General features: G+C 70.9%; 64 protein-coding genes, 5 tRNA genes and 1 pseudogene (1 of these 70 only partly in view). 36 read left to right on the top strand and 34 right to left on the bottom strand.

The window, feature by feature from the left end:
* The 4 genes from BIV25_RS18405 to BIV25_RS18390 form a co-directional block, all read right to left on the bottom strand.
* Positions 1 to 462, bottom strand: the 5' portion of a protein-coding gene (locus BIV25_RS18405; protein WP_071373419.1) for a 2-oxoacid:acceptor oxidoreductase subunit alpha. 1,467 nt of this gene lie to the left of the window's left edge; the window shows 462 of its 1,929 coding nt (coding positions 1-462); it begins with the start codon at positions 460 to 462; the stop codon falls past the left edge of the window.
* A gap of 748 nt (positions 463 to 1,210) precedes the next feature.
* A complete protein-coding gene (locus BIV25_RS18400; protein WP_305729326.1) occupies positions 1,211 to 1,900 on the bottom strand; it encodes a response regulator transcription factor in 690 nt (229 codons plus the stop codon).
* A gap of 154 nt (positions 1,901 to 2,054) precedes the next feature.
* Positions 2,055 to 3,392, bottom strand: coding sequence for a sensor histidine kinase (locus BIV25_RS18395; RefSeq protein WP_071373418.1), 1,338 nt, complete (start codon positions 3,390 to 3,392; stop codon positions 2,055 to 2,057).
* A 165-nt stretch (positions 3,393 to 3,557) separates the two neighbouring features.
* Entirely contained in the window at positions 3,558 to 4,739 is a 1,182-nt protein-coding gene (locus tag BIV25_RS18390; protein ID WP_071373417.1) for a sensor histidine kinase, read from the bottom strand.
* Positions 4,740 to 4,982: 243 nt separating this feature from the next.
* On the opposite strand from BIV25_RS18390, the gene BIV25_RS18385 reads away from it, so the two are divergent.
* From BIV25_RS18385 to BIV25_RS18330, 12 genes are all read left to right on the top strand, one after another.
* The gene (locus tag BIV25_RS18385; RefSeq protein ID WP_071373416.1) at positions 4,983 to 5,402 is read left to right on the top strand and encodes an NADH-quinone oxidoreductase subunit A; all 420 of its coding nucleotides are present in this window, start codon (positions 4,983 to 4,985) and stop codon (positions 5,400 to 5,402) included.
* On the top strand, positions 5,393 to 6,034 hold the full coding sequence (locus BIV25_RS18380) for an NADH-quinone oxidoreductase subunit B (RefSeq protein ID WP_177235324.1): 642 nt from the start codon (positions 5,393 to 5,395) through the stop codon (positions 6,032 to 6,034). Before BIV25_RS18385 ends, BIV25_RS18380 begins: the two co-directional genes overlap by 10 nt.
* Complete coding sequence (locus BIV25_RS18375) at positions 6,031 to 7,440, top strand: NADH-quinone oxidoreductase subunit C (protein WP_071373415.1); 1,410 nt, start codon at positions 6,031 to 6,033, stop codon at positions 7,438 to 7,440. Before BIV25_RS18380 ends, BIV25_RS18375 begins: the two co-directional genes overlap by 4 nt.
* Positions 7,437 to 8,405 (top strand): complex I subunit 1 family protein, encoded by a 969-nt coding sequence (locus BIV25_RS18370; RefSeq protein WP_071373414.1) that lies wholly within the window; start codon positions 7,437 to 7,439, stop codon positions 8,403 to 8,405. The genes BIV25_RS18375 and BIV25_RS18370 overlap by 4 nt, the downstream gene beginning before the upstream one ends.
* The gene (locus BIV25_RS18365; protein ID WP_071373413.1) at positions 8,405 to 8,956 is read left to right on the top strand and encodes an NADH-quinone oxidoreductase subunit I; all 552 of its coding nucleotides are present in this window, start codon (positions 8,405 to 8,407) and stop codon (positions 8,954 to 8,956) included. The genes BIV25_RS18370 and BIV25_RS18365 overlap by 1 nt, the downstream gene beginning before the upstream one ends.
* Positions 8,953 to 9,621: an NADH-quinone oxidoreductase subunit J gene (locus tag BIV25_RS18360; protein ID WP_371273035.1), complete on the top strand. Its 669-nt coding sequence runs from the start codon at positions 8,953 to 8,955 to the stop codon at positions 9,619 to 9,621. Before BIV25_RS18365 ends, BIV25_RS18360 begins: the two co-directional genes overlap by 4 nt.
* Complete coding sequence (gene nuoK / locus BIV25_RS18355) at positions 9,621 to 10,010, top strand: NADH-quinone oxidoreductase subunit NuoK (protein WP_071373412.1); 390 nt, start codon at positions 9,621 to 9,623, stop codon at positions 10,008 to 10,010. Before BIV25_RS18360 ends, nuoK begins: the two co-directional genes overlap by 1 nt.
* Positions 10,007 to 12,028, top strand: a complete 2,022-nt coding sequence (locus BIV25_RS18350) for an NADH-quinone oxidoreductase subunit L (RefSeq protein WP_071373411.1) — start codon at positions 10,007 to 10,009, stop codon at positions 12,026 to 12,028. The genes nuoK and BIV25_RS18350 overlap by 4 nt, the downstream gene beginning before the upstream one ends.
* Before the next feature lie 6 nt (positions 12,029 to 12,034).
* Complete coding sequence (locus BIV25_RS18345; RefSeq protein ID WP_071373410.1) at positions 12,035 to 13,609, top strand: NADH-quinone oxidoreductase subunit M; 1,575 nt, start codon at positions 12,035 to 12,037, stop codon at positions 13,607 to 13,609.
* Positions 13,606 to 15,123, top strand: a complete 1,518-nt coding sequence (locus BIV25_RS18340; RefSeq protein WP_071373409.1) for an NADH-quinone oxidoreductase subunit N — start codon at positions 13,606 to 13,608, stop codon at positions 15,121 to 15,123. The genes BIV25_RS18345 and BIV25_RS18340 overlap by 4 nt, the downstream gene beginning before the upstream one ends.
* A gap of 191 nt (positions 15,124 to 15,314) precedes the next feature.
* Positions 15,315 to 16,178: a zinc metalloprotease HtpX gene (htpX, locus tag BIV25_RS18335; protein ID WP_071373408.1), complete on the top strand. Its 864-nt coding sequence runs from the start codon at positions 15,315 to 15,317 to the stop codon at positions 16,176 to 16,178.
* Entirely contained in the window at positions 16,175 to 16,567 is a 393-nt protein-coding gene (locus tag BIV25_RS18330) for a YccF domain-containing protein (protein ID WP_071373407.1), read from the top strand. The genes htpX and BIV25_RS18330 overlap by 4 nt, the downstream gene beginning before the upstream one ends.
* A 114-nt stretch (positions 16,568 to 16,681) precedes the next feature.
* Here BIV25_RS18330 and BIV25_RS18325 read toward each other — a convergent pair.
* A pseudogene (locus tag BIV25_RS18325) lies at positions 16,682 to 17,925 on the bottom strand (APC family permease).
* Positions 17,926 to 18,079: 154 nt separating this feature from the next.
* On the opposite strand from BIV25_RS18325, the gene BIV25_RS18320 reads away from it, so the two are divergent.
* A complete protein-coding gene (locus BIV25_RS18320) occupies positions 18,080 to 18,346 on the top strand; it encodes a GlsB/YeaQ/YmgE family stress response membrane protein (RefSeq protein ID WP_071373406.1) in 267 nt (88 codons plus the stop codon).
* Between the two features lie 109 nt (positions 18,347 to 18,455).
* Here the strand turns inward: BIV25_RS18320 and BIV25_RS18315 are convergent, their stop codons facing one another.
* Complete coding sequence (locus BIV25_RS18315; RefSeq protein WP_071373405.1) at positions 18,456 to 18,944, bottom strand: YajQ family cyclic di-GMP-binding protein; 489 nt, start codon at positions 18,942 to 18,944, stop codon at positions 18,456 to 18,458.
* Positions 18,945 to 19,170: 226 nt separating this feature from the next.
* Here BIV25_RS18315 and BIV25_RS18310 point away from each other — a divergent pair.
* A tRNA-Tyr gene (locus tag BIV25_RS18310) sits at positions 19,171 to 19,252 on the top strand.
* Between the two features lie 153 nt (positions 19,253 to 19,405).
* Here the strand turns inward: BIV25_RS18310 and BIV25_RS18305 are convergent.
* From BIV25_RS18305 to BIV25_RS18210, 20 genes are all read right to left on the bottom strand, one after another.
* Positions 19,406 to 20,770 (bottom strand): tyrosine-type recombinase/integrase, encoded by a 1,365-nt coding sequence (locus BIV25_RS18305; protein WP_071373404.1) that lies wholly within the window; start codon positions 20,768 to 20,770, stop codon positions 19,406 to 19,408.
* On the bottom strand, positions 20,767 to 20,976 hold the full coding sequence (locus tag BIV25_RS18300; RefSeq protein WP_071373403.1) for an AlpA family transcriptional regulator: 210 nt from the start codon (positions 20,974 to 20,976) through the stop codon (positions 20,767 to 20,769). Before BIV25_RS18300 ends, BIV25_RS18305 begins: the two co-directional genes overlap by 4 nt.
* A gap of 238 nt (positions 20,977 to 21,214) precedes the next feature.
* A complete protein-coding gene (locus tag BIV25_RS18295; protein WP_071373402.1) occupies positions 21,215 to 22,582 on the bottom strand; it encodes a phage/plasmid primase, P4 family in 1,368 nt (455 codons plus the stop codon).
* Positions 22,579 to 23,532 carry a bifunctional DNA primase/polymerase gene (locus BIV25_RS18290; protein ID WP_256255908.1) on the bottom strand — a complete coding sequence of 318 codons (954 nt, stop codon included), beginning with the start codon at positions 23,530 to 23,532 and terminating at the stop codon, positions 22,579 to 22,581. The genes BIV25_RS18295 and BIV25_RS18290 overlap by 4 nt, the downstream gene beginning before the upstream one ends.
* Positions 23,533 to 23,620: 88 nt before the next feature.
* Positions 23,621 to 24,079: a single-stranded DNA-binding protein gene (locus BIV25_RS18285; protein WP_071373467.1), complete on the bottom strand. Its 459-nt coding sequence runs from the start codon at positions 24,077 to 24,079 to the stop codon at positions 23,621 to 23,623.
* Positions 24,080 to 24,084: 5 nt separating this feature from the next.
* Complete coding sequence (locus BIV25_RS18280) at positions 24,085 to 24,273, bottom strand: hypothetical protein (protein WP_071373401.1); 189 nt, start codon at positions 24,271 to 24,273, stop codon at positions 24,085 to 24,087.
* Complete coding sequence (locus tag BIV25_RS18275) at positions 24,270 to 24,866, bottom strand: hypothetical protein (protein ID WP_071373400.1); 597 nt, start codon at positions 24,864 to 24,866, stop codon at positions 24,270 to 24,272. Before BIV25_RS18275 ends, BIV25_RS18280 begins: the two co-directional genes overlap by 4 nt.
* Before the next feature lie 13 nt (positions 24,867 to 24,879).
* Entirely contained in the window at positions 24,880 to 25,074 is a 195-nt protein-coding gene (locus BIV25_RS18270; protein WP_071373399.1) for a hypothetical protein, read from the bottom strand.
* Positions 25,071 to 25,343 (bottom strand): hypothetical protein, encoded by a 273-nt coding sequence (locus BIV25_RS18265; RefSeq protein WP_071373398.1) that lies wholly within the window; start codon positions 25,341 to 25,343, stop codon positions 25,071 to 25,073. The genes BIV25_RS18270 and BIV25_RS18265 overlap by 4 nt, the downstream gene beginning before the upstream one ends.
* A 141-nt stretch (positions 25,344 to 25,484) precedes the next feature.
* Positions 25,485 to 27,719, bottom strand: coding sequence for a cell division protein FtsK (locus tag BIV25_RS18260; RefSeq protein ID WP_071373397.1), 2,235 nt, complete (start codon positions 27,717 to 27,719; stop codon positions 25,485 to 25,487).
* 128 nt (positions 27,720 to 27,847) lie between these two features.
* A complete protein-coding gene (locus tag BIV25_RS18255) occupies positions 27,848 to 28,186 on the bottom strand; it encodes a hypothetical protein (RefSeq protein WP_071373396.1) in 339 nt (112 codons plus the stop codon).
* A 78-nt stretch (positions 28,187 to 28,264) separates the two neighbouring features.
* Positions 28,265 to 28,609 (bottom strand): hypothetical protein, encoded by a 345-nt coding sequence (locus BIV25_RS18250; protein ID WP_143076657.1) that lies wholly within the window; start codon positions 28,607 to 28,609, stop codon positions 28,265 to 28,267.
* A 2-nt stretch (positions 28,610 to 28,611) separates the two neighbouring features.
* Positions 28,612 to 28,929 (bottom strand): hypothetical protein, encoded by a 318-nt coding sequence (locus BIV25_RS18245; RefSeq protein WP_071373394.1) that lies wholly within the window; start codon positions 28,927 to 28,929, stop codon positions 28,612 to 28,614.
* A gap of 2 nt (positions 28,930 to 28,931) precedes the next feature.
* Entirely contained in the window at positions 28,932 to 29,171 is a 240-nt protein-coding gene (locus tag BIV25_RS18240) for a hypothetical protein (RefSeq protein ID WP_071373393.1), read from the bottom strand.
* 23 nt (positions 29,172 to 29,194) lie between these two features.
* Positions 29,195 to 29,524 (bottom strand): hypothetical protein, encoded by a 330-nt coding sequence (locus BIV25_RS18235; protein ID WP_071373392.1) that lies wholly within the window; start codon positions 29,522 to 29,524, stop codon positions 29,195 to 29,197.
* Entirely contained in the window at positions 29,521 to 30,171 is a 651-nt protein-coding gene (locus BIV25_RS18230; protein WP_071373391.1) for a GGDEF domain-containing protein, read from the bottom strand. The genes BIV25_RS18235 and BIV25_RS18230 overlap by 4 nt, the downstream gene beginning before the upstream one ends.
* The gene (locus BIV25_RS18225; RefSeq protein ID WP_256255907.1) at positions 30,168 to 31,184 is read right to left on the bottom strand and encodes a DUF2637 domain-containing protein; all 1,017 of its coding nucleotides are present in this window, start codon (positions 31,182 to 31,184) and stop codon (positions 30,168 to 30,170) included. Before BIV25_RS18225 ends, BIV25_RS18230 begins: the two co-directional genes overlap by 4 nt.
* Positions 31,181 to 31,474: a hypothetical protein gene (locus tag BIV25_RS18220; RefSeq protein ID WP_071373390.1), complete on the bottom strand. Its 294-nt coding sequence runs from the start codon at positions 31,472 to 31,474 to the stop codon at positions 31,181 to 31,183. Before BIV25_RS18220 ends, BIV25_RS18225 begins: the two co-directional genes overlap by 4 nt.
* 193 nt (positions 31,475 to 31,667) lie before the next feature.
* A complete protein-coding gene (locus tag BIV25_RS18215) occupies positions 31,668 to 31,850 on the bottom strand; it encodes a hypothetical protein (protein WP_071373389.1) in 183 nt (60 codons plus the stop codon).
* 130 nt (positions 31,851 to 31,980) lie between these two features.
* Complete coding sequence (locus BIV25_RS18210) at positions 31,981 to 32,382, bottom strand: hypothetical protein (RefSeq protein WP_143076656.1); 402 nt, start codon at positions 32,380 to 32,382, stop codon at positions 31,981 to 31,983.
* Positions 32,383 to 32,952: 570 nt separating this feature from the next.
* Between BIV25_RS18210 and BIV25_RS18205 the strand changes: the two genes are divergently transcribed.
* From BIV25_RS18205 to BIV25_RS18190, 4 genes are all read left to right on the top strand, one after another.
* Positions 32,953 to 33,303 (top strand): winged helix-turn-helix domain-containing protein, encoded by a 351-nt coding sequence (locus tag BIV25_RS18205; RefSeq protein WP_071373465.1) that lies wholly within the window; start codon positions 32,953 to 32,955, stop codon positions 33,301 to 33,303.
* A gap of 234 nt (positions 33,304 to 33,537) precedes the next feature.
* Complete coding sequence (locus BIV25_RS51085; RefSeq protein ID WP_071373387.1) at positions 33,538 to 34,551, top strand: AAA family ATPase; 1,014 nt, start codon at positions 33,538 to 33,540, stop codon at positions 34,549 to 34,551.
* Positions 34,552 to 34,562: 11 nt separating this feature from the next.
* The gene (locus tag BIV25_RS18195) at positions 34,563 to 35,135 is read left to right on the top strand and encodes a guanylate kinase (protein ID WP_256255905.1); all 573 of its coding nucleotides are present in this window, start codon (positions 34,563 to 34,565) and stop codon (positions 35,133 to 35,135) included.
* Positions 35,132 to 35,983 carry an NAD(P)-dependent oxidoreductase gene (locus BIV25_RS18190; RefSeq protein WP_079176708.1) on the top strand — a complete coding sequence of 284 codons (852 nt, stop codon included), beginning with the start codon at positions 35,132 to 35,134 and terminating at the stop codon, positions 35,981 to 35,983. Before BIV25_RS18195 ends, BIV25_RS18190 begins: the two co-directional genes overlap by 4 nt.
* On the opposite strand, the gene BIV25_RS18185 is transcribed toward BIV25_RS18190, so the two are convergent.
* A complete protein-coding gene (locus BIV25_RS18185) occupies positions 35,980 to 36,219 on the bottom strand; it encodes a hypothetical protein (RefSeq protein WP_071373385.1) in 240 nt (79 codons plus the stop codon). The two genes, BIV25_RS18190 and BIV25_RS18185, sit on opposite strands and share 4 nt — an antisense overlap.
* 38 nt (positions 36,220 to 36,257) lie before the next feature.
* Positions 36,258 to 36,893 carry an HAD family hydrolase gene (locus tag BIV25_RS18180; protein WP_071373384.1) on the bottom strand — a complete coding sequence of 212 codons (636 nt, stop codon included), beginning with the start codon at positions 36,891 to 36,893 and terminating at the stop codon, positions 36,258 to 36,260.
* A gap of 87 nt (positions 36,894 to 36,980) precedes the next feature.
* Between BIV25_RS18180 and BIV25_RS51080 the strand changes: the two genes are divergently transcribed.
* Positions 36,981 to 37,099, top strand: a tRNA-Tyr gene (locus tag BIV25_RS51080).
* Between the two features lie 112 nt (positions 37,100 to 37,211).
* Here the strand turns inward: BIV25_RS51080 and BIV25_RS18175 are convergent.
* Positions 37,212 to 37,424 (bottom strand): hypothetical protein, encoded by a 213-nt coding sequence (locus BIV25_RS18175; RefSeq protein WP_256255904.1) that lies wholly within the window; start codon positions 37,422 to 37,424, stop codon positions 37,212 to 37,214.
* 167 nt (positions 37,425 to 37,591) lie between these two features.
* On the opposite strand from BIV25_RS18175, the gene BIV25_RS18170 reads away from it, so the two are divergent.
* Together BIV25_RS18170 and BIV25_RS18165 are read left to right on the top strand one after the other, a co-directional pair.
* Positions 37,592 to 37,816, top strand: a complete 225-nt coding sequence (locus BIV25_RS18170) for a hypothetical protein (RefSeq protein WP_177235323.1) — start codon at positions 37,592 to 37,594, stop codon at positions 37,814 to 37,816.
* 42 nt (positions 37,817 to 37,858) lie between these two features.
* A complete protein-coding gene (locus tag BIV25_RS18165) occupies positions 37,859 to 38,071 on the top strand; it encodes a hypothetical protein (protein WP_071373382.1) in 213 nt (70 codons plus the stop codon).
* A 99-nt stretch (positions 38,072 to 38,170) separates the two neighbouring features.
* Here the strand turns inward: BIV25_RS18165 and BIV25_RS18160 are convergent, their stop codons facing one another.
* Together BIV25_RS18160 and BIV25_RS18155 are read right to left on the bottom strand one after the other, a co-directional pair.
* Positions 38,171 to 38,827 (bottom strand): SDR family oxidoreductase, encoded by a 657-nt coding sequence (locus BIV25_RS18160; RefSeq protein ID WP_071373462.1) that lies wholly within the window; start codon positions 38,825 to 38,827, stop codon positions 38,171 to 38,173.
* A gap of 325 nt (positions 38,828 to 39,152) precedes the next feature.
* Positions 39,153 to 40,418, bottom strand: coding sequence for an amidohydrolase family protein (locus BIV25_RS18155; RefSeq protein WP_071373381.1), 1,266 nt, complete (start codon positions 40,416 to 40,418; stop codon positions 39,153 to 39,155).
* Between the two features lie 412 nt (positions 40,419 to 40,830).
* Here BIV25_RS18155 and BIV25_RS18150 point away from each other — a divergent pair.
* The 8 genes from BIV25_RS18150 (at position 40,831) to BIV25_RS18115 (ending at position 46,060) form a co-directional block, all read left to right on the top strand.
* Positions 40,831 to 40,903: transfer RNA gene (locus tag BIV25_RS18150), tRNA-Thr, on the top strand.
* A gap of 46 nt (positions 40,904 to 40,949) precedes the next feature.
* Positions 40,950 to 41,022: transfer RNA gene (locus BIV25_RS18145), tRNA-Met, on the top strand.
* A 90-nt stretch (positions 41,023 to 41,112) separates the two neighbouring features.
* A complete protein-coding gene (rpmG, locus tag BIV25_RS18140; RefSeq protein ID WP_003948671.1) occupies positions 41,113 to 41,277 on the top strand; it encodes a 50S ribosomal protein L33 in 165 nt (54 codons plus the stop codon).
* Between the two features lie 179 nt (positions 41,278 to 41,456).
* Positions 41,457 to 41,909 (top strand): MaoC family dehydratase N-terminal domain-containing protein, encoded by a 453-nt coding sequence (locus BIV25_RS18135; protein WP_071373380.1) that lies wholly within the window; start codon positions 41,457 to 41,459, stop codon positions 41,907 to 41,909.
* 7 nt (positions 41,910 to 41,916) lie between these two features.
* On the top strand, positions 41,917 to 42,345 hold the full coding sequence (locus tag BIV25_RS18130) for a MaoC family dehydratase (RefSeq protein WP_071373379.1): 429 nt from the start codon (positions 41,917 to 41,919) through the stop codon (positions 42,343 to 42,345).
* Between the two features lie 148 nt (positions 42,346 to 42,493).
* Positions 42,494 to 43,063, top strand: coding sequence for a TetR/AcrR family transcriptional regulator (locus BIV25_RS18125; protein ID WP_177235322.1), 570 nt, complete (start codon positions 42,494 to 42,496; stop codon positions 43,061 to 43,063).
* 88 nt (positions 43,064 to 43,151) lie between these two features.
* Positions 43,152 to 44,633: a DHA2 family efflux MFS transporter permease subunit gene (locus BIV25_RS18120; protein WP_071373378.1), complete on the top strand. Its 1,482-nt coding sequence runs from the start codon at positions 43,152 to 43,154 to the stop codon at positions 44,631 to 44,633.
* Between the two features lie 341 nt (positions 44,634 to 44,974).
* Positions 44,975 to 46,060: a UDP-N-acetylmuramate dehydrogenase gene (locus tag BIV25_RS18115; RefSeq protein ID WP_107486173.1), complete on the top strand. Its 1,086-nt coding sequence runs from the start codon at positions 44,975 to 44,977 to the stop codon at positions 46,058 to 46,060.
* 9 nt (positions 46,061 to 46,069) lie between these two features.
* On the opposite strand, the gene BIV25_RS18110 is transcribed toward BIV25_RS18115, so the two are convergent.
* On the bottom strand, positions 46,070 to 46,711 hold the full coding sequence (locus BIV25_RS18110) for an NAD(P)-dependent oxidoreductase (protein WP_071373376.1): 642 nt from the start codon (positions 46,709 to 46,711) through the stop codon (positions 46,070 to 46,072).
* A gap of 106 nt (positions 46,712 to 46,817) precedes the next feature.
* Between BIV25_RS18110 and BIV25_RS18105 the strand changes: the two genes are divergently transcribed.
* On the top strand, positions 46,818 to 47,435 hold the full coding sequence (locus BIV25_RS18105; RefSeq protein ID WP_071373375.1) for a TetR/AcrR family transcriptional regulator: 618 nt from the start codon (positions 46,818 to 46,820) through the stop codon (positions 47,433 to 47,435).
* A gap of 81 nt (positions 47,436 to 47,516) precedes the next feature.
* Positions 47,517 to 48,224 carry a hypothetical protein gene (locus BIV25_RS18100; RefSeq protein WP_071373374.1) on the top strand — a complete coding sequence of 236 codons (708 nt, stop codon included), beginning with the start codon at positions 47,517 to 47,519 and terminating at the stop codon, positions 48,222 to 48,224.
* Here the strand turns inward: BIV25_RS18100 and BIV25_RS18095 are convergent.
* A complete protein-coding gene (locus tag BIV25_RS18095) occupies positions 48,169 to 49,209 on the bottom strand; it encodes an adenosine deaminase (RefSeq protein WP_071373373.1) in 1,041 nt (346 codons plus the stop codon). The genes BIV25_RS18100 and BIV25_RS18095 overlap by 56 nt on opposite strands.
* A gap of 127 nt (positions 49,210 to 49,336) precedes the next feature.
* The gene (locus BIV25_RS18090) at positions 49,337 to 50,563 is read right to left on the bottom strand and encodes a pyridoxal phosphate-dependent aminotransferase (protein ID WP_071373372.1); all 1,227 of its coding nucleotides are present in this window, start codon (positions 50,561 to 50,563) and stop codon (positions 49,337 to 49,339) included.
* A gap of 273 nt (positions 50,564 to 50,836) precedes the next feature.
* Between BIV25_RS18090 and BIV25_RS18085 the strand changes: the two genes are divergently transcribed.
* From BIV25_RS18085 to rplA, 5 genes are all read left to right on the top strand, one after another.
* Positions 50,837 to 50,909 (top strand) — tRNA-Trp (locus BIV25_RS18085).
* A gap of 108 nt (positions 50,910 to 51,017) precedes the next feature.
* Positions 51,018 to 51,302, top strand: a complete 285-nt coding sequence (gene secE, locus BIV25_RS18080) for a preprotein translocase subunit SecE (protein ID WP_071373371.1) — start codon at positions 51,018 to 51,020, stop codon at positions 51,300 to 51,302.
* Positions 51,303 to 51,382: 80 nt separating this feature from the next.
* Positions 51,383 to 52,270 carry a transcription termination/antitermination protein NusG gene (gene nusG / locus BIV25_RS18075; RefSeq protein WP_071373370.1) on the top strand — a complete coding sequence of 296 codons (888 nt, stop codon included), beginning with the start codon at positions 51,383 to 51,385 and terminating at the stop codon, positions 52,268 to 52,270.
* A 169-nt stretch (positions 52,271 to 52,439) separates the two neighbouring features.
* On the top strand, positions 52,440 to 52,874 hold the full coding sequence (gene rplK / locus BIV25_RS18070; RefSeq protein ID WP_018543896.1) for a 50S ribosomal protein L11: 435 nt from the start codon (positions 52,440 to 52,442) through the stop codon (positions 52,872 to 52,874).
* A gap of 100 nt (positions 52,875 to 52,974) precedes the next feature.
* Complete coding sequence (gene rplA, locus BIV25_RS18065) at positions 52,975 to 53,700, top strand: 50S ribosomal protein L1 (protein ID WP_071373369.1); 726 nt, start codon at positions 52,975 to 52,977, stop codon at positions 53,698 to 53,700.
* The last annotated feature ends 62 nt before the right edge of the window (positions 53,701 to 53,762 follow it).

Genomic DNA, 53,762 nt, shown 5'->3' with positions numbered 1-53,762 from the left:
CGAACCGTCGTCCAGCGGGGAGGCGTCGTAGCCGACCTTCAGCAGGGCGCGCTTGGTGAACTCGTCCGTGTTGACGATGATCTCGGCGCCGCGCGGCAGGTCGCCGATGTTCGCCTTCAGCGCGGCCGGGTTCATCGCGACCAGCACGTTGGGCGCGTCACCCGGGGTGAGGATGTCGTGGTCCGCGAAGTGCAGCTGGAAGCTGGACACACCGGGCAGGGTGCCGGCGGGGGCGCGGATCTCGGCGGGGAAGTTGGGAAGGGTGGAGAGGTCGTTGCCGAAGGAAGCGGTCTCCGAGGTGAAACGGTCACCGGTGAGCTGCATGCCGTCACCCGAGTCCCCCGCGAACCGGATGATCACCCGGTCCAGACGCCGCACGTCCTTCGCGTCGCCCGGATTGCGCTGCTCTCCCACGACGTTTCCGTCGGCCTGCTCCGCTGGGCTGCTGACCTGGCTGGTCACTGAACTGGACCTCCTTCGAGGCGGCTGTCCGGGGGCGGTCGTCCCACGGACCATCCCAGATCAACCCTACGTCGGTTAGGGTCGCCTTCCCGAGGCCATCCACGGATTGGACGACATTTCGAGACGGCCTGTCGCGCTGGCTTGGCTGGCTAGCTGGCTTCCATGATGTCCCGCCGTGCTCGAGCACCGATCAAGGCGCTCCCCGCACGTTCCACGGTTCCCCGCCCGTCTCCCACAGAAGCCGGACGGTCTGACACGGAGCTGACGGGGGCGGGGCAGGGGGTGGTGGTCGGACGCGCGGGCACCGTGGCGCTCGGGGGTACGGGCAGGGCGGCGGTGGGTGTGGCTACGGCGCTGGCCGGACGCGCGGGCACGGCGGAGGGTCCGTGTGCAGTGGTCGTCGGGTGTGCGGGCACGGCGGGCCGTCGAGCGCGTGGGCATGGCGGAGGGTGGTCCGTGCGCGGTAATCGTCGGGTGTGCGGGCACGCGCGGGCACGGCGGGTCGTCGGGCCTGCGAGCACAGGGCGAGTCGTCGGGTGTGCGGGCACGGTGGTGGTCGCGGGTACGGGCAGGGCGGCGGTTGGTGTGTGTACGGCGGTGGCCGGACGCGCGGGCACGGCGGGCCGTCGGGCGTGCATGCCGGCGGTCGGTCCGTGCACGGTGGTCGCCGGACGCGCGGGCACGGCGGGAACGGTGGCTGTCGGTCCGTGCGCGGTGGTGGTCGGGGTGGGCACGGTGGAGGTGGCCGTCAGGAGTTCAGGTAGGTCAGAACGGCCAGCACCCGCCGGTGGTCGCCGTCGCTCGGCGCCAGGCCGAGTTTCAGGAAGATGTTGCTGACGTGCTTCTCCACGGCGCCGTCGCTGACCACCAGCTGCCGGGCGATCGCCGAGTTCGTACGGCCCTCGGCCATCAGCCCGAGCACCTCGCGCTCGCGCGGGGTCAGCCCCGCCAGCACGTCCTGCTTGCGGCTGCGCCCGAGCAACTGCGCGACCACCTCCGGGTCCAGCGCCGTACCGCCCTCGGCGACCCGTACCACCGCGTCCACGAACTCGCGCACCTCGGCGACCCGGTCCTTGAGGAGATAGCCCACGCCCCGGCTGGAACCGGCCAGCAGCTCGGTGGCGTAGCGCTCCTCCACGTACTGCGACAGCACCAGCACCCCGAGCCGCGGGTACGCCTTGCGCAGCCGCACGGCCGCGCGCACGCCCTCGTCGGTGTGCGTCGGCGGCATCCGTACGTCCGCCACCACCACGTCGGGCAGCGCGCCCTGCCCGTCGAGGTCGGCGACGGTCTTCACCAGCGCCTCCGCGTCCCCGACACCGGCCACGACATCGTGCCCACGGTCGGTCAGCAACCGGGTCAGGCCCTCTCTGAGCAGCACCGAGTCCTCGGCGATGACCACCCGCACCCTGTTCTCCACGATCTCCCGGCCCCCCATGCCCGTTCTCCGACGGCGTTCGTCCCTATGGTCCGTACGGAGGTCAAGCATTCCAGCAATCGCCCCGGCCCGCCGCCCCACCTGGGAACTCCACCCTCGGAGAAGGGGGTTCCAGGCAGGCGCACGGGCCGGAACAGGGGGTGTGCGGTGCGGGTCAGGCCCGCCAGGGCAGTTCCGCGATGACCCGGGTGGGACCGCCCGCGGGGGAGTCCACCACGAGGACGCCGTCCACCGCGCCCAGGCGTCCGGCGAGGCCGGCCAGACCCGAGCCGCCCGAGACGTCCGCGCCGCCCACCCCGTCGTCGATCACCTGGAGCATCAGCCGGTCCTCCGCGCGCCACACGTCCACCGACGCGGACCGGGCCCGGCTGTGCTTGCTGATGTTCTGGAGCAGTTCGGAGACCGTGAAGTAGGCGATGCCCTCGATCGCGGCCGCCGGCCGGCCCGGCAGGTCGACCTCGACCCGCACCGGCACCGTGCAGCGGGAGGCGACCGCCGACAGGGCCGCGTCCAGGCCGCGGTCGGTCAGCACGGCCGGGTGGATGCCACGGGCGAGGTCGCGCAGCTCCTGGAGCGCGGTCTTCACCTCGCCGTGCGCCTCCTCCACCATCTGCGCCGCCGCCTCCGGGTCCTCCTGGAGCTTCTCCTTCGCCAGTCCGAGGTCCATCGCCAGGCTCACCAGCCGGGCCTGCGCCCCGTCGTGCAGGTCGCGCTCGATGCGGCGCAGGTCGGCGGCGGCCGTGTCGACCACGACGCCCCGGTCCGACTCCAGCTCCACCACGCGCGCCGACAGCGGCGACGGCCCCAGCAGCCCGCGCACCAGCAGCCCGTCGACAGTCGTCAGGGCCCGGACGATCCACGGCGTCGCCAGCGTGACCAGCAGTCCGACCAGCGCGGTCACGGTGATCTCGAACGGGTTGTCCAGGTACACGCTGTGGTGCTCGTCGCCGTACAGCTGAAGACCGCCCTGGCCGACGTAGGCCGGGAAGACCCAGAACCACAGCGGATAGGTCAGCAGCGACCAGCCCAGGGGCCACAGGGTCACCGCCACCACGAACGAGAACACCGCCCAGGGGAACTGCACCAGCGCGTACAGCGTGCTCCGCCAGGAGGCGCCGCTCTTGAGGACCGCGCCCATCCAGGCCAGCGCGCCCGGCTTGCGCACCCGCAGCGGCTCCGGCGCGCCCACCTCCAGCCCGAGCAGCGCGCGCGCCCGCACCCGTTCCAGCGCGCCGAAGCCCCGGCAGCCGGCGAGCGCCGCCGCGAGCACCGGGACCCCGAGGAAGGTGACGAGCAGGCCCGCCCCGAGCGACACCATCGCCACCGTCCAGGTGAACAGCGCGATCGAGATCGGCAGGCTCAGCAGCACGTACCCGAACTCACGCCAGCTGCGCGCCTCGAACGGCGCCCGCAGTCCGGCGGGCAGCCGGTGGCCGGTTCCGGCGGGCCGCCCCTGCCCCCGCTCATACCCGTGTCCGTACTCCATGGCCATCGAATCTCGTTCCGTTCTCGTCGTGTCGGCCGTGCCTTCGCGGCTGTGCTTCTACGGTCGTGCGTCGCGGCTCCGCGGGCCATGGAGTCCGTCGGCGTCTCCACCCGGGGGTTTTCCCCACCCCGGCACCGGGACGCGGCGGCGGAGGGACGGCCGTGAGCGCGGCTACTCGGTCCGGTCCCGCCAGGGCAGTTCCGCCGTGACCACCGTCGGACCGCCGGCCGGGGAGTCGAGGACGAACAGTCCGTCCACCGCGCCCAGCCGCTCGGAGAGCCCCCGCATCCCGGTGCCGCCGTCCAGCCGCGCGCCGCCCCGGCCGTCGTCACGGACCTGGATCAGCAGCCGCTCCTCGGCGCGCCAGACGTCGACGGAGGCGCCCCGGGCGCGGCTGTGCTTGCTGATGTTCTGGAGCAGTTCGGAGACCGTGAAGTAGGCGATGCCCTCGATGGCGGGCGCCGGGCGGGTGGCCAGGTCCACGGTGACCGTCACGGGCACCGTGCAGCGCGTGGCCACCGAGGACAGGGCCGCGTCCAGGCCGCGGTCGGTCAGGACGGCCGGGTGGATGCCGCGGGCGAGGTCGCGCAGCTCCTGAAGGGCCAGCTTCACCTCGCCGTGCGCCTCCGCCACCATCGCCGCCGCCGAGTCGGGGTCCTCCAGCAGCTTCTCCTTGGCCAGGCCGAGCCCCATGGCCAGGTTCACCAGCCGGGCCTGCGCCCCGTCGTGCAGGTCGCGCTCGATGCGGCGCAGGTCGGCGGCGGCCGTGTCGACCACGATCCCCCGGTCCGACTCCAGCTCGGCGATACGGCGCTCCAGCTCGTCCGAGGGGGACAGCAGCCCGCGCACCAGCGCCCGGTCCACGTTCGCGAGGCTCCGGGCCAGATACGGCAGCACCGGCCACAACGCGATCAACGAGGTCAGCGTGGCGCAGAAGGTGAGGACGCCCCAGGGCAGCCGGACCAGGTCGTACAGCATCGTCCGCCAGCCCACCGGGTCCTTCAGCGCCAACCACAGCCGCTGCGTCAGGCTCCCGCCCCTGGCGAGCGGCAGCGGGGTCGGCTCCTGCACCCGCACCCCGAGCAGCTGGCGGGCACGGGCCCGCTCCAGCTTCCCCAGCTGCCGGGAACCCAGCAGGCTCAGTGCCAGCAGCGGCAGGCCGATCACCGTGATCGAGAGCGACCCGCCGACGGACAGCGCGGCGAGCGCGTACACGAAGGAGAACACCGCCACCGGCAGGTTCAGCAGGAGATGCGCGATCTCCTTCCAGGTGTGCGCGTCGTAGGCCGGCCGCGGCGGCGGCAGGCGGTCGGTGCCGTCGGCCCGGTCGACGGCTGAGCTGGGAGCGGTCATAGCAGCCAGCCTGCCGTGCGCGTCGCCCTCCGCGCCATGCGGTACGCCGCCCTCCGCTCGCGGGGGAAAACCCCACCCCCGCCGAACCCCGGCCCGCCGCCACCCGTCTCACCCGATGACGGGCTGCTTACCGTCCCTTTATCAGGGCCTAGACTCCGGTGCGTACAGATCCTCGAATCACATGGGATCACCGAATTCGCTCGGGTCATGCAGGCCACGACGTCAGGGAATGAGGGACGGACGGTGCGGGAGACGTTGGGGGACGGTGGGCTCGCGACGGCGAACGTCATCGCGGCCGGCTACTTCCGGTCCTACTCGGTGGTGGGCCTGCTCGCGCTCGTCGGCGTGCTGTTCGTCGCCGTCGCCTTCGGCGCGGGCCGCCTGCTGCGCCCGGTGGTCCCCACGCCCGAGAAGCTCCTGACCTACGAGTGCGGCGTCGACCCCGTCGGCGAGGGCTGGGCCCACACCCAGGTCCGCTACTACGTCTACGCCTTCCTGTACGTGATCTTCGCGGTCGACTCGATCTTCCTGTTCCCCTGGGCGACGGTCTTCGCCGCCCCCGGCTACGGCGCGACGACCCTCGTGGAGATGTTCGTCTTCCTGGGCTTCCTCGCCGTAGGCCTGCTGTACGCATACAAGAAGGGCGTCCTGACATGGACGTGAACCACTCGGTGGACGGGAACCCGTCGGCGACCGAGTCCGTCTCCGAGCCCGTGCTGCTGCCGGAGCCGAAGCGACTGGGCGCACTGGCCCGGCTGGCCCCCGAGCCGATGAAGGTGATCCTGAACTGGGGCCGCCGCTACTCGCTCTGGGTCTTCAACTTCGGCCTCGCCTGCTGCGCGATCGAGTTCATCGCCGCGTCGATGGCCCGGCACGACTTCATCCGTCTCGGCGTCATCCCCTTCGCGCCGGGCCCCCGCCAGGCCGACCTGATGGTGGTGTCGGGCACGGTCACGGACAAGATGGCCCCGGCCGTCAAGCGCCTGTACGAGCAGATGCCCGAGCCGAAGTACGTCATCTCCTTCGGCGCCTGCTCCAACTGCGGCGGCCCCTACTGGGACTCCTACTCCGTCACGAAGGGCGTCGACCAGATCATCCCCGTGGACGTCTACGTCCCCGGCTGCCCGCCGCGCCCCGAGGCGCTGCTCCAGGGCATCCTCAAGCTTCAGGAGAGGATCGCCCGCGAGTCGCTGGCGGAGCGCTACGGCACCGGGGCCGCCAGGCCGTCGGTGGCCGCCCTGACCAGCGACCTGGTGAAGCCGCCGGCACCGGCTGCCGAGGGGGACGCCCGATGAGCACGGTCGGCTGGCTGCCCGCCCCGGTCGAGGACCTCTTCGGTACGGACGCCACGGCCGAGGAGTCGTACGACGTCCTGACCGTGGACGTACCGCCGTCCGCCTGGCTCACCGCCCTGGAAACGGCCCGTACGACCCTGGGCTGCACCTACTTCGACTGGCTGAGCGCCGTCGACGAACCGGGCACGGGTTTCCGCGTCTCGGCCCACGTCGTCGCCCTCGGCCCGGTCCGCCGCCTCCTCGTCCGTACGACCGTCCCGCACGAGGCGCCTGCGCTGCCCTCCGCCGTCGGCGTCTACGCGGGCGCCGCCTGGCACGAGCGCGAGACCCACGAGATGTTCGGCGTCCGCTTCACGGGCCACCCGGGGCTCGACCACCTCCTCCTCCCCGAGACCTTCGAGGGCCACCCCCTGCGCAAGGACTTCGTCCTCGCCGCCCGCGTGGCCAAGGCCTGGCCGGGCGCGAAGGAGCCCGGGGAAGCCGAACACGGCGGGCCCAAACGCCGCCAGATGCTGCCCCCGGGCGTCCCCGACCCCAACGAGTGGGGCCCGCTGAAGGGCCAGCTCCCCCCGGCGCCGGCCCGCCCGGCACGCGGCGCGGCGGCGGGACGCACGGCGGGCGACCGCCCGGCCCGCGCCGGCGCGCCCGCCGCCGGGGACCGCCCGGTACGGCGCACCCGCACGGCCGCCCATGGCTCCGCGAGCCAGACCTCCGGCGCCTCGACGGAGGTCACGGAGGTCGCCAAGGCCGCCGAGACCGCGGAGGGAGCTCCGGCTGCCGGTGCCGGTGCCCGGCCGCGCCGGATGCGGAGCGCGAGCCAGGGCTCGGTGAGCCAGCCGCCGGCCCCGGCCGAGAGCGCGGGCGCGGGCGCGGGCGAGACGAGCCGGCCGGTGCCGGAGGCCGGGGCCGCCGAGGCCGCCTCGACGGTACCGACGGCTGCTCCGGCACCGACCACCCGCCCACGCCGCTCGCGCAGCGCCTCCCAGGGCTCCGCCTCCCAGCGGACCGAGGCACCGGTGCCGCCGGAGCAGGCACCGGCGGCACCGGAGGGCGCGTCCCGCCCGGCCCGGCGGAGCACGGCCCAGCACAGCTCGGACGCCCCCTGGCACCACGCCCGCCCGGCCTTCGACGAACCGGAACAGTCGCCGACCGCCGAACAGTCGCCGACGGCCGAACGGACGCCGACGGCTGAGCAGAAACCGACAGGGGAGACCGAGGCAGCGCCTGAGCCGACGCCCCGGCCCGAGCCGGAACGCGAACCCGAGGGCGAACCGGAGCGCGGGCCGGAGAACGCGCAGGCCGAACGGCCGGACGGCTCCGCAACCGCAGAACCCCCGGAGTGCCCTGACACCCCCAGCACCCCCGACCGCACCCCCGGCGACGACCCCACAGGAGGCTCGCAGTGAACGACGCGCTGGACGTCGCCCTGCGACTCCTGGTCGTGTTCGTCGTCTTCCTCACCTTCCCGCTGATCGTCGGCCAGACCGAGCACAAGGTGATGGCCCACATGCAGGGCCGCCTCGGCCCGATGTACGCGGGCGGCTTTCACGGCTGGGCCCAACTCGTCGCGGACGGCGTGAAGTTCGCGCAGAAGGAGGACGTGGTCCCGGCCGGCGCCGACCGCCGTGTCTTCCAACTCGCCCCCGCCGTAGCCCTGCTGCCGTACCTCCTCGTGCTGCTCGCCATCCCGATCGGCCCGAGCGAGGGCGCGGTCGGCCAGGCCATCGACGCGGGCGTCTTCTTCGTGCTCGCGGTGATGGGCGTCGGCGTGCTCGGCTCGCTGATGGCCGGCTGGGCCAGCGCGAACAAGTTCTCCCTTCTCGGCGGCCTGCGCACGGCCGCGCAACTCCTCGCCTACGAACTGCCGATGCTGCTGGCTGCCGCCTCGGTCGCGATGGCCGCGGGCACGGTCTCCCTGCCCGGCATCCTGCACGCGTTCCACTGGTGGTGGGTGCCCTGGCAGATCGTCGGCGCGCTCGTCTTCTTCGTGGCCGGCCTCGCCGAGCTGCAACGCCCGCCGTTCGACATGCCCGTCGCCGACTCGGAGATCATCTTCGGCGCGTACACCGAGTACACCGGACTGCGTTTCGCACTGTTCCTCCTCGCCGAGTACGCCGGCATCGTCGTCCTGTGTGGTCTGACCACCGTCCTCTTCCTGGGCGGCTGGCACGGCCCCTGGGGCGTCGCCGGCCTGGGCTGGCTGTGGACCCTGCTGAAGACCGCGATCCTCGCCTTCGTCGTCATCTGGCTCCGCGTCACCTACCCCCGCCTGCGCGAGGACCAGCTCCAGAAGCTTTCCTGGACCCTCCTCGTCCCCCTCTCCCTCGCCCAGATCGCCCTCACCGGCATCGTCAAGGTGGTGATCAGCTGATGGCCCCCATTCCCGGCAGCGGCCTCGCCAAAGGCCTGGCCGTCACCCTCCGCACGATGACGCGGAAGTCCGTCACCGAGCAGTATCCGGACGCCCAGCCCGAACTGCCGCCGCGCACCCGTGGCGTGATCGGCCTGTTCGAGGAGAACTGCACGGTCTGCATGCTCTGCGCCCGCGAGTGCCCGGACTGGTGCATCTACATCGACTCCCACAAGGAGACCGTCCCGCCCGCCGCACCCGGCGGCCGCGAGCGCAGCCGCAACGTCCTCGACCGGTTCGCGATCGACTTCTCCCTGTGCATGTACTGCGGTATCTGCATCGAGGTCTGTCCTTTCGACGCGCTGTTCTGGTCCCCGGAGTTCGAGTACGCCGAGACCGACATCCACGACCTCACCCACGAGCGCGACAAGCTCCGCGAGTGGATGTGGACCGTTCCGGCCCCGCCCGCTCTCGACCCCGCCGCCGAGGAGCCGAAGGAGATCGCCGCCGCCCGCAAGACCGCCGAGAAGCTGGCGGCCGCGCAGGACGAACCGGGGGAGGAGCAGTCGTGAGCCCCGCCGCAGCCGTGAGCCTGGCGACAGCCCCGCACGGGTTTCTGTCCCCGACCGGCGTCGAGATCGCCTTCCTGCTCGTCGGCCTCGCCACCTTCGGCGCGGCCCTGATCACGGTCACCACCCGTCAGCTGGTGCACGCCGCCCTGTGGCTGGTGGTCGCGCTCGGCGGCCTCGCCGTCGAATACCTCCTGCTCACCGCCGAGTTCATCGCCTGGGTGCAGGTCCTGATCTACGTCGGTTCCGTCGTCGTCCTCCTTCTGTTCGGTCTGATGCTCACCAAGGCGCCGATCGGCCGGTCCCCGGACGCCGACTCCGGCAACCGCTGGGTCGCCCTCGCCGTCGCGGCCGTCGCCGCCGTGGCACTGGTCTGGGTGGTGGCCGACGCCTTCCGCACCACGTGGATCGACCTGACCGGTCCCGCCGCCGGCACCACCCGCGTCACCGGCGAGAGCCTGTTCCGGCACTGGGTGCTGCCTTTCGAAGCCCTGTCCGTCCTCCTTCTCGCGGCCCTGGTCGGCGCGATCGTCCTGTCCCGCAAGGCGAAGACGGAGTCGGGCCCTCCCCCTGTGAACTCCCGAGCGGTCACCGAGAGTTCCCCTTCCGTCACGGATCCCGGTACGGATTCCGGAATTCACCCGGGCGAGAAGGAAGGGGTCCGCTGATGCACCTCGCCTATCCCGCCGTTCTCTCCGCTCTTCTGTTCTGCACCGGGCTGTACGGCGTCCTCGCGCGTCGCAACGCGATCCTGGTCCTCATGTCGGTCGAGCTGATGCTCAACGCCGTCAACCTCAACCTGGTCGCCTTCGACGTGTGGCTCAGCCGGGCCGCCCGCGACACCCTGCACTCCGGCCAGGCACTGACCCTGTTCACCATCGCGATCGCCGCCGCCGAGATCGGCATCGGCCTGGCGATCGTGCTCGCCGTCTACCGCAACCGCGGCACCTCCGACATCGACAAGCTCCGCGACACCGCCGAGGGCCCCGAGGCCAGCGGCCCCGGCGCCGCGGGCCCCGGCACCCCCGCGGCCGAGAAGGCTGAGGCCACCGCGTGACCACGATCCACCTCGCCGTCCTCGTCCCCCTCCTGCCGTTCCTGGGCGCCGTGGCCGGCCTGCTGCTCGGCCGCACCGCGCCCGGGTTCGTCCGCCCGCTCGCCGTGCTCCCGCCGCTGGTCTCGCTCGTCCTCGCCGCGCTGGTCGCCGCCGACCAGGGCGGCGGCCGGGCCATCGACGCCCACACGGAGCTGACACCCACCGGCTCGGTCCCGATCGAGCTGGCCCTGCACATCGACGGCTTCGCCGCGCTCGTCGCGATCCTGGTCGCGTTCGTCGCGTCCTGCGTGCAGATCTACTCGACCGGCTATCTGCGCGACGACCCGCGCTACCCGTCGTACGCCGCTCTCGTCTCCCTGTTCACCTCCGCGATGCTCCTGGTCGTCTACTCCGGCGACCTGATCGTGCTGCTGGTCGGCTGGGAAGTCATGGGCATCTGCTCCTACTTCCTGGTCGGCCACTACTGGGAGACCCCCGAGGCCCGCGCCGCCTCCCTGAAGGCCTTCCTGGTCACCAAGCTCGGCGACGTGCCGTTCCTCATCGGCCTGTTCGCCCTCGGCACCGACGCCGGGTCGTTCCGCATCACCCGGATCCTCGGCGCCGTGACGAGCGGCGGTCTCGACCACCCGACCGTGACCGCCCTGCTGCTGCTCGCGGGCGTGGCCGGCAAGTCAGCGCAGTTCCCGCTGCACACCTGGCTCCCGGACGCGATGGCGGGCCCCACGCCCGTCTCGGCGCTGATCCACGCAGCGACGATGGTCGCCGCCGGTGTCTACTTCATCGCCCGTCTCCTTCCGGTGTTCGAGGCCTCCCGGGCCGCGATGGTCGTCCTCGCCGTCATGGCCGCCGCCACGATGGCCGGCTCGGCGCTCGCCGCACTCGCCCAGGACGACATCAAGCGCGTCCTCGCCCACTCGACGATCGGCCAGCTCGGCTACATGACCGGTGCCCTCGCCGTCGGCGACCGCGGTGCCGCCGTCTTCCACCTCCTGTCCCACGGCGCCTTCAAGGCGCTGCTGTTCCTCGCGGCCGGCGTGATCATCCACGCCGCCGGCACCAATTCGCTGGCCGCCATGTCCCGCATGCACGGCCTGCGCGAGCGCGTCCCGGACGCCTACTGGACGATGACCGTGGCGCTGCTCGCGCTCGCCGCGATCCCGCCGTTCAGCGGCTTCTTCTCCAAGGAGTCCGTCCTCGGCGCCGCCGAGCATGTGGCCACCGGGAACACCGGCCACGCTCCCGGAGCGGCGGGCTGGATCGTCCTCGTCGCCGGTCTGCTCACGGCCCTGCTCACCGCCGCCTACGCGACCCGCCTGTGGCTGCTGGCCTTCCGCGGCCGGGGCACCGAGGCACCCGACCACGGCCGCCAGCCGCTGACGATGAACACGGTGCTGTGGGTCCTGGCCGTGCCCTCCCTGGCCTTCGGCGGGCTCGCCTACCGCGCGCTGCCCGGCTGGTTCGACGGCCGCGACCTGACCCCGACGCTGCTCACCTCCATCCTCGGCACCGGCCTCGCGCTGGTCGGCGGACTGCTCACCTACGGCGCCTGGCAGCGCACCCGTGCGATCGCCGCCCGTACCCCGGCGGCGCCCGCGCCCTCCTTCGCGTGGGAGCACCTCCAGGGCGAGGCCGCCGCGCACCCGGAGGGAGACGCGAGCCTCGTCGAGGCCCACGCCCTCGCCGACCGGGGCCCGGCCGACCGCGACCTCGTCCACGCGCCCGACCCCGGACGGCTGCTGCTCGGTCCGCTGTACCGGCATGCAGCCACCGGCTTCCACCTGGACGCCGTGTACGCGGCGCTGTTCGTCCGCCCGGTCCAGGCCGGGGCGAGCCTCGTGCGATTCCTCGACCGCGAGGTCGTCGACACCTACGTACGCGGCGCGGCAGCCCTGCCCCGGGTGCTCGGGGCCGCCGTGCGGCGGGCGCAGACCGGCAATGTGCAGACCTATGTGAGCGCGCTGCTCGCCGGCACCGTCGTCCTGGCGGTCGCCGTCGTCCTCGTCGCCACCGGAGCGTGAGCAGGCGTGATCGATATCAACGAGTCCGTGATGCAGTTCCTTCTGGCGTTCGTCGTCGCCGGCCCGCTCCTCGGCGCCGTCGCCGCTCTCCTGCCCGCCCCGCCCGGGCTGAAGGGGAAGTCGCCCGAGCAGGCCGTGCTGCGCCACGGTGTCACCGTGACCGGCGCGATCCTCATCGCGGCGATCGTCCTCACGCTCGGCTTCGACAGCGACCACCCGTCGAAGATGCAGGCCACGACCGACATCAGCTGGATCCCCGCGCTCGACGTGCGGATCCACCTCGGCATCGACGGCATCTCGCTCCCCCTTCTGGTCCTGACCGCGCTGCTGACCTTCCTCTGCGCGCTGTACTCCTACTTCAAGCCGCCGGCGGGCGGCTCCCCCAAGTCGTTCGTCGCGCTGCTGCTCCTGCTCGAGTCCGGCACCCTCGCCACGTTCGCCGTCCTCGACCTGCTGCTGTTCTTCCTCGCGTTCGAGACGGTGCTCATCCCGATGTACTTCCTCATCGCCCGCTGGGGCGGCGAGGGGCGGACCCGGGCCGCGTGGAAGTTCATCCTGTTCACGCTGCTCGGCTCCGTCGTCATGCTGCTCGGCCTGCTCCTGATCGGAATCAAGGCGGGCACGTTCGACATGGTGGCACTCGCCACTGACAACGGCCGGTCGCTCACCGCATCCGTGCAGGTCATCGCCGTTCTGGCGATCGGGATCGGACTTGCGGTCAAGGCCCCGATGTGGCCGCTGCACAGCTGGCTGCCCGAAGCCCACACCGCTGCCCCGACCGTCGGCTCCGTCCTGCTGGCCGGTGTCCTGCTGAAGATGGGTACGTACGGGTTCGTGCGGATCCTGTTGCCGATCGCGCCGCACGGCTTCCACACCTTCGCGCCGTATCTCGCCGCGTTCGCCGTCGTCGGGATCATCTACGGATCGTTGGCCTGCCTGGCCCTGGCCAAGCGGGGCGCGAAGGGCGACCTCAAACGGCTGATCGCCTACTCCTCCGTCGGCCACATGGGCTTCGTCCTGCTGGGCATCGCCACCATGACCCCGACCGGCGTGAACGGCGCCCTGTTCGCCAACATCGCCCACGGCCTCATCACCGGCCTGCTGTTCTTCCTGGTCGGCGGTCTGAAGGACCGTACGGGCACGACCGACCTCGACGCCCTCGCCGAGGAGACCGGCGCCGCGCTGTACGGCAAGGCACCGCGCCTGGGCGGACTGCTCGCGTTCGCCGCCGTCGCCTCGCTCGGGCTGCCCGGGCTCGCCGGGTTCTGGGGCGAGATGCTGGCCCTGTTCGGCGCGTTCGAGCCCGCCGCCGGCCTCAGTCGGCCCGCGTTCCTCGCCTTCATGGCGATCGGCGCGTTCGGCACCCTGCTGACCGCCGCGTACATGCTGATCGTGGTCCGCCGCGTCTGCATGGGCGGCGCGGAACAGGAAGTCCCGAAGCTCGCCGACGTCCACGGCTACGAGTTCGCCGCCTGGACCCCGCTCGTCGCCCTCACCGTCGGCGCCGGGCTGTGGCCCAAGGCTTTGCTGGGCCTCACCGACCCGGCCGTGCACCAGCTCCTCGCAGGAGGCACCCGATGAGCGCCCAGCCCCTCGCCGAGTCGCTGGTCCAGTCCGTCGACTGGCTCGCCGTCGCCCCGCCGCTCATCGCCGCCGTGGTCGCGCTCGCGGTGCTGGTCGCCGACCTGTTCCTGCCCGAGGCCCGCAAGACCGTCCTGGGCTGGGTCTCGGTCGCCGGCCTGGCCCTGGCCGCGCTGATGCTGCTGCCCCTCCTGGACGGGCACCGCAGCACTTTCTGCGTGGACCGCGCCACGCGCGCGTGCAGCTACACCGCCGACCACTTCACGCTCGTCATCCAGTTCCTGGTCCTCGGCGGCGCGCTGCTGGCGGCACTGCTGTCGGTCACCAACCTCAAGGACGACGAGCAGCGGGTCCCCGCCGGGGAGTTCTGGTTCCTGCTGCTGTCCTCCGCGGCCGGCGCCGCCCTGCTGCCCGCCTCCCGTGACCTGGCCACCCTGATCGTCGCCCTGGAGGTCGCCTCCCTGCCCGCCTTCGCCCTCGTCGGCATCCGGCACGGAGACAAGCGCTCCTCCGAGGCCGCGCTGAAGTTCTTCCTGTCCTCGGTCACGGCCACCGCGGTCAGCCTGATGGGCATCAGCTTCGTCTACGCCTCCACCGGCACCCTGTATCTCACCCAGGTCGCGCAGCGCCTGACCCACGTCGACGGACAGCTGCACACCCTCGCCCAGACCGGGGTCGTCCTCACCCTCGTCGGCTTCGCCTTCAAGACCGCCGCCGTCCCGTTCCACTTCTGGGTGCCCGACACGTACGTGGGTGCGCCACTTCCCGTCGCCGCCTACCTGTCGGTGGTCGGCAAGGCGGTCGGTTTCTCCGGCCTGATCCTCGTCACCGTCGTCGCGTTCCCGTCGTACGCCGACGTCTGGGGACCCGCGCTCGCCGTCCTGGCCGCCCTCACCATGACCGTCGGCAACGTCGGCGCCCTGCGCCAGCAGGCCACGCGCGCGTACAGCGCCGTCCGACTGCTCGCCTGGTCCTCCGTCGGCCAGGCCGGCTATCTGCTGGTGCCGATCGCCGCCGCCGGGTACGCCAAGGACCCGCAGAGGGCGATCGGCTCCACGGTCGCCTACGCGCTGATGTACGCGGCCGTGAACCTGGGCGCGTTCGCGGTGGCCGCCCTGGTGGGCCGCAGCCGGGCCCTGAACCGGATCAGCGACTACCGGGGCCTGTACGCCACCAACCCGCTCACCGCGCTCCTCCTGGCGTTCTTCCTGCTGTGCCTGGCCGGGCTCCCGCCGGGCGTCATCGGCCTGTTCGCCAAGGTCACCGTGTTCTCGGCGGCCGTCGACGCGGGCCTCGGCTGGCTCGCCGTCGTCATGGCAGTCAATGTGGTCATCGCCCTCTTCTACTACCTCCAGTGGACGGCCCTGCTGTTCCGCGCGCCCGAGGGCGAGCTCGCGCGGCACCACGTTCCGGCGCCTCTCACGGCCGCCATCGCCCTCACCGGGGTCCTCGGCGTCGCCCTGTCCGGAGCGCCCCAGCTGGTCCTCCGCTTCGCCGCCACCGGACTGTTCTGACACACCGCCCCGCGCGCGTGCCGCATCCGTGCCCACGCGCGCGGGGGAGAGTGAAACCGCACGTCACCCGTACAGCCGAGCGACGCCCGCACGGACACAGGGAACTCGTGACCGCCGCCTGGCGTTGTCACAAGCGGGAGGGTCCACTGGACCAAAGTGTTCCCCAGCTGCACGGATTTGGAGGGCGTACGGTGCACCGCCGGCACAACGGGCTCAGGACCGCAGTACTCCTCGGGGGACTGTCCGCGCTCATCATCGTCATCGGCAGCTTGTTCGGCCGCACCGGCCTGATCGTCGCCGTCCTCATCGCGCTCGGCACGAACGCGTACGCGTACTGGAACAGCGACAAGCTGGCGCTCCGCGCGATGCGCGCCCGCCCGGTCAGCGAGTTCGAGGCGCCCGCGCTCTACCGGATGGTCCGCGAGCTGTCCACGCAGGCCCGCCAGCCCATGCCCCGCCTCTACATCTCGCCCACGGAGGCCCCCAACGCCTTCGCCACGGGCCGCAACCCGCGCAACGCCGCGGTGTGCTGCACCGAGGGCATCCTCCGTCTGCTGGACGAGCGCGAGTTGCGGGGCGTGATCGGGCACGAGCTGAGCCACGTCTACAACCGGGACATCCTCATCTCCTCGGTCGCCGGCGCCCTCGCCTCGGTGATCATGTTCCTGGTGAACTTCGCCTGGCTCATCCCGGTCGGCCGCTCGGACGACGACGACGGCCCCGGGCTGCTCGGCATGCTCCTGATCATGATCCTCGGCCCGCTCGCGGCCACCCTCATCCAGCTGGCCATCAGCCGCTCCCGCGAGTACGAGGCGGACGCTTCCGGCGCCCAGCTCACCGGTGACCCGCTGGCCCTCGCCGGTGCCCTGCGCAAGCTGGAGGTGGGCACGCAGCAACTGCCGCTGCCGCCCGAGCCCCGGATCGAGACCGCCAGCCACATGATGATCGCGAACCCCTTCCGCGCGGGCCAGGGACTGACGAAGATGTTCTCCACGCACCCGCCGATGGCGGACCGCATCGCCCGGCTCGAGAAGATGGCAGGACGCACCCGGTGAAGACCATCCTGAACGTCATTTGGCTCGTCCTGAGCGGCTTCTGGCTGTTCCTGGCCTATCTGTTCGCAGGCGTGCTGTTGTGCATCACCATCATCGGTATCCCCTTCGGCATAGCGGCCTTCCGTATCGGCCTCTACGCCCTGTGGCCCTTCGGGTACACCACGGTCGAGCGCCGGGACGCGGGTGCCGCCTCCTGCATCGGCAATGTCCTGTGGCTGATCCTGGCCGGCTGGTGGCTGGCGATCGCCCACATCGTCACCGGTATCGCCCTGTGCATCACGATCATCGGCATCCCGTTCGGCATCGCCAACTTCAAGCTGATCCCGGTCTCCCTGCTGCCGCTTGGCCGCGAGATCGTCCCCACGGACCAGCCGTTCGCGAGCCGCTGAGCAGGTGGACGGCCGGCGGGCCGCACGCGCGTGCGTGTGCGTACGTGTGTGGCTGACAGAGCCCGAGGACGGCTTGTCGGCGCGGCGTGCCGTCACAGCTGCTCCGACGGCGCGTCACGCCCCGCGCAGGTCCGCCCACCACCGCCGTACGCCGTAGGCTGCCGCACCCGCCACGAGTACGCCCGCTCCCGCCGTGACCGAACCGGCGGGCAGCGCGAACGCCAGCGTGGCGCAACCCAGCAGGCCCGCCACGGGTACGACCCGGGGCAGCGGGGCCGGACTCAGCGTCCACGCGGAGGCGTTGGCGACGGCGTAGTAGGCCAGCACGCCGAAGGACGAGCAGCCGATCGCGCCGCGCACGTCCACCGTCGCGGCCAGTACGGCGACCACCAGGCCCACGGCCGGCTCCGCCCGGTGCGGCACCCGGAACCGGGGATGCACGGCCGTCGGCGTCCCGGGCAGATGTCCGTCCCGGGCCATGGCGAGCGTCGTACGGGACACTCCGAGGATCAGCGCGAGCAACGAACCCGGCGTGGCCCCCGCGCGCACCACCGGCACGAGGCACGGCGCTCCGGCCGCCCGCACGGCGTCGGCCAGCGGCGCCGCCGCCTGCCCCGGCCGATCCGGGCCGAGGACGGCGAGCGCGGCGACGGCCACGCACGCGTACACCACCAATGTGACCCCGAGGACCAGCGGGACGGCGCGCGGGATCGTCCGCGCCGGATCCCGTACCTCCTCGCAGAGTGCCGCGATCCGCGCGTACCCGGCGAACGCGAAGAACAGCAGCCCGGCCGCCTGGAGCACGCCGCCCGCGCCCGACGAGAGCCCGATGTCCGGCCGTTCGGCGCCGGCCCCCCGAGGCGAGGCACACGACGACCACGGCCGCGAGCACGGCCGGCACGACAGCCACGATCACCGGCGTCAACCACGCCGACTTCTGGATCCCGCCGTAGTTCACGGCCGTCAGTCCCACCACCGCCGCGACCGCCGGCGGGTGCGCCTGCTCCGGCCAGACGTAGGCGCCCACGGTGGGCGCCATGGCCGCACAGGACGCCGTCCTGCCCGACCACGAACGCCCAGCCCGCCCGATGACCCCAGAAGGCGCCCAGCCGCTCCCTGCCGTACACGTACGTCCCGCCGGAGGCCTGACAGCGAGCGGCGAGACGGCCCGTGGACATGGCGTCGCAGTAGGCCGGCGCGGCCGCGAACGCCAGTCCGGGCAGCAGACCCGACCCGGCCGCGTGGGCGGCCGGACCCAGGGCCGAGAAGGCACCGGCGCCGATCCCCGAGCCGGGACCGACGACCACGGCGTCGCGTACGCCCAGCGTGCGCCGCAGGCCCGTGCCGGATGCTGTCATGCGCCGCACCCCACCGACCGTCGCAACCAGGTGAGGGGCCTGTGACGTCCTCTCCATCGACGCGACACGAACACGCGCGCGTGGACAGCGAGTCCTCACCGGATCCTCAGCGGCCGGACAGTGCGAGGACAGCTGGGAAGGGCAGGTTCACGGCATGAGCATCATCGCTTGGATCATCCTCGGCCTGGTGGCCGGAGTCATCGCCAAGGTCCTCCTGCCGGGACGTGACCCCGGCGGCCTCATCGGTACGACCCTCATCGGTATCGCGGGGGCGTTCATCGGCGGCTGGATCTCGGCCCGCTGGCTGCACCACCCGATCACCAAGAACTTCTACGACGGTGCCACCTGGGCCGCGGCCGTCGGCGGCTCGCTGGTGCTGCTGATCGTCTATCGCATCCTGTTCGGAAACTCACGCGACTGAGCCCCGTGGGACGTGACCCGGCCCCATGGGACACGGCAGGGGTGGGCCGCCCGGAACCGGGCGGCCCACCCCTGCCGTTGCGCTCGCTGTCGCCGTTTCCGCCGGTGTCCTAGCGGTAGTTCACGAACTGGAGCGCGAAGTCGAAGTCCTTGCCCTTCAGGAGCGCGATCACGGTCTGGAGGTCGTCGCGGCTCTTGGAGGTGACGCGCAGCTCCTCGCCCTGGACCTGCGCCTTGATGCCCTTCGGGCCCTCGTCGCGGATGATCTTCGCCACCTTCTTCGCGTTCTCCTGGGAGATGCCCTCCTGGATCGACGCGAAGATCTTGTATTCCTTGCCGGACAGCTGGGGCTCGCCGGCGTCCAGCGCCTTCAGCGAGATACCGCGCTTGACCAGCTTGGACTGGAAGACGTCGAGGACAGCGTTCACCCGGTCCTCGGAGTTCGCCTCCATGAGGATCTTCTCACCGGACCATGAGATCGAGGCGCCCACGCCCTTGAAGTCGTAGCGCTGCGAGATCTCCTTGGCGGCCTGGTTGAGGGCGTTGTCGACCTCCTGCCGCTCGACCTTCGAGACGATGTCGAAACTGGAGTCGGCCATGTCCTGTGGCTCCTTGGATCGGGGTGCGAATCGGGTGCGTGCCGGCGTGCGCGGCGGCGGCCGCCGGGCCCGGCATGTCACCGGGCCGCATCCGCACCAGCCTAGCCACCCTGGGAGCCGAGAGGTGGAGATCAACCGGGTGGCGAAGCACCCCCCTGCATCGGGTATTGTTTACGTCGTTGCCAGGGAGCACCGCCGAGAAGCGGGTTCGGTGGCAGCACAACCCGGCGGTGTGCCCGAGCGGCCAAAGGGAGCAGACTGTAAATCTGCCGGCTCAGCCTTCCCAGGTTCGAATCCTGGCGCCGCCACACGGGAGCAAGGGTCCCGTGACCTGCGAGAACAGCAGGTCACGGGACCCTTGTCGTATCCCTGGGTGATCAGCAGACTGTCTCACGCTGTCTCGCGTTCGAACGCCGTATCTCGGTGTGCGTGGACGGAGCGTGGACGGGATTTCTGGCCGGTCAGCCAGCCTGCCTCAGCCTGGCGGAGATCTTGGCGTTTGCCGCGTCGTCCCCGTCCTTGAGGAACTTGGCGTACACCCGGAAGAGCACCGCCACACTGTGGCCCGCGCGCTCCGCCACGAGCTGAGGCTCTACTCCAGAGCTGAGCCACGTGGACACCGCAGCATGGCGAAGATCATACGGGCGCTTGGCCAACACCGACTCGAACTCCCCAGGGGCCAGGGCCCGCGAACGGGCCTCAGCCCAGACCTCCCCATAGCCCGTGTCCTGGACCAACCCGCCCCTCATGGTCTGGAACACGCGGCCGTCCGGGGCGGTGCCGTACGCGGTGAGGTGCCACCTCAGCAGGGCGACCAGCTCGGGCGGGATCGGTACGTGACGGACGGCTCGCCGGGGCCGATGCTTGAGCCCCCGCTTGTCGTGCGCCTCACCGCTGTCCGTCCAGGCGGCGCCGGACCGGGGGCGAGTTTCCCTCAGTCGGAGCAGCCCCCACCCGCGCCGGGGCAGGTCGCAGTCACGGCGCCTCAAACCGATGACTTCGGCCGGCCGCGCCGCCGCGTAGTAGATGCAGCCGAAGAACGCCACTAGTCGGCGGCCACGCGGGCTCTGATCCCGTACGGCGGCCAGCAGTTTGGCCGCCTGCTCGGGGTTCGGTACACACTCGGGGTCGACTTCCTCTACTACCTGCTCCGGGGCCTTCCATTTGAGGCGGATGAGCGGGTTGTCGGCGAGGAGTTCGGCCTCTACGGCGTACTCCAGCGAGTTGTAGAAGATCGCGCGCTTTCGGCTGATGGTTCCTGCCGCTGCGGTTGTCCCGTCCAGCTTCAGGGACACGGCGTTGAGAGCGGCCCGTGCCAGCAGGAGATCCGACAGGGCAGACGTGGGTAGCGACTTGCGCTTGAACCACTCCAGCACCTTGGCCACGTCGGCGGGGGTCTCCTCGGTCCAGCGGTTCTTGTTGAATGCCCAGCTGTACAGGGCCTGTCGCACGACTCTGGCGTTCGGTATGCCTTTGGTGTCCTTCACGAACACAGGCGTCACGGTTGCCATCGCTTCGGCCAGCGTGCGGCGCGTGGAGGCGGGGGAGTGGTCCCACTTCATGTCGATGTAGTTGCGGGCGTGGTCGTACCACGAGATGTCCCGCTCCTTCACGACCATGGACTTCGGCAATCCGCTGTCCACGTCGAACGGCTCGCCCTCGCGGGCCGCGGTGATGAGCTGGGCCCGGCGGCTCTCCGCCAGGCCCAAAGTGAGGAACGACTCCGCGTGTGGGTTGGTGCCCACCTTCCAGCGGACTTGATAGGGCTTCCGGTAGTCACGCTTGCGGATAGCCCAGATCTTGACGGTGTAGCTCCACTCAGTCACGCGGCTTCCAATTCATCCTTGAAGGCGTCCAGGACACTGCGGCGTAGGCAGATGCGGCCGGACGGCGTGCGCCGGGCCTCCGGCGCGTAGCCGTGGTTGCGCCACCGGTACCAAGTGGCGCGGCTGATACGGAGTTCTTCCAGTGCCTCACTCAGGGGCACCAGTTCGTCTTTCGGCGTGCGGCGCTTACGGGTCGGGGTACTCATACGGTGTTCTCTCCTCGGGCGAGAGGACCGGGCGGGGTGTGGTTGGCGTCACAATGCTGTGGGTCGCGGCCCATCGCGGCCCAAGGCTGTGACCTGCGGCTTTGTGGCGGTTTCGTGCGGCCCATCGCGGCCCACGGCCTGGAAGCGGTGGGCCGCGATGGGCCGGTTGTGAGGTGTGGGAAAAGCGCAGCTCAGGCGGGGTGGGCCGCGATGGGCCGCGACCCGGCGGATTGTGGGCTCAACCGGCGAGGGTGATGCCGTTGTAGGTGGCGATCCGCTCGCCTGAAGGGGCGCGGGGGCGGGTGCGGTTGAGCTGTGGGATGACGGACAGGAGGTTGCGGCCGAAGAGCTGTTTCGTACCGGAGCGGACGCCGTTGTCCTCGGCCCACTCCCGCCAGACGGCCCACAGGTCGTCCACGGCCACACTGCACGTGGGACCGGTGGTGCAGCGTTCGCGGACGAACGCGGACGTGGGTGAGGCGGAGTCCCGCATGGTGGTGACCGCTTCACGGCTGGAAGCGGGTTCGGTGAGCCGGCTGGTGCGCTGAAGGCGGGCGAGTCCTTCCAGGGCCCAGTTCAGAATCCCGGGCATTTCGGCGGTGAGGCGGTCGGTGAGGGTGGGGTCTTCCTTGCCCAGCCACGACACCCGCATGCTGAGCAGGACGAACCGGTTCGCGATGACGCCGGAGGAGTCGCCGAAGTGCGGCAGTTCGTTGGACAGGATCATCAGCCGGGACGGCAGCTTGCCGGTCCACTGCTCGCGGAACTTGCGGTCCACGTCGATCGTGTCGTCACCGGAGATGGTCAACAGCCGCTCCACCACCTGGCTGTTGTCGTTGCCGGACAGTCGGGCGTCGGAGATGACCGCCAGCGATTTCCCGATCAGGGTCGACATCCCGAAGTTCGTGCCCAGCCCGGCGAGCGTCGGCCCGGCAAGGTTCTCCTTGCCGACCAGCGCTTTCAGTACTCGTGCGATCGTGCCCTTGCCGGAGCGGGACGGACCCACGATGAGCAGGATCTTTTGCAGGTCGGTGCGGCCGGAGAGGACATAGCCGAACCACTCCTGAAGCGCGGTGATCGCGTCGGCGTCGTCGGGCCAGATCTGCGCCAAGAACCGTTCCCAGGCCGGCGCCGTGGCGTCCGGGTCGTAGGCGAAGGGCACGGACACGAGGTTGAAGAAGCCGGGGGTGTGCGGCAGAAGCTGCCGGTCACGGATCCGGAGCAGTCCGTTCACGCACGCCACGATCGGGCCGCCGTCTGCCTGGCCGTCGAGCCAGGCGGGGACATCGGTGTCGGTCGGCAGAAGCGTGATCGCCCCGAGCGCGTCGAGCAGGTTGCCGATCTTCTGCTTGGTCGGTGCCCAGTCGCGTTCCTCGGGTTGTCCGTCCTTACCGGGCGCCTGGTAGACCACGTGCTCAAGGCGCTCGTACATGTGGGCTCGCACCTGTGCGTCGTCCAGCTCGCGCCAACTGGTGCCGGTCCAGCGCATCCACGAGCCGCGCCAGCGCCGGCGGGTCAGGTGTCCGTCCTCGGTCTGCCAGTCGGGCAGGATGCGGCGGGCGACGGCGAGCGGGTTGGAGGGTGCGGGCAGTTCCTCGGCGGTCATGCGGCGTGCTCCTTGCCGGTGGCGAGGCCGTTGGCGACGGCTCGCTGTGCGTACGGCTCGGGGACGCCGACGGCGACGGCCGCGGCCACGATCTCTTCGCCGATGGCGTCCAGGCCGCAGGGTCCGGGGCACTGGGTGTGCTGGGCGGCTAGGAACCGGGCCACGCCGAATGCCTGTGATCCGGCGCCGGATTCGGTGTGGGCGGTGACCATGGCGAGGCCGCGTTCCAGGCCGGTGCGGATGTAGCGCTCGGTGTGGCGGCATCCGTGGGCCACGGACCGGTCCCAGGTGACGCGCGCGGGGAGGGAAGAGGCCACCCCAGCGCGCGCGGGGGTGGCCTCTTCCTTCACCACCAGGGCGCGGACGGTGGACGGCAGACCGGTCATGGTGCCGGTGCCGGGTCCGAGCCAGCGGGCGTAGACCATGCGGGATTTGATGTCCACGCCGGGCCGGACGGCGTTGGCGGACTGCATGGTGCCCAGGTAGAGCCAGTGCTCGCCGCGGGTGGTGGGAACGGTCCGGGTGGCCGGGAGCGTCTGGCGTGCCCAGGTAACGGCGCGGGCGTTGTCCAGGTCCACGACGGTGAGCCCGCATCCGGCGGGGTGGTAGCCGACCGTCCCGGCCGCACGCCATGCCGCAGCCCACGCGGGGGAGGTGATCACGCGGGGGTCGGTGGTCGCGGCTGCCCAGGCGTGGCACGGGGCGGGGCATCGGCAGGTCCCTGCGCTCTTCATGTTGGGACGGCCGCCGCAGACGCCGCGGGTGCAGGCGCGGCAGTTGCCGAACGGCCCCTTGCCCTCCCGCAGGGGCAGCACCGGAACCCCCGCTTCTGCCAGGGCCAGGGCGGTGCGCAGGCGCTCACCGGCGCCGGGCGGGAGGCGGAAGGGGGCGCGGCTCGTCTGGGTGGTCCGGGCCGATGGGCCCTCGCCGAATGCCGCGTGTTGGGCCATGCTGGGGGTCTCCTGATTCTCTGCGGAGGGACTGGAGAACCGGGGCGGGCGCAGGCTTGTGGTGAGACGGCGCCCGCCCCGGGCGTATCTAGAACGGCGGCTCGTCGCCCGGCCGCCGCTCGCCGGCGGGGGCGGCGGTGTTCCACGGGTCGGCGGCCGGGGCGGTGGCGGCGCCCTTGCGCTGGACGCGTTCGACCTTGGCCGTGGCGAACTGAAGTGAGGGGCCGATGTCGTCGACTTCCAGGCCGAGCATCGAGCGGTTCTCTCCCTGCTCGGTCTGCCAGTTGTGCTGACGCAGGCGGCCGGTGACGACTACGCGCATGCCCTTGGTCAGGGTCTCGGCGATGTGCTGGGCCAGGTCGCGCCAGGCGGTGCAGCGCAGGAACATCGCGGTGCCGTCCTGCCACTGGCCGGAGGTCTTGTCGTAGGTGCGCGGGGTGGAGGCGACGGAGAACTTGACCAGTGCCGCCCCGGAGGGGGTGAAGCGGAGTTCGGGGTCGTCGGTGAGGTTGCCGACGACGGTGATGGGGGTCTCTCCCACGGCCATGGGGATCACTCGCTTTCGGTGTGAGCAAGGTGGGTGCTGGAGTGGCGGTGATCGGCGGTCACGTACAGCCGCAGCCGCTTGCCGTCGCGGGTGGGGTACCGGCGCGCGGCGCCGGTCTCGAACGCGGCGGCCAGCGCCTGACGGATGCGGTCGACGTCGTCGGGTCGGCAGATGACGCGGATCTCGAACGTCACCGGCCCTCCCGCGCGGCCGGAAGCTCCGGCAGCCCCGCGGCTTCCAGGGCGGTGGGGTCGAAGCCGGGCAGCGTGGCGCGCGTGATGAGCGCGGCGGCGAGCTGTTCGGCGTAGACGGTTCCGGCGCGGGCCACCTCGATCTGCGTGGTGGCGCGGATGGTCTCGACGCGTTCGATGTGGGCGCGTTCCTCCCGCCGCTCGCTCACGTCCCGCTCGTACGCGACCGTTTCGCGGCGGTCCTGGCGCCAGTGGCGGGCGGCGAAGCAGTAGGCGAGCACGGTGGCCAGCGCCCACAGCAGCACCGGCAGGGACAGGCCGTCGGAGTACCCGGCGACGCCCGCCAGTGCGAGGCTGCCGGAGACGGCGTAGCCGGTGGCGGCGAGCACGGGCTCACCGGCGCGGGCCAGGGAGGCGCCGCCGGCTGCCGCTCCGGCGGCGAGGACGGTCATGAGGGCGGCGTTGCCGACGGAGTGTTCGGCGCCATTGGCGTTCCAGATCCGGGCCAGCGCGAGCACGGTCGTGGTGGCGACGGCGGGGGCGGCCTTGGGTGCGGCGGTGGTGAGCCAGTGCCGCACGACGATGGGTTCGTTCACGGGATGCCTCCGGTCAGTGGCCGAGCTGGGACAGGAACCGGGCGAAGGACGCCACCAGGTCGTGAATGGGGCCGTAGGCGCCGGTCCCGGCGGTGAAGAACCCGAAGAGGAACAGCAGCACCGCGGCGCCCGCGCCGGTCGACCTGGTCTTGATGGCGAAGACGGAGGCGATGCCGAACAGCAGCACGGCCGAGATGGTGAGGGTCACCGCGACACCTCCGGGCGGGTGTCGGTGCCCGCGCGGTAGATGCGGGCCCACCGGTTGTAGAGCCAGCGGCCGGCGCGGATGCGCTTGCCGGTGGCGTGGCAGCGGCGGCAGTCCTTGCCGCGCTTGAGGCGTCCCTTGCGGTCGGTCTTGAGCTGGTGGCCCATGCCGCGGCACTTGCGGCAGTTGCCGAACGGCGAGGCCGCACACAGCCCGCCGTAACTCAGGGTGACTATGGGCAGGCAGGCGATAGCAAGGAGGATGGGGGTCATCAGGGGCCCTTCCAGGCGGTTTTCAGGGGTTTCCGCAGGTGGGCCGCTATCCGCTAGCGGCCTGATCAGATCGGGTTTGGGGCGCTAGCGGGGCCGCTAACGTTAGCGGGGTGTGCCGCTAGCGCTAGCGGCCCCGGAGCCTCAGCCGACGTCCCGCTTTCCGTCACGCTCCGCAATCGCGGCGGTGATGTGGGAGCGGTCGATACCGCGCCGGTTGACGACCTTGCCGTTGATCCGGCGGCCCACCTGGATCGTGGAGACGGTGTGCGGCTTCAGCGCGGCGGCCAGGGACTCGGGGTCCCATCCGCCGTAGACGTCCTCGCGCAGCTCGGCGAGCCGGGCGACGACCGTTTCGGACCACGCCTTGGGCTCGTCGGCTGCCACGACGGCGAGGATGTCGGCGAGCAGGTCGTAGCCGCTGGTGACCGGCTCGGGTGCCTCCCCGGCCGCGTAGCCGGACAGGAGTCCGGCCTTCTCACGGACCCTGCGGGCGCGGGCGCCTATGGCGTCGGCGCCGGGGGCGTCCACGTAGACGGAGGAGACGATCCGGGCGTCCGAGCCTTCACCGACGAAGTAGTGAATGCCCTTGTCGCCCCAGGCGAACATGGTCGCCCGCACCCCGCGCTTGTACGCGGACGTACCGAGCACCATGTCGTTCTCCAGCTGACCCATGACCTTCAGGCACCAGCGGGCCGACGCGTTCGCGCTGATCCCGGTCGGGAGCGCCTTGGCGTCCGGGCGCTGCGTGGCGAGCAGCAGCACGATGCCAGTGGCCGGGCCGCGCTTGACCAGGTCGGTGGCGATCTCCTCGAACTCCTTGGAGTGGTCGGGGTGCTCGAACAGCACCTGGCACTCATCCACCCCGATCACGATCGGGTGCAGCCCGAGCGAGCGCTTGTCGGCAAGCTGGCTGGTCACCTTCGACTCCGGGCAGATGTCGCGGGGCAGAGAGCGGATCACCTTGGTGCGGCGCCGCAGTTCCTCCCGCAGCGCGCGGAAGTCGTTGAGCACGTAGCCGATCGCTTCGTCGTCGTCGCCGGCGGCATGCCGGTGGGAGACGGCGTTGCCGACCGGGTCCAGGTCACCGGTGCCCTTCATGTCGTAGGTATGCAGCTCGGCGCGCGGGTCCAAGGCCGCGATGAGCAGCAGCAGACGAAGAAGGAACGTCTTGCCCATGCGCGGGATGGCGCCGATGATCCCCGCGATGTACATGAGCGTGACTTCGACCCAGCGTCCGCGCTGGTCGGTGCCGTAGGCGACCGGCTTGAACAGATCCACCGTCCCGGACTTGGCCAGCGGCCACGCGGGCTTCTTGGCCTGGTTCATGTCCTGGTCGCCCACCCACAGCACCAGGTGCCCGGTGTGCTCGTCGGGCACGGCTTCGGGCCACACGCACCCCAGCGGGCGGCGCAGGCCGGAGGCGAGCCGGTCGCGGCGCTCGATGACGTCGGTCACCGTGACGCCGTAGGGGAGGTTCCCCTCCGCGCGCCAGCCGGGGCCGTCGCGGGTGATCGGGGCGGTGAACTCGAACCCGTCCCGCCCCTTGCCCTGCGCCTGGTTGATCGCCGGGATGCCCAGAGCTCCCAGGGCGCGCAGCACGATGTCACTGGTGAGCTTGGTCGCCTTGGGCATCTCCACAGCCCTATGGATGACCGGGGCGTCCGGGCGGCGGCCGACGAAACCGAGCGCCATCACGACCGCGCTCACCGACACCGCCTGAAGCCACTCGGGGGCGAGCACGTACATGGCGAGTGCGGCACCGGTGCCGACGAACAGGGCGAGCACGGTGACGAGGGTGCGCAGTCGGACCCGGCCGTCCCGCTGCCGCGACAGCTTCAGGTACTCGGCCGCGTCCTCGCGGCGGACGGCTGCGAGTCGGACCGGCTCGCCCTCGCGGTCGGCCGCCCACCGCATGGTGCCGCCGATGAACCGGGCGGCGCCGGTCGGGGCCTGGAGGGTGAGGCGGGCGGCGTAGACCGGGGCCCGCAGCGTGTGGTACCCGGCGGTGTGCGCGTAGTGCCGGGCCACCCAGGCGGACGCCGTCCTGAGTTCCGCCACCGACCGCAGCCACTCCGGGACGACCGCCCGGCGCCGGGCTCCGGCGAGCCGACCGAGGTAGCCCGGACCGGTGGCCCTCGGGGTCGGCTGGTCGACCATCACACGGACGGTCGGGTCGGCCGACTCGGCACCCGACCGACCCGCGCCGGAGTCGGGCGACCGGTCGGCATCCGGCCGGGCGCTCGGGTCGGTCGACTCGGCGCGCGCGGATCGGGCCTTGTCGAGGTCGACCACTTCGCCGCCAGGGTCTGGGTGGGAGTCGGCGGCCATCTCGGCTTCGAGTCGGTTGAAGAGTTCGTTGTCGTCGGGGTGGTTCACTGAGACTTCCTTCCGGAATGGCGGGAGGGAAGGCCCGGCCGTCGCTGTAGGAGGTGGGCGGCCGGGCCCGTGCACAGAAGGGTCAGCCCTGGAAGGGCGCAGGAAGACGAACGATGTGTTCGCCTTGTTCAGACGGCTTTGGCGTGCGCGGCGTCGAAGAGGCGGATGAGGACGGTGACGCCGGCGTAGGAGCCGTAGGCGTCGATGACCTCAAGGCCGGGGGTGACGGCCGGGCGGGAGGTCACCGCGTGGGCGGGGATGGCCAGGGCCGCCCGCCAGGCGTCGAGGTCGGCCCGCGTGTGGCCCATCGCCTCGTGCAGGGACACCGAGATGCCCAGGGCCGCGCCGCGGGAGGTGATGATGCGGCCTACCTCGAAGTCGTGGCTTGTCAGGTCGGGATGCTCGGACAGGAGCCGGGACAGCGCGCGGATGGCGGGGCCCTGCTCCCGGACGGTCTGGATAGTCATGCGCAAGTTCCTTCCGAAATCGGCGGGAGGGTGGCGCCCGGCCGACGCTGGAGGAGGTGGGCGGCCGGGCTCGTCTGGCTACATGCCGGGCGGGAGTGTGCTGCCGGCGGGGAACTCGAAGACTGTGATCAGGGCTTCAAGGCCGGGGGCGTCGGCGTAGGCGACGCGGGTGTAGATGACCGTGAACGGGGTGCCGTCGCGGCCGGTGGTCGGATAGGCGCGGACGTCGTGTCCCCACGCTCGGCGCCGGCTGACCGTGAAGCGGGCCCGAGACGCCGGGATCACGCCGTGGATACCGAAGTTGCTGCCCGACAGACAGACGAACCGCGCCGAGTCGGCGGGGAGCGGCTGATGCATGGAGCCACCCGAGCCGCGGAACAGATCGGTGATCCGTTTCAGGCTCAGCGTGTTCTTACCGGCCACGGTCACCACCACCCCGAGGACTTCTTCGCGGCCTTCGCGGTGGCGGCCTCGTGCACGATCCTCTGCCGCTCCGTCCGAAGGGCGGTGATCTCCGCGGTCAGCCGCGTCTCGGCCGAGCCCCACGCGGTCTTCAGCTTCCGGTCGGCACGCGCGGGGTTGTTCCCGCGCAGGACCTTGTATGAGCCGCCGGCCAGCGCGGCGAGGATGGTGCGTCGCTCAGGGCCGGTCAGCGGCCACATCTCGCGTTCCTGAACGGCCTTGAGCTTGCGGGCGGTCTGCTCGATCGCACGGTCCAGGCGGCGGGTGTCGGGCTTGGCCATGGTCAGTGCCTCCCAGGGCGGGTGTCGGTGGTGAAGGTGGCGTAGGGGCCGTCGGTCGCCTTCGGGGCGTGCATGACGGTGTCGACGGCCGCGAACAGAGCCGCTCCGGCAGCGGCGGCCGCGGCGAGACCGGAGTGACCGGTGTCGGTGGCCAGGCGTGCCGCGCCCTGGGCGGCAGAGTTGACCTTCAGGGCGGTGGTCGGGTCGTTGGTGGCGCTCATGATCCGGTCGTACAGGCCCATGACATGGGTCCTTTCGGCTCAGGTCAGAGGTCGAACAGGGCCGGCGCGTCATCGGCGGGCGCTGTCTTGCGGGCGAGCCGGGCCGCGGCGCCGTGGCAGTCGGGGCACCAGGCGCGCAGCTCGCTCGCCGGGAGTCCCGCCGCCGCCACGTGGCGGGCGAGCGGGTCGGGTGGGGCGGCCATCAGCCGCACGTGGCGCCCGTGCTTGCTGGTGTAGTGGTCGTGCTCGTGCGGGCAGCGGCCTTCGGTCTTGGCGTGCGGGTTGCCGCACTGGCCGGTGCACTGGCAGCGGTAGCCCGCCACCTCCATCACCGGCCGCCAGACGTCCACCGCGGCGAGCGGCTGAGACTTCATGCCGCCACCCCCACGACCGGGGCATCGGTGCGGGCGCCAGTCCGGCCCGCCCGGCGGCCGGCGACGGTAGCGAACAGCCAGCCGAGCCCCGCGCGGCGGGTACCGGCGCGGCCTTGCTTGGCCGCGTACATCGCCTCATCCGCCCGCCGCAGCAGGCCGGACAGATCGTCGCCGGGGAAGTCCGCGGCGCGCACCCACCCGAGACTGACCGTGGTACGGACCGCCGGGTCCTGGCCGTCGACCGGGCGGGCGAGCACTCCGTGTAGCACGGCGAGCAGATCAGCCGCGCTGCCGTGGTCGTCGAGCAGGACGGCGGCGAACTCATCGCCCCCGAGCCGCCCGGCGACCCCGGTACGGCCGACGTGGTGGGCGAGCCGATCGGCGGTCGCCTTCAGCAGGGCGTCCCCGGCGGCGTGCCCGTGGGTGTCGTTGATGTGCTTGAACTTGTCGACGTCGGCCAGCACGACGACCGCGCGCGGGTCCTTGAGCAGGGTTGTGGCGCGGCGGGTGAAGCCGTCGCGGGTGCGTAACCCGGTGAGCGGGTCACGCCGGGCGGTGTTCAGGCAGCCTCGCAGCCACCACACGTGGACCGCCCAACCGACGGCGAGGGGCAGCGCGGACAGCAGGACCGTGGCCAGGGTGTTCACGCGGCCACCCCCTCAGCGACGCTCTCAGCCTCGTCTTCCGGGGAGAGGGCGGCGTACAGGGGGTAACTCGCGGCACGCTCGTCGAGCAGCGCATCCCGCACCTCCCGGGCGGGACGGGCGCCGCAGTGCAGGGCCTTGCGCAGCGCCTCGGCGTTGATCTCGGCGTTCGTCCAGTCGGCTGTGACGGTCCGGGCCTCGGCGAGCAGTTCGGCCGGCGTGCGCTGTGGCGTCTTGGCCTTGCCCCTGGCGGGCCGCTTGCGCGGCGGCTTGGGCGCCTCGCGCTTCGGCTCCGCCGGGGCCTGTTCCGGCTCCGGCGTCGGGTCGGGCTTCATGTCGGCGGCGGCCGGGGCCAGTTCTCCCAGTCGCAGCAAGACGCGTTCGCGGCGCGGGGTCTGACGGCGCCACGTGCGGCCGTAGCGCTCCCGCAGGTCCGCGCGGGCCAGCAGCCTTTCCCTCTCCAGCGCGAGGGCGTCGCTGTAGGAGGTGACCTCCCACAGCGTCATCCGACGCCAGAGAGCGAACGTGGGCGCGGGGGCCAGCAGCCAGCGAGAGAACCGGATCTTCTCCATACGCCGACCGGTCACCGCGCCGATCCGCACGGCGTAGACGTGCGCGCCGATCTCGGAAAAGACCACCCACAGCAGCGGCATCGTGCCGTGCGCCACCTTCGCCGACAGGGAGTGCCCAGCGGCGACGTTCAGCCAGCAGGTGACCAGGGTGAGTACCCAGGGCACGAACCGCACCCACGCCAACGCCATGTCCAGCCGGATCAACAGCAGGTTGGCCAGCGTGAACACCGGAATGGCCACATCGATCGCGATGGGCAGGATGTGCGGCTGAGAGAAGCCCCACCGGGCAGCGGCGAGAGACACCGCGTCGAAGGAGGAGACCAGGCCCAGGGCTCCGACCGCGGCGGCAGCGAGCGCGCCGACACCGGCAAGACCCATCTCAGGCTTCGTCAGCGGCGGGACCGCCGGACGTTCCGCGGTCTGTGTCGTCTCGGCGGCGTTCATGCCGCCGCTCCCTTTCGCGACGGCCGCCGGCGTCCGGCCGGGCGGGTCAGCGGGACGACGTTGAACAGCTCCGGGGCGTGCGCCTCGATCACCTCGGCGACCACCCGGCTCACGTCGTCCGGAAGGTCGGGGTTCTCGGCGAGGATGTCGCGCGCGGCGTCCAGCCGGGCCGCGCGCTCCTCGTCGGTCTCGCCCTCCACCCCGAGCCACAGCTCAGCCGGGGTGCCCAGGGCCAGTTCAATGAAGTCGTTCACGGAGACGGCCTGATGACCGCCGATATACGTGCGCATGGGAGGGCTCCTGATACGGAGGGACTGGGAGCCGGAGGGGCCGCAGGCGTGTGGTGAGACGACGACCGCTCCGAAATCCCCTGCCGCGAGTGCGGCGGGGAGAGCGCCCCGGGCCGGATTCGATCCGGCAGCGTCATGCCGAGACCAGGGCTGGATGTTCCGGGTGGGAGTTGGAAGCGCCGGCGCGGTTCGATCAGCCGGTGATGCGGATGTTGCGGGCGGTCTTGCGCTGGCTGGCGAACTCACGGCCGATGGCAACCTCGGCCTCATGCCGGGTGACCATGAAGTGGTCGAAGGTCGCGGTGTCGGAGACCTCCTCCGTCTTGCCTGTGTCCAAGTCGGTGACTGTCGCGGTGAAGCGGTAGATACGGTTCACGTCAGGCTTCTTCCTGCTCGGTGGATGAGTGGCAGTGCGTGCCCCGGGCCGGATTCGATCCGGCGCCCTCACGGCGGGATGCCGGGGCGGTGGTGCGGGGTCAGACGGTGGCGACCAGCGCGGCTGCGGGTCAGACCCGGACCCGGCGCGGGCGGTTGAACAGGTTGATCAAAGCGCCGGTGGTGGCGGTGAACGAGGTGATGGCCACGAAGGCGACCGTCGACCAGTTGGCGCCCAGGTCGCGGACGTAGACGCTGTTGGTGACCGCGAACGCGATGCCGAGCACGAAGAACAGCAGCGTGGCCACTGCGCGGCCGGAGGTCATCGGCTTGAAGCCGCGTGCGACCAACTCGATGTTCGCCGGGCGCACCGGGCGGAATACGAGGTCGTTCACCTGGATGTCGACCACGTTCCCGGAGTCGTGAGTAGCGACTCCGACGACCGTGCCCAGGGACTTGTCACTGCGGATACGGACGACGTCACCGATGGCGAGCAGCATGGAAGGTTCCCCCTCGAAAGTTGTTGTGGACACCGGGGCTCCGGCTCCTCTCGACCCCGTCCGTACGGGATCGCTCCGCAGAGCGCTCGGACGGACAGGGCGAGCAACCGGCGCGGCGCTAGCCGCCGCGATTCGGTAGAAGGTGACCGGTTGGCCGCCGCACTCCGAGGTGCTCACGGACCGGGTGATGGAACGGCGCCGCCGTGCCGGTCGGTCACGGCCGCGCCCATGGCTTTCGTCGACTCACGCCCACTCCTTCAGGCCGCTGAACAGGGGATACGCACTGCAAGGGGGACCACGTCCCCACTCTCCGGCCGTTGCTCGCGGTCACCGGGCCACCTCGCCAGTACGGGCCGAAACCCTGTTGTGCCTGGCCTTTAGCGGGATTGCAGCGTCCCCGCCCTGTGCATTCGTGCAGGTCAAACGGGTTGTGCAAGCGCTCCGTCCCTTTCGGGGCTGAGCTGCTCTCCAGCACTGCCTCAGAGTGCACTGTGAGGCAGAGTGCGTCAAGTCCCCTCGCGGAACAAGCAGCGTGGGGCGCTGGTTCTACCTCTGCGACTTGGGCACTATGAGGCAGAGACCGTGACGAAACTTGGGGTGCAGATGGTCGAGTGGACCGGCAGGTTTGCCTACAAGCAGGTGGCCGATGACCTGCGGCGACGTATCGCGGCTGGCGAGTTCGCCGAGACCGGACAGCTCCCGTCGCTTGCGCAACTTCAAGAGAAATACGGCGCCACGGTCACCGTGGCCCGTGCCGCTATCAACCAGCTGAAGGCGGACGGCCTTGCGGTGAGTCACCAAGGTAAAGGCGCCTTCCTGACGCCCAACGCCGGCCGTGCTGCGCAACTCGCCGACCCGGCTGCGGCGGTAACCGAACTGCGCGAGGAAGTTGAGAAGCTGCGGAGTGAGGTTGGGGACCTGCGGCGGCGCGTCGCAGTCCTGGAAGGGGACTGACCTTCTATCGAGCCGGGGGCCGGGCCGGACGGCCGTGTCGCGGGGCATCTGAACCTCCTCGTTCGGTGTGTGCTCAAGTTCACCGCCGAGGCGCGAAAACCGGTATCACGTCCCGCTACCTGAGAAAATCCAAGCGGTTTTATACATCCGCTTACACATGCGCTATCACGAATTTCCACAGCACTAGTCGGGCCGCTACACTCGCGACTCCGACCAGCTATCTAGGAGGGGCAGATGGCTCGGAAGCACCCAGACTGGAAGCCCGATCTTCTGCGAATGCACCGCGAGGAAATAGGGCTCACCCTGGAAGACACGGGGGAAAAGCTTCGCGAAATTGCGGAGCGTCACGGCTTCAAGATTGCCGCAAACTTCCAGACGATCTGGGGCCACGAAAAGGGTTCGGTATTTCCCGGTCCGCATTATCGCCGGGCGTACTGCCGCCTCTATCGTCGCAACGAGGCTCAACTCGGCTTCCGCAAAGCACTGCCCGGAGAGGATGCCCCCGTGGAATCCGTGCCGGCACCCGCTTCCGCCGAGCGAAAGCTCCCCGACCAATCGGACGCAGTACGTAAAGCCCTGAGCAGCATCCACGAAGGCACAGGCGACGTGGACAGCGAGGCTCTGCTCAATCGAGTGGTCAACGCATGGAACTCCACAGCAGGGGCAAGCACTGACGGCCCACCCATGATCCTGGTCGGAGGGTACGCCGGATCAGGTAAGTCGGAGTTCGCGAAATTTCTTGGCCGGCTTACCGGCTGGCCGATCCTCGACAAGGACTCACTCACGCGTCCACTGGTCGACCAGCTTCTAGTCTCGTTGGGCGGCGAGGCGCACGACCGCAGTTCGAAGCTGTACCTTGAGAAGGTCCGCCCCCTGGAATATCGCTGCCTCATGGAGGCCGCATGGGACAACTTGGATTGCGGAATCCCCGTAATCCTCGACGCCCCGTTCATCAAAGAGTTTTCCCAAGCCGACTGGATGCAGCGTCTCCAGAACCGTTGCCGGTCCAAGCGGGTCTCGCTCGCGACCATATGGGTTGAGTGCGACATTGAATCGATGCGTGAGTACATCGAGTTCCGGGGCGCGGCCCGCGATGCTTGGAAGATGGAGGCGTGGGAGGAATACGCGGCAGGGCTCAACGTGGAGTTCCGTCCGCAGGGCCCGCACTTCGTTGTCGACAACCGGCTTGGAGCCGCCGTGGCCCTGGTCGATGAGGCTCGTGACGTGCTGAGTGGAGGCGGACTGTGAGCCCGTCAGGCGTGATCCTGTACGGCCCTCCCGGCTCAGGGAAGGACACCATCACCTCTGAGCTAACCCGGCTACGGCCTGAGTTCGCGCTCTTCGAGCGGCTCAAGGCCGGGCCCGGCCGTACGACCGGGTACCGGCTCACAACGCCGGACCACATTGAGGAGCTGTCCCAAGCCGGGGAACTCCTCTACAGGAACGCCCGATACGACGCTGAGTACGCCATCGACCGGCAGGGCGTCGCGGCCCTGGTCGAGGATGGCCGCGTACCTGTGCTCCACATGGGCCAGGTCGTCGGCGCCACGGCCGTGGCGGCCTTTCCTCTGCACTGGGTTCGGGTGCTCCTGTGGTGCCCCCTGGCTACCACGGAGTCGCGTTCCATCGGCCGCGGAGACAAAGACGTCGATGCCCGCGTGAAGGTCTGGCACGAGACCAGGGAAGACCTTTTGGCACACGAATACGAGCCGTGGACCCTCACCCTCCGGACCGATGTGCTCAGCCCAAGCGAGTCGGCCCGCGCCATCGTCGAAGCACTCTCGCAGAGTGCGCCGGCCGAACCGCGGAACATTCGGGAGCTTGTCGGGTGACGGTCCTTGGCATCCTGCATCCGGGCAGCATGGGCGCCGGCGTCGCCGCTCAGGCACGGCGGTCCGGCGCAGAGGTTCTCTGGTGCTCTGCCGGACGCAGCCCGGAAACGGCGCACCGAGCCGAGCAGTACGGGCTATCGGCCGTTGGTGGGCTCTCGGAGATGGCTGACCGAGCGGACGTCATCCTGAGCCTGTGCCCGCCCGCCGCCGCGGAAGACGTTGCGCGTTCCGTCGCCGCATGCTCGTACTCCGGGACGTACGTCGACGGGAACGCTGTCTCCCCCGCGACAATGACGAGGATCAGCAACATCATGCGACCGTCGAGGGCGACGGTCGTTGACGGCTCTGTGATCGGTTCGCCGCCGTCGGCGTCGAAGAGCCCGCGCCTGTACCTCTCGGGGCCGAGCGAGGCTGTGCCGAGGGTAGCCAAGCTCTTCGACGGGAGCGCCGTCCAGGCGCGGTCGCTAGACGGCGGCGTCGGGCAGGCATCCGCCCTGAAGCTGTCATACAGCAGCTACCAAAAGGCGAGCCGTGTTCTCGCCGCCGTCGCATACGCGCTCGCCAGTGACTACGGGGTGGAGGCGGAGCTACTCGACATCGCTCAGGGGCGTACGACGAGCTACCTGGCGGAGACGGGCTACTTCCCAAAGATCGCGGCTCGGTCCTGGCGTTGGGGCCCCGAGATGAGGGAGGCGGCACAAGCGCTCGCAGAGGTCGGTTTGCCCCCTGAGCTAGCTGACGCTGCCGCCACGGTCATGGAGCGCTGGGAGGGCCTAAAGGACACCTCGCCCGCACTCGCTCAGGTACTCGCGGAGCTACACGCCGCCCCGCCCGGCGGGCGGGTCTAAGGCCCCTCCACATCCTTCCGGCTGGACACTGCAGCCCGCGCGATCACCGACAACGTCAGCTCTCGCTCCTTGTCGATGACGAGCCAGCCCTTATCTAGGAGGGACTGGAGGAGAAGGCGGACCTCATCGCCCAGCTCTTCCGCCAGGTCATCATCCGTGGGGGAGAGGCCAGACTGGAGGAGGGAGGCCACATGGAAGACCAGGGCCTCCTCTTCTGCGGTGATGTTGAAGTCCATGCACTGAAGTTAGGCGAGTGTCCTGGTTGCGGCACGGCCTAGCTCCGCAACATGGCGATGGCCTCCGCGGCGCCCGACACGATGAGGTCGGGCTCGCGGGGCCCCTCGGCCCATTCACGGCCGCCGGCCACCCAGGCAGTCCGCAGTCCGGCCGCCTGTGCCCCTGCTATGTCCGTCGCGGGGTTGTCACCCACCAGCCACCCTCCGGCGCTCAGCGGGACGCCACAGGCCGCGGCTGCGGCATCAAAGAGGGCGTGCTCTGGCTTCCGTGCTCCGACACCTTCCGAGATGGCGACTCCGTCAAAGAGCCCGGTGAGCCCGGTCACGTCAAGCTTGGCGCGCTGGATATCGACCGCCCCATTTGTCGCAATCCCCAGTGTCCATCCCTCGCGGCGGAGCTCTTGGAGACCTTCCAGGACCCCGGGAAAGCAGCGCACCGACCGAGTCACTCCGTCGACGTACTCACGCCACAGGTCCTCAGCGCCGTCCGCGAGCCGTAGGACGTCTCGCAGGTAATCGAAGTCTTCGGGGTACGCCCGGTCTCGCAGCCTGGCAGTCACGAGCGCCGCGGCCTGATCCGGCAGTCCACGGGAGCGAGCGAAGGCGCCCGCCCATGCGTCCAAGCCGCCCTGTCGGTCAATCAGGGTGTTGTCGAGGTCGAAGAGTGCCAGCACACGACGGACGCTACGCGACGACTACTGAGCCGGATTGGCGGAGGCGTAGGCGCCTGGCGCGCTATGGACGAGGTGTGGACGGCTGAAGGCGGCTCTGGCGCCGCATCGTCTGTTTCCGCAGGTCAGTGACGCCCCGGATGCGCGATCTTGGGCGGACTGTAAATCTGCCGGCTCAGCCTTCCCAGGTTCGAATCCTGGCGCCGCCACACGGGAACGAGAGCCCCGTGATCTGTGAGAGCAGATCACGGGGCTCTCGTCGTTCTCCCGGTCGGCGCCCCCGCCCGGCCCTGCCGCCGGTTGGCGCCTGTCCGCTGTCGGCTACGGGTGCGCCTTGACCGGGGCCGCGGTGCCCGCTTCCTTGACGAGTCGGTCGCCGATGGCCAGCGATTCCCAGAGGGCCTTGTCGATGCGGGCCTTCGTGGTCGTGCTGTCCTGGAGGCGGACTTCGACGTAGTGGTAGAGGTTCGAACCGTCGGGCGCCTTGCGGGTCTTGTCGATGACGATGCCGTCCCAGGCGTCTTCTTCATACACTTTGCGCGATTTGAACATTTCATCACTGTAGTGATCCCCGACCTGGCGAAGCACCGGAACGCGTTCCCGGCATCCTTCACTAGAATCGAACGTATGAGCGATGAAAGGGGAATTCGGCGATGACCGGTCAGGGTGCGGGGTTCGGCGGCGCGGACGATGCTGGAGCCATGGCCGGGAAGCGACCCATCACCGTGCACCTGCCGTCCCCGACCGGCGGTCGTCGCGTCCGCGTGGACGGCGAGATCCTCGGCCTGGCACACGACCTGCGGGACCTGGTGGAGTTCCTGCGCCGGGCGGGGCTGGAGATGGAGCCGGAGCAGGTGGCCGACTCGCCTCTGATCGACTGGCGCGGGGTGGGGCCCGACCGGTGGGAGGCCGAGACCCGCACCTGACCGGCGCTGTCGCACGCGTTCGCGTGCGGGCACACTGGCGGCATGTCCTCCCGACGCAGAACCTGCCCCGTCTGCCGCCGCGACATCGCCGTCGTCGCGGGCCGTTTCGCGCGGCACGATCCGCCCGGGGCGCGGGAGAACGGCGAACTCGTCTCCTGCGCCGGGTCGCGTCTGCAGGCGCAACTCGGGGCGGTCCAGCCGGCGTTGGACGGATACGCCGTACCGGAGTTTCCCGGGCAGCTGCCCCTGTTCTGACCCGGAGACCGCTGACGGAGTGACAGCGGGCGGCGAGGTGGCGGCCGGTGGAGTGGTGGTCGGTGGTGGCTCCGACTGTTCAACGGCCGGTGAACCGGCTCAGTTCCCGGCCACCGATTTCACCGCGACCGACACCGGCTGCGATCCGCTGACCAGCTCCAGCGTCAGGCCGGTCGTCGCAGGAGTGTCCACCAACTCCGCGAGGACGGCCGCCACGTCGTCCCGCGGGATCATCCCGCGCCCGGTGTGCGCCTCCAGGCGGACCTGGCCGGTACCGGCGTCGTTCGTCAGCGAGCCAGGGCGCAGGATCGTCCAGTCCAGGGCCTCCTGGCGGGTCACGTACGCGTCGGCCTCGCCCTTGGCCCGCAGGTACGCGTCGAAGACGTCGTCGCCCTGGTGCGCGGGGTCCGCGCCCATCGAGGACACGACCAGGAAGCGCCGTACGCGCGCCCGTACCGCCGCGTCCGCGAACAGCATGGCCGCGCCCTTGTCCACCGTCTCCTTGCGGGCCGTGCCGCTGCCCGGGCCCGCGCCGGCCGCGAAGACCGCCGCGTCGGCTCCCTGGAGATGCGCCGCGACCTCCTCCACCGAGGCGGATTCCAGGTCGAGCAGGACCGGCTCGGCGCCGGCCGTCCGCAGAGCGTTGCCCTGCTCTGACTTGCGGATGATCCCCGCGACCTCTTCCCCGCGCGCGGAGAGCAGACGCTCCAGCCGCAGCGCGATCTGACCATGACCACCAGCGATGACAATGCGCATGATTCCGACCGTACGCCCGAAGGCGCGCATCCGCCGCACGGGTTAACCGGCATGGCCGGAGCGCGCCGGGCTCGCGCGCCCAGCCCCGCGCCGGGCGCGCGCAGGCGGTGTGGGGCGCGCGTCCGGACCGTGCGCCTCGCCGAAACGTACGACAGCCCGCGCGGACTCGGAGTGCTCGCGTCCTACTCGGCGCCCCCGCACGTGTTCGCTGCTCCCCGCGCTTCCTGGTCGTCCGTGCTCCGCGTGTCTGCGACCCCCTCCGGCAGATGCCCCCGGCAGGCGTGCGCCCATAGGGCTTGCACCCTCCTCGTGCTCCGCGCGCCTGCTACGACAGTTCGCCGCGCCCCTGCCGCGGCAGCCCCAGCTCCGCTGACGCCGCCGAGTTGCAGTACTCGCGGACCGCGCTCGTGCGGGCGACCACGCGCCCCCGGTGGATCACGATCCGGCTGTACGCCAGGGAGAGGGCGCCGGCGAGGCGGTCGCCGCGCACCGCCAGGAGGTCGGCGGGGAAGCCCGCCTCCACGCGTACCTCCGGCAGGCCGAGGACCGCGCGGGCCGAGGTGCTCACGGCGTCGTAGGCGTCCTCCGGACGCAGGCCATGGGCGGAGGCGAGGAGGTAGGCGGCCTCCAGGGGGTCGCCACGGCCGACCGGATTGGAGACGTCGCGCAGGGCGCCGCTGCCGGCCGCCACGCGCACCCCGGCCGAGCGCAGCAGTCGTACCGGAGGCGTGCCCCGGCGGTCGGTGGCGCAGCAGCCGCCCTGAGGCAGGCACACCACCGTGACCCCGGCCGCCGCGAGCTGGCCGGCGGCGCGGGCGGCGACCTCGGCGGGCAGGCGCGCGAGCCCGGCGCACGGCCCGATCGTCACGCCAGGGCGCAGGCCTCCTGCCATGGCCGCGAGCCGGGACAGGCGGGCCGGGTCGGCGGCGTCCGTGTGCAGGTCCACCGGGCAGCCGTGCTCGGAGGCCAACTCCAGGACCGCCTCGACGTAGCCGGCGGGGTCGGGGTCCAGGTCGGGGCAGCCGCCCACCACGGCGGCGCCCATCTTCAGCGCGTCGCGCAGCATCGCGAGCCCGTCGGCCCCGGCCGCGCCGGTCAGCAGGCGGGGCGTCGCCACCGTCGTCAGCTCCGCGAGCCCCCGCAGCGACCGCCTCGCCTGGAGGACGGCGCCCAATGCGCCGAGGCCCTGAACGTCGCCCACGCGTACGTGTGCGCGTACCGCCGTCGCCCCGTGCCCGAGTTGCAGCAGGGCCGCCTCCGTCGCCCGGCGCTGGACGTCGTCCGGCGCGTACGGCACCGGCCCGGGGCGCTCGGCGGACAGGGCGGTGTCGCCGTGGGCGTGCGGTTCGGCCGGGGCCGGCAGGAGCAGATAGCCGCTGAGATCCAGGCGTGTGGCGCCCGTACGGGCCGGTCCCGGCGCGAGGCTGCCGGTCGTGCCCACCGCCTCGATGCGCCCGCCGCCCAGCCGTACGTCCACGGTCCGGCCGTCGGTGAGCCGCGCCCCGCACAGCAGCAGGGCGGCAGGGTCGGACGGCCCGGAGGAACCCGGGAAGTCCGACGGCTGGTGGGGCTGCGGCTGACTGTCGGGCATCGCGCTCCAGGGTCGGGGCCGGGGGCTCGGGGCGGGCTCGCGTGAGGTCTGCGGGGGCGCTTTGCCCCCAAGATCACGCAGAGCGAGTCGAGCCTAGGGTGGCGAGCCGCGCGGGATGCGCAGGAGCGCAATAGTCGTACTGGTGTGGTCCGCCCATGGCAGTACACATGTCGCCCGCCCGCGTGGCCCCGCCTCTCCCGAAGACGCCATGCGCAACGACGCCCACGCGCGCGTGCCGCAACCCTCCCGGCCACTGTCGGCCGCACCCGCGAAGCCGGGCGCAAGCGCGTCCGGATGCATGCCTCTTCTGCGGCTCAGGAGGCGGCTGCGCGGGCTGAGATGAGGGGTGGGACGGGCCGCCGGATACGGATTTGGGTGAACGGCGGCGGACCGTGTAATGTCTTCATCGCTCGCCCCAATAGCTCAGTCGGCAGAGCGTCTCCATGGTAAGGAGAAGGTCAACGGTTCGATTCCGTTTTGGGGCTCTGGTGTGAGAGGTTCCCGTCGAAAGGCGGGGTCCGATCGCATCGCAGCGGTGTAGCTCAGTCGGTAGAGCAAGCGGCTCATAATCGCTGTGTCACCGGTTCAAGTCCGGTCACCGCTACTGACAGTAGCCGATTGCGGGGTCGGTCCTTCGATCGGCTACTCTTTTTTGCGTTGAATCAGTCCATCCGTTCGTCTTAGGAGCACTCACGTGGCTGCCACCGACGTCCGCCCGAAGATCACGCTGGCCTGCGTGGAGTGCAAGGAGCGGAACTACATCACCAAGAAGAACCGGCGTAACAACCCGGATCGTCTGGAGATGAAGAAGCACTGCCCGCGTTGCAACGCGCACACTGCGCACCGCGAAACGCGCTGATCAGGCTCGTACGCGAGGCCGTCCCCTTTCGAGGGGGCGGCCTCGCGTCGTTTCACCGGACTGTCGGCCGGAAGATCGGGAATCCGGCTTGCCGGGTCCAGGCCGTCCCGCCGCGCATTCCCCGGCCGGTATACGGCTAATTTGGGGCCATCACAGCAGACTTCAGGAGGTGCCGGGCCATGGCGCTCGACCAGTCCTTCGTGGGACGGACCTACCCGCCCACCGCGCCCTACGAGGTGGGCCGGGAGAAGATCCGCGAGTTCGCCGAGGCGGTGGGGGAGGCCAACCCGGCGTTCACCGATCCGGAGGCCGCGAAGGCATTCGGGTATTCCGATGTGATCGCCCCGCCCACGTTCGTGTTCTCCATCACTTTCCGGGCCGCGGGCCAGGTGATCGAGGATCCGCAGCTCGGCCTCGACTACAGCCGCGTCGTGCACGGCGACCAGAAGTTCGCCTACAGCCGCCCGGTGCGGGCCGGCGACCGGCTCACGGTCACCTCCACCATCGAGGCGATCAAGTCCCTCGCGGGCAACGACATCCTGGACATCCGTGGTGAGGTGCACGACGAGGCGGGCGAGCACGTCGTGACCGCCTGGACCAAGCTCGTGGCCCGCGCGGCCGAGGAGGCGTGAGGACCTGATGACGGCGAAGATCGCGTACGACGACGTCGAGGTCGGCACCGAGCTTCCGGCGCAGACCTTCCCCGTGACCCGCGACACCCTCGTGCGCTACGCGGGTGCCTCCGGGGACTTCAACCCGATTCACTGGAACGAGAAGTTCGCCAAGGAGGTCGGGCTGCCGGACGTCATCGCGCACGGCATGTTCACCATGGCCGAGGCGGTGCGCGTGGTCACCGACTGGACGGGGGACCCCGGCGCGGTCGTGGAGTACGGCGTGCGCTTCACCAAGCCGGTCGTCGTGCCGAACGACGACAAGGGCGCCCTGATCGAGGTCAGCGGCAAGGTCGCGGCCAAGCTCGACGACAACACCGTCCGCGTGGACCTGACGGCGACCAGCGGCGGCCAGAAGGTGCTGGGGATGTCCCGGGCCGTCGTACGACTGGCCTGACGGCTGGCGTGACGCGCTGAGCCGACCGGCGCGCAGCACTGAGGTAAGGGGCGTCCTCTTGGAGGGGCGCCCCTTACGTGCGTTCCGCTGTGTGCCTCCCGCGCGGGCTGCGATTGCCAAGTTAGTGATTGAGTACTAACTTTGCTTCATGCCCAGGATGAGTGCGGAGGAGCGGCGCGAGAGCGTCATTCGCGCGGCGACCGCCGAGTTCGCGCGTGGTGGTTACCACGGTGCGACCACGGAGGCGATCGCCCGGCGGGTCGGAGTCTCGCAGCCGTATCTCTTCCGCCTCTTTCCAGGCAAGAAGGCGATTTTCCTCGCGGCGGCCGACCGCTGCGTGGAGGACACCATCCGCACCTTCGAGGAGGCCGCGAAGGGGCTGGAGGGCCAGGAGGCCCAGAGCGCCATGGCGAACGCGTACACCAGGGTCATCGCGGAGCGGCCCGAGCGGCTGATGATGCAGATGCAGATGTACGTCGCCGTGGCGGCCGCCGAGGCGGAGGGCGACCGTGAGTTCGGCGAGGGCGTACGGGCCGGCTGGATGCGTCTGTGGGACACCGTGCGTGCCGCGCTCGGCGCGGACGCCGACGGGACGACCGCTTTCATGGCGCACGGGATGCTCATCAACTGCCTGGTGGCCATGGGCTTTCCGGACGGGCACCGGGTGTGGGAGGGGATCTATGCGTCGGACCGGCTCAAGGGCTGCCCGGAGGAGTAGGGCGTCACGGGCCGGGGAAGACCGGCGTTTTTTCATGGCTGCGAAAGTTAGTCATCAATAACTAACCGGATTGCTCCCTGGGGGAGAGATGTCACAGCAGAACGCACCGGGCACAGGCCGCGGGGGAGCCGTCTGGGCCCTCGTGATCACCAGCGTCGCCGGATTCATGGCAGCCCTCGACAACCTCGTCGTCACCACCGCCCTGCCCTCCATCCGCAAGGATCTCGGCGGGGCGCTGGACGACCTCGAATGGACCGTGAGCGCCTACACGCTCACCTTCGCCGTCCTGCTGATGTTCGGCGCCGCGCTCGGTGACCGCTTCGGGCGCCGGCGGCTCTTCATCGCCGGACTCACCGTCTTCACCGGCGCGTCCGCCGCCGCGGCCATGGCGCCCGGCATCGGGTCGCTGATCGCCGCCCGCGCGGTCCAGGGTGTCGGCGCGGCTGTGATGATGCCGCTCACGCTGACCCTGCTGACCGCGGCCGTGCCCGCCGCACGGCGCGGGACGATGTACGGCATCTGGGGCGCCGTCAACGGCCTCGCCGTCGCCTCCGGGCCGCTCATCGGCGGCAGCCTCACCGAACACGTCTCCTGGCACTGGATCTTCTGGCTGAACGTGCCGCTCGGCCTCGCGGTGCTGCCGCTCGCCCGGCTGCGGCTCGCCGAGTCCTTCGGCGCCGGAGCCCGGCTCGACGTCCCCGGCACGCTGCTGGCCAGCGGCGGGCTCTTCGGGGTCGTCTACGGCCTGGTCCGCGGGCCGGCCGACGGCTGGAGCGACGCCGTGGTGCTCACCGCGCTGTTCTCCGGCGCCGCCCTGCTGGCCGGTTTTGTGATCTACAGCTCCCGCGCGGAGCACCCGATGCTTCCCATGCGGCTGTTCCGCTCCCGTGCCTTCGCCGGGATCAACGCGGCCAGCCTGCTGATGTTCGTCGGGATGTTCGGCTCGATCTTCCTGCTCAGCCAGTACATGCAGGGCGTGCTCGGCTACTCGCCCACCGAGGCGGGTCTGCGGATGCTGCCGTGGACCGGTATGCCGATGCTCGTCGCGCCGGTCGCCGGAATCCTCTCCGACCGCATCGGCGGCCGCCCGGTCGTCGCGGCGGGCCTGTTCTTCCAGGCCGTCGGGCTGGGTTACATGGCCGTCGTGGCCACCGCGGACGCCTCCTACGCGGTCCAGCTGCCCGCCCTGATGATCAGCGGGGTCGGTATGGCCCTGTACTTCGCTCCGGCCGCCAACCTCGTGATGTCCAGCGTCCGCCCGCAGGAGCAGGGCATCGCCTCCGGTGCGAACAACGCGCTGCGCGAGGTGGGCGGCGCGCTCGGCATCGCCGTGATGTCGTCGATCTTCTCCGCGCAGGGCGGTTACGGGAGTGCGCAGAGCTTCGTGGACGGCCTGCGGCCCGCCCTGGTCACCGGCTCGGCGGTGGTCGCCGTCGCCGCACTGGCGGCCTTGGCGATCCCGGCGCGGCGCAGTGCCGTCCCTGCCGGGGCGGAGGACGAGCAGGGGCCCGGCCACGTCCGGGCGCCCGCCTCCCGTGAAGCCGCCTCGCTGGAAACCACCGCCCGCTGATCAGGAACGCGCCGAAAGAGCCCGGCCCTTGGCGCCCGTTCTTCCCCGGACCGCGCCGATCGCTCCGCCGCGGGACACCGAGGCGCACGTCTTCACCTCGCGTTTCTGTACCTCCCGCTCTCTGAACCTCCCGCGTCGGGACCGCACCCTGAGGGGCGCCCCGGCCTTCCTCGCCCATGCCCCTGCGGTAGGGCGCCAGAAACGTCCACGCGCGCGTGGTCCCGACAGATGGGACCACGCGCGCGTGCGTACGCCGGTCGTGGCCGGGGCCGCGGAGCCAGCGTGTGCCGGACGGGGGCGCCGCCCGGTGGAGCGGACCGAGGGGACGCGTGTGTGACGGGCTGTCCGAGGCGTCTCGTAGTCTTGGGGCCGTGCAGGTACTCCACGACGCCCCCCTTGCCCCGCTGACCACGTTCCGGCTGGGCGGTCCCGCGACGCGGCTGGTGACCGCCGAGACCGACGCCGAGGTGATCGACGCCGTTCGCGAGGCCGACGACAACGAGACCCCGCTGCTGATCGTCGGCGGCGGGTCGAACCTGGTCATCGGCGACAAGGGCTTCGACGGCACCGCCCTGCGCATCGCCACGCGCGGTGCCGAGCTGCGCGGCACGACGCTGGAGCTGGCCGCCGGTGAGGTGTGGACCGACGCCGTGGCCCGCACGGTCGAAGCCGGGCTCGCCGGGATCGAGTGCCTGGCCGGCATCCCGGGCTCCGCGGGCGCCACCCCGATCCAGAACGTGGGCGCCTACGGCCAGGAGGTGTCCTCCACCATCACCGAGGTGGTCGCCTACGACCGGCGCGCCGGCGAGACGGTCACGCTGACGAACGAGGAGTGCGCCTTCTCGTACCGGCACAGCCGATTCAAGGCCGACCCCGCGCGCTACGTCGTCCTGCGCGTCCGCTTTCGGCTGGAGGACGCGGGCGGGCTGTCCGCGCCCCTCAAGTACCCCGAGGTCGCCCGTGCGCTCGGTGTCGGGGCCGGTGACCGGGTGCCGCTGGCCGAGGCCCGCGAGACCGTGCTGAAGCTGCGTGCCGGAAAAGGCATGGTGCTCGATCCCGAGGACCACGACACCTGGTCGGCCGGGTCCTTCTTCACCAACCCGATCCTCACCGAAGAGCAGTTCGCCGCGTTCCACGCGTGCGCGTGCGAGCGGCTGGGGGAGGGCGTCGAGCCTCCCGCCTATCCGGCGGGTGAGGGCCGTACGAAGACCTCCGCGGCCTGGCTGATCGACAAGGCGGGCTTCACCAAGGGCTACGGCACCGGGCCCGCCCGCATCTCCACCAAGCACACCCTGGCCCTCACCAACCGGGGCGCGGCCACCACCGAGGACCTGCTGGCGCTGGCCCGCGAGGTCGTCGCCGGTGTCCGCGAGGCCTTCGGGATCACCCTCGTCAACGAACCGGTCACCGTGGGCGTCAGCCTCTAGTACGGCGGTTCAGTAGGCCACGCCGACCCCCTGCTTCACCGTCGCCTCGTCGCCGGTCATCGACAGCATCGCGTGCGCGACGTCCGCGCGCGCGATGAAGCGGCCGGCCCGCGGGAAGCCGCCGACGACCGTGCGGTAGTGGCCGGTGAGCGGCTTGTCCTGGAGGCGCGGGGGCCGTACGGAGGTCCAGTCCGTGCCGCTGCGGGCCAGCTCGGCCTCCATCTCGGCGAGGTCGGCGTAGATGTCCTTGAGGACGGCCCTCACCACGCCGCGCATGGCCCGGTCCAGGGCGCCGTCGCCCTCGGCCGCGGGGCCGACCGGACCGGCGCTGACCACCAGCAGCCGCCGTACACCCTCGGCCTCCATGGCGCGCAGCACCGTGCGGGTCAGCCGGGCGGCGACCCCGGCGTCCTTGCGGCTGCGCGCGCCCAGGCCGGACAGGACGGCGTCCCGGCCCGCGACGGCGGCACGCACGCCCTCCGGGTCGCTCAGGTCGGCCTGGAACACCTCCGGCGCACCGCCACCGACGGCTGGGACATCGAACCGGGACGGATCGCGGACCACGGCGGTGACCCGGTGGCCGGCGTCGAGCGCCTGGCGGACGATCTCCCGGCCGATGCCGCCGGTGGCGCCGAAAACGGTGAGGTTCATGAGTGATACTCCCGGGTTCGGGGTGGGTGGGTGAGTGTTCACTCACCCCTGCTCCCTCTAGAGTGGGTAAACACTCACCCACCCGTCAAGCCCGATTGGACGCCTCATGGAGCCAGAGCCGAAGCCCGCGCGCGTGCGCATCCTCGACGCCGCACACGAGCTGATGCTCACCGCCGGGCTCGCCCGCGCCACCACCAAGGAGATCGCGCGCGCCGCCGGCTGCTCGGAAGCGGCTCTCTACAAGTACTTCGCCGGCAAGGAAGAGCTGTTCGTCCAGGTACTCAAGGAGCGACTGCCCCGCCTGACGCCGCTGCTCGGCAGCCTCGCCGCCGAACCGGGACAGGGCACCCTGGAGGGCAACCTCACCGAGATCGCGCGCCAGGCCGCCCTCTTCTACGAGCAGAGCTTCCCGATCGCCGCCTCGCTGTACGCCGAGCCCCAGCTCAGGGAGCGCCATTTCGAGGCGCTGCGCGAGCTCGGCTCGGGCCCGCACCGGCCCATCCAGGACCTGGACGCCTACCTGCGCGCCGAGCAGGCCGCGGGCCGCGTCCGCGCCGACGCCGACACCTTCGCGGCCGCCTCCCTGCTGCTGGGCGCCTGCGCGCAGCGCGCGTTCGCCTACGACGCGACCGACACGGGGGAGCGGCCGCCGGTCGATGCGTTCGCCGCGCGGCTCGCGAAGACGCTGCTGGGCGGAATCTCCGTTGCGCCGGGCTCCGCGTGAGCCTCACGCTGAGCGCATGACAAGTGCCCCAAGTGCCCCAAGTGCCCCGAACGCGCCGCGCACTTCCGGGAGCACGGCCGCATGCGGCTGAGGCTGCGCGAGTTCCGGACCCGCACCGGACCGTACGCACACCGGGTCGTCCAGCCCTGGCAGCCCCTGCGCCACACGTCGCTGCGTGCCCCCGAGCCCATCGGGCTGCTGCTCGGCGACCACGACGGGCTGAACCGGCTCGCGGGCCTGTTCTCCTTCGCCGCGTACTCCCCGCACACGATCGTCCATGTGCCGCTGCGCGACGGCGTTCCGCCCGACGAGGGCGTCGGTGACCTGGTCGACCTCGTCCTCGTCCACCACTCGCTCGGGCTGCGCGCCGGCCGGTGGCCCGAACTGCGGCGGAAGCTGCGGCACAGCACCCCGCTGACCGTCCGCACCGACGAGGCGCGCACCGCGCGGGACGCCGCGGCCTGGCGGGCGGGCCTGGGCCGCGCGGACTTCCGGGACGAACTGCGGCACGCCACGCACGCGCGTACGTTCCTTCTCTTCGGCAGCCGGACGTCGTTCGCCGAGACGGCCACCGGATTCGCCCACGCGGCGGGCCACGGGCCGCTCCAGCGGGGTGTGGGCGAAGGACGCATGGCGTACCTGGGGTCGTTCCTGCCGCTGGTCGAGTCGCCCGGCGGCGGGCACCCCGTGGAGGTGATGGTCTGTTTCAAGCCCCGGCCGCCGTACGCCCACTTCAGGCGGCCGGGCGCACCAGCCACTCGTCCACGCCGGCCAGCAGCCGCGCCCTGACCTGCTCCGGGGCGGCCGAACCGCGTACCGACTGACGCGCCAGCTCCGCGAGTTCGGCGTCCGAGAAGCCGTGGACGTGCCGGGCGATCTCGTACTGGGCGGCCAGCCGGGAGCCGAACAGCAGCGGGTCGTCGGCACCGAGCGCCATCGGGACGCCCGCCTCGAAGAACGTGCGCAGCGGCACGTCCTCGGCCTTCTCGTACACACCGAGCGCCACATTGGACGCCGGGCACACCTCGCAGGTCACCTGCCGGTCCGCCAGCCGCTTCAGCAGCCGCGGGTCCTCCGCCGCGCGCACCCCGTGTCCGATCCGGTGGGCGTGCAGGTCGTCCAGGCAGTCGCGCACCGAGGCCGGGCCGGTCAGCTCGCCGCCGTGCGGGGCCGACAGCAGGCCGCCCTCGCGCGCGATGTGGAAGGCCCGGTCGAAGTCGCGCGCCATGCCGCGCCGCTCGTCGTTGGAGAGCCCGAAGCCGACCACGCCCCGGTCCGCGTACCGCACGGCCAGCCGGGCCAGGGTGCGCGCGTCCAGCGGATGTTTCATCCGGTTGGCGGCGACCAGGACGCGCATGCCGAGCCCGGTCTCCCGGGCCGTGGTGTCCACCGCGTCCAGGATGATCTCCAGCGTCGGGATCAGACCGCCCATCCGGGGCGCGTACGACGTCGGGTCCACCTGGATCTCCAGCCAGCCCGAGCCGTCCTTCAGGTCCTCCTCGGCCGCCTCCCGGACGAGGCGCTGGATGTCCTCCGGCTCGCGCAGGCAGGAGCGCGCCGCGTCGTACAGCCGCTGGAAACGGAACCAGCCGCGTTCGTCCGTGGCCCGCAGTTTCGGCGGCTCGCCGCTGGTCAGCGCGCCCGTCAGGGCGTCGGGCAGACGTACGCCGTACTTGTCGGCCAGTTCCAGCACGGTGGCCGGTCGCATCGAGCCGGTGAAGTGCAGGTGCAGATGGGCTTTCGGCAGCTCAGAGAGATCACGTACACGCTCCATTCCAGGATCCTGCCGTACGTCCCCGAACTCCCGGAAGCCGTTTCCCTGAACGTGGTCTTGCTCGCACACAGAAGCGGGCCGTCTCCCCGCAGGGAAACGGCCCGCACGCGTGCGTGGCGGCCAGGAACTAGTCCCGGGCCTCCGCCAGCAGCTTCTGCAGCCGGCTCACGCCCTCGACGAGGTCCTCGTCACCGAGCGCGTACGACAGCCGCAGGTAGCCCGGGGTGCCGAAGGCCTCGCCCGGGACGACCGCGACCTCGGCCTCCTCCAGGATCAGCGCGGCCAGCTCGACCGTGTTCTGCGGGCGCTTGCCGCGGATCTCCTTGCCGAGGAGAGCCTTGACCGACGGGTACGCGTAGAAGGCGCCCTCGGGCTCCGGGCAGAGCACGCCGTCGATCTCGCCCAGCATCCGCACGATCGTCCTGCGGCGGCGGTCGAAGGCCTCGCGCATCTCCGCCACGGCCGTGAGGTCACCGGAGACGGCGGCCAGCGCGGCCACCTGGGCCACGTTGGAGACGTTCGAGGTGGCGTGCGACTGGAGGTTCGTCGCGGCCTTGACGACGTCCTTCGGGCCGATGACCCAGCCCACGCGCCAGCCGGTCATGGCGTACGTCTTCGCGACGCCGTTGACCACGACGCACTTGTCGCGCAGCTCGGGCAGGAGCGCCGGCAGGGAGGTGAACTCCGCGTCGCCGTAGACGAGGTGCTCGTAGATCTCGTCCGTGAGCACCCACAGGCCGTGCTCGTGGGCCCAGCGGCCGATCGCCTCTGCCTGCTCGCGGCTGTAGACCGCGCCGGTCGGGTTGGACGGGGAGACGAAGAGGACGACCTTGGTGCGCTCCGTGCGCGCCGCCTCCAGCTGCTCCACGCCGACGCGGTAGCCGGTGGTCTCGTCGGCCACGACCTCGACCGGGACGCCGCCCGCGAGGCGGATCGACTCGGGGTACGTCGTCCAGTACGGGGCCGGGACGATGACCTCGTCGCCCGGGTCGAGGATCGCCGCGAACGCCTCGTAGATGGCCTGCTTGCCGCCGTTGGTCACGAGGATCTCGGAGACCTCCGGCTCGTAGCCGGAGTCGCGCAGCGTCTTCGCGGCGATCGCGGCCTTCAGCTCGGGCAGGCCGCCGGCCGGCGTGTAGCGGTGGTACTTGGGGTTCTTGCAGGCCTCGACGGCCGCCTCGACGATGTAGTCCGGGGTCGGGAAGTCGGGCTCGCCGGCGCCGAAGCCGATCACCGGACGCCCGGCGGCCTTCAGGGCCTTGGCTTTGGCGTCCACGGCGAGGGTGGCGGACTCGGAGATCGCGCCGACTCGGGCGGAGACCCGGCGCTCGGTGGGAGGGGTTGCAGCGCTCATGCGGCCCATCGTTCCAGACCGGAAATGTCCCCGGCACGCGGGTTTCACAGACTGAACAGCAAGGTGTCGGCACGTGAACACGGATCCGAATCCGGGGCCGATCCGCTCTTTGGCCAGGACGATCTTCGGTCGCACCGCCCCGGACGGGCACTTTCTGTTCGACGCCGGGCCGTGGACCACGTACACTCTCACCTCGTTGGCCTTCGGCAGCCGCCGCCGGCACCGGTGCACACCGAGCACCCGGTCGGATGCGGTACGTTGGGGGGCACACAAAGGGTCGTAGCTCAATTGGTAGAGCACCGGTCTCCAAAACCGGCGGTTGGGGGTTCAAGTCCCTCCGGCCCTGCTACACACACCGCCAGGATGTGTGCGCATGTACGTTCAGTAATGCACCGCCGTGCGGCTCCAGAAACCGGGCGCGGCACGGCCATGACCCGGGACCAGGTGAGGACGCATGACGGACGCCGTGGGCTCCATCGACACGCCTGATGCCCAGGACGAGGTGTCCGAGTCCAAGAAGGCCCGCAAGGGCGGCAAGCGCGCCAAGAAGGGCCCGCTGAAGCGCCTCGCCACCTTCTACCGCCAGATCGTCGCGGAACTCCGCAAGGTCGTCTGGCCGACTCGCAACCAGCTGACGTCGTACACCACTGTGGTGATCTTCTTCGTCGCCATCATGATCGCCCTGGTGACCGTGATTGACTATGGGCTCAACCACGCGGCCAAGTACGTCTTCGGCTGAGCCAAGAGCGAAGGGCGCCGTGGTACCGGCGCCCGTTTTCGCATGTTCCACCCCTATGTATCCAGGAAGAAGCAGCCACCGTGTCTGACCAGAACCTGAACGACGCCATCGAGTCGCACGGGCAGGACGTCGAGTCCGTGGAAGACGAGCTCGACATCGTCGAAGGTGCGGACGAGGACCTGGACGAGGTCGAGGCTGCCGACGACCAGGCGGGCGAGCCGGCCGAGGAGGCCGCGCTGCACGTCGAGGACGAGGACGGCGAGGAAGCCGAAGAGGCGGAAGACGCCGAAGAGGCCGAAGAGGCCGAAGAAGCTGTCGCGGAGGCCGCCGAGGAGGAGCCGGCCGCGCCGGTCGACCCCGTCGAGGCCCTGCGCCAGGAGCTGCGCATCCTGCCCGGCGAGTGGTACGTCATCCACACCTACGCCGGTTACGAGAACCGCGTGAAGACCAACCTGGAGCAGCGCGCCGTCTCGCTGAACGTCGAGGACTACATCTTCCAGGCCGAGGTGCCGCAGGAAGAGGTCGTCCAGATCAAGAACGGCGACCGCAAGACGATCAAGCAGAACAAGCTGCCGGGTTACGTCCTGGTCCGCATGGACCTGACCAACGAGTCCTGGGGCGTCGTCCGCAACACCCCGGGCGTCACCGGCTTCGTCGGCAACGCCTACGACCCGTACCCGCTGACCCTGGACGAGATCGTCAAGATGCTCGCCCCGGAGGCCGAGGAGAAGGCCGCCCGTGAGGCCGCCGAGGCCGAGGGCAAGCCCGCCCCGCAGCGCAAGGTCGAGGTCCAGGTGCTGGACTTCGAGGTCGGCGACTCGGTCACCGTCACCGACGGCCCGTTCGCCACGCTCCAGGCGACCATCAACGAGATCAACCCCGACTCCAAGAAGGTCAAGGGTCTGGTGGAGATCTTCGGTCGCGAGACGCCGGTCGAGCTGTCCTTCGACCAGATCCAGAAGAACTAGTTCTCTCTGGAGCCACCGCTTCCGAGCAGGTCAGGCAGGCTGTCTCAGCCCGTCTGACCTGCTCGGTTTTAAGCCGCGCATCTATACCCGTTATCGTTGTGCGGTATGCCTGCGTCAGGACTCGTTCCGCGCGCGGGCATGGACCCGAATCGAAAGGACCCGGAGAGTAATGCCTCCCAAGAAGAAGAAGGTCACGGGGCTCATCAAGCTCCAGATCAACGCCGGTGCGGCGAACCCGGCCCCGCCGGTCGGTCCCGCGCTGGGCCAGCACGGCGTCAACATCATGGAGTTCTGCAAGGCGTACAACGCCGCGACCGAGTCGCAGCGTGGCTGGGTGATCCCGGTGGAGATCACGGTCTACGAGGACCGCTCCTTCACCTTCGTCACCAAGACGCCGCCGGCCGCGAAGATGATCCTCAAGGCCGCTGGTGTCGAGAAGGGCTCCGGCGAGCCGCACAAGACCAAGGTCGCCAAGATCACCGAGGCGCAGGTCCGCGAGATCGCCACGACCAAGATGCCCGACCTCAACGCCAACGACCTGGACGCCGCGTCGAAGATCATCGCCGGCACCGCCCGTTCCATGGGCATCACGGTCGAGGGCTGACCTCACCCCCCAGCAGTCATGCGGCCGTAGCCGGTCGCACGTGGCAGGGCCTGCTCGGCCCAGAGACCACGACTCCTTTCAGAACACACAGGAGCAAGTTGTGAGCAAGCGCAGCAAGGCCCTTCGCGCTGCGGACGAGAAGATCGACCGGGAGAAGCTGTACGCCCCGCTCGAGGCCGTCCGTCTCGCCAAGGAGACCTCCACGACCAAGTTCGACGCCACCGTCGAGGTCGCCTTCCGTCTGGGTGTCGACCCGCGCAAGGCCGACCAGATGGTCCGTGGCACCGTGAACCTTCCGCACGGCACCGGTAAGACCGCCCGGGTCCTGGTCTTCGCGACCGGTGACCGTGCCGAGGCCGCGCGTGCCGCGGGCGCCGACATCGTCGGTGCCGACGAGCTGATCGACGAGGTGGCGAAGGGCCGTCTGGACTTCGACGCCGTCGTCGCCACCCCGGACCTCATGGGCAAGGTCGGCCGCCTCGGCCGCGTCCTCGGCCCGCGTGGTCTGATGCCGAACCCGAAGACCGGCACCGTGACCCCGGACACCGCCAAGGCTGTGACCGAGATCAAGGGCGGCAAGATCGAGTTCCGCGTCGACAAGCACTCGAACCTGCACTTCATCATCGGCAAGGCGTCCTTCGACGACGCCAAGCTGGTGGAGAACTACGGCGCCGCGCTGGAGGAGATCCTCCGTCTGAAGCCGTCCGCCGCCAAGGGTCGCTACATCAAGAAGGCCGCGGTCAGCACCACCATGGGCCCCGGCATCCAGCTCGACCCGAACCGCACCCGCAACCTCCTCGTCGAGGAGGACCCGGCCGCCGTCTGAGCCCCGCGCTCACCCCGGTAGCCGCGTCAGGTACGCGTGAAGCAGAGGGCGGGCCCCGCAAC

Source organism: Streptomyces sp. MUSC 14 (assembly GCF_001866675.1).
Lineage (GTDB): Bacteria > Actinomycetota > Actinomycetes > Streptomycetales > Streptomycetaceae > Streptomyces.
Note: the sequence above shows the minus strand (reverse complement) of the source record. Positions and strands in the feature narration are given on the sequence as shown.

Coding starts and splice junctions, on each gene's coding strand:
- BIV25_RS18400 (WP_305729326.1), bottom strand. CDS start 1,900: ATGGGGGGCCGGGAGATCGTGGAGAACAGGGTGCGGGTGGTCATCGCC.
- BIV25_RS18395 (WP_071373418.1), bottom strand. CDS start 3,392: ATGGCCATGGAGTACGGACACGGGTATGAGCGGGGGCAGGGGCGGCCC.
- BIV25_RS18390 (WP_071373417.1), bottom strand. CDS start 4,739: ATGACCGCTCCCAGCTCAGCCGTCGACCGGGCCGACGGCACCGACCGC.
- BIV25_RS18380 (WP_177235324.1), top strand. CDS start 5,393: ATGGACGTGAACCACTCGGTGGACGGGAACCCGTCGGCGACCGAGTCC.
- BIV25_RS18375 (WP_071373415.1), top strand. CDS start 6,031: ATGAGCACGGTCGGCTGGCTGCCCGCCCCGGTCGAGGACCTCTTCGGT.
- BIV25_RS18365 (WP_071373413.1), top strand. CDS start 8,405: ATGGCCCCCATTCCCGGCAGCGGCCTCGCCAAAGGCCTGGCCGTCACC.
- nuoK (WP_071373412.1), top strand. CDS start 9,621: ATGCACCTCGCCTATCCCGCCGTTCTCTCCGCTCTTCTGTTCTGCACC.
- BIV25_RS18340 (WP_071373409.1), top strand. CDS start 13,606: ATGAGCGCCCAGCCCCTCGCCGAGTCGCTGGTCCAGTCCGTCGACTGG.
- BIV25_RS18320 (WP_071373406.1), top strand. CDS start 18,080: ATGAGCATCATCGCTTGGATCATCCTCGGCCTGGTGGCCGGAGTCATC.
- BIV25_RS18315 (WP_071373405.1), bottom strand. CDS start 18,944: ATGGCCGACTCCAGTTTCGACATCGTCTCGAAGGTCGAGCGGCAGGAG.
- BIV25_RS18300 (WP_071373403.1), bottom strand. CDS start 20,976: ATGAGTACCCCGACCCGTAAGCGCCGCACGCCGAAAGACGAACTGGTG.
- BIV25_RS18295 (WP_071373402.1), bottom strand. CDS start 22,582: ATGACCGCCGAGGAACTGCCCGCACCCTCCAACCCGCTCGCCGTCGCC.
- BIV25_RS18290 (WP_256255908.1), bottom strand. CDS start 23,532: ATGGCCCAACACGCGGCATTCGGCGAGGGCCCATCGGCCCGGACCACC.
- BIV25_RS18285 (WP_071373467.1), bottom strand. CDS start 24,079: ATGGCCGTGGGAGAGACCCCCATCACCGTCGTCGGCAACCTCACCGAC.
- BIV25_RS18265 (WP_071373398.1), bottom strand. CDS start 25,343: ATGACCCCCATCCTCCTTGCTATCGCCTGCCTGCCCATAGTCACCCTG.
- BIV25_RS18255 (WP_071373396.1), bottom strand. CDS start 28,186: ATGACTATCCAGACCGTCCGGGAGCAGGGCCCCGCCATCCGCGCGCTG.
- BIV25_RS18245 (WP_071373394.1), bottom strand. CDS start 28,929: ATGGCCAAGCCCGACACCCGCCGCCTGGACCGTGCGATCGAGCAGACC.
- BIV25_RS18240 (WP_071373393.1), bottom strand. CDS start 29,171: ATGGGCCTGTACGACCGGATCATGAGCGCCACCAACGACCCGACCACC.
- BIV25_RS18235 (WP_071373392.1), bottom strand. CDS start 29,524: ATGAAGTCTCAGCCGCTCGCCGCGGTGGACGTCTGGCGGCCGGTGATG.
- BIV25_RS18225 (WP_256255907.1), bottom strand. CDS start 31,184: ATGAACGCCGCCGAGACGACACAGACCGCGGAACGTCCGGCGGTCCCG.
- BIV25_RS18220 (WP_071373390.1), bottom strand. CDS start 31,474: ATGCGCACGTATATCGGCGGTCATCAGGCCGTCTCCGTGAACGACTTC.
- BIV25_RS18205 (WP_071373465.1), top strand. CDS start 32,953: ATGGTCGAGTGGACCGGCAGGTTTGCCTACAAGCAGGTGGCCGATGAC.
- BIV25_RS51085 (WP_071373387.1), top strand. CDS start 33,538: ATGGCTCGGAAGCACCCAGACTGGAAGCCCGATCTTCTGCGAATGCAC.
- BIV25_RS18185 (WP_071373385.1), bottom strand. CDS start 36,219: ATGGACTTCAACATCACCGCAGAAGAGGAGGCCCTGGTCTTCCATGTG.
- BIV25_RS18170 (WP_177235323.1), top strand. CDS start 37,592: ATGGCCGGGAAGCGACCCATCACCGTGCACCTGCCGTCCCCGACCGGC.
- BIV25_RS18165 (WP_071373382.1), top strand. CDS start 37,859: ATGTCCTCCCGACGCAGAACCTGCCCCGTCTGCCGCCGCGACATCGCC.
- BIV25_RS18160 (WP_071373462.1), bottom strand. CDS start 38,827: ATGCGCATTGTCATCGCTGGTGGTCATGGTCAGATCGCGCTGCGGCTG.
- BIV25_RS18155 (WP_071373381.1), bottom strand. CDS start 40,418: ATGCCCGACAGTCAGCCGCAGCCCCACCAGCCGTCGGACTTCCCGGGT.
- BIV25_RS18135 (WP_071373380.1), top strand. CDS start 41,457: ATGGCGCTCGACCAGTCCTTCGTGGGACGGACCTACCCGCCCACCGCG.
- BIV25_RS18130 (WP_071373379.1), top strand. CDS start 41,917: ATGACGGCGAAGATCGCGTACGACGACGTCGAGGTCGGCACCGAGCTT.
- BIV25_RS18125 (WP_177235322.1), top strand. CDS start 42,494: ATGCCCAGGATGAGTGCGGAGGAGCGGCGCGAGAGCGTCATTCGCGCG.
- BIV25_RS18120 (WP_071373378.1), top strand. CDS start 43,152: ATGTCACAGCAGAACGCACCGGGCACAGGCCGCGGGGGAGCCGTCTGG.
- BIV25_RS18110 (WP_071373376.1), bottom strand. CDS start 46,711: ATGAACCTCACCGTTTTCGGCGCCACCGGCGGCATCGGCCGGGAGATC.
- BIV25_RS18105 (WP_071373375.1), top strand. CDS start 46,818: ATGGAGCCAGAGCCGAAGCCCGCGCGCGTGCGCATCCTCGACGCCGCA.
- BIV25_RS18100 (WP_071373374.1), top strand. CDS start 47,517: ATGCGGCTGAGGCTGCGCGAGTTCCGGACCCGCACCGGACCGTACGCA.
- BIV25_RS18095 (WP_071373373.1), bottom strand. CDS start 49,209: ATGGAGCGTGTACGTGATCTCTCTGAGCTGCCGAAAGCCCATCTGCAC.
- BIV25_RS18090 (WP_071373372.1), bottom strand. CDS start 50,563: ATGAGCGCTGCAACCCCTCCCACCGAGCGCCGGGTCTCCGCCCGAGTC.
- secE (WP_071373371.1), top strand. CDS start 51,018: ATGACGGACGCCGTGGGCTCCATCGACACGCCTGATGCCCAGGACGAG.
- rplK (WP_018543896.1), top strand. CDS start 52,440: ATGCCTCCCAAGAAGAAGAAGGTCACGGGGCTCATCAAGCTCCAGATC.